A 57671-nucleotide genomic window follows, 5' to 3' on the forward strand; every position below is an offset into this window, starting at 1 on the left:
CGGTACGACAAGCGCGCCTACGTCTTCCACGGCACCGTCACCGTCGCATCAATCCGACTCTGGCTCCGACGATGATCCGCCGTACAGAACCTAGCGTACTCGCCGCCGCGGGGTCGGGAAGGGCTGACGTGGGGCCGGGAAGGGGCGACGTGGTGTCAGCGGTTCGGGCCGGACCCCGCCGCGGTGATCCGGTACATGACTGCGCCGTGAGCCGGCACCTCGGCGGCGATGGCGTCCGTGGTCTCGCCGGTGGTGTGTTCCCAGAGGTCGCGCAGGACGTAGTGGTCGGCGGCGGGCAGGCCGACGGCGTACGCGGTCGTGGAGATGACGGCGCGTTCGGCGTTCTCGTTGAAGAGCGTGACGGCCACGGAGCCGTCGGCGAGGGGTTTGGCCAGGACGTCGAGGCCGTTGGCCATGGTGACCGGCCGGCCCTGCTTGCCGAGCGGGTCCTGGTCCACGGCGATGACGTCGGTGTTGCCGAGGATCGCCATGGTCCGGGGGGTGGCCCTGGTCAGGTCGGTGCCGGCGAGCAGCGGGGCGGCCATGGCGGCCCAGAGCGAGAAGTGGGCGCGGTCCTCGTCGGCCGTCATGCCGTTGCCGACCTCCAGCGCGTCGGGGTCGTTCCACGCGCCCGGCCGGGCGCGGTCCGCGAGCTGGACGTTGACGTGGAAGATCTCCAGCATCCGGCTGTAGGTGGGTCTGATGTCGTCGGTGGTCCGCCACAGCTGCCCGATCTCGGCGCCCCAGTCGGCGACGTCCTGTTCGCCCCAGTTGCAGAGGCTGTAGACGATGGGACGGCCGGTGCGGGCCAGGGCGTCGCCCATCGTCCGGTAGCGCTCGCGGGCCGGGGTCGGCTGGTTGCCGGGGCAGCTGTCGTACTTCAGGTAGTCGACGCCCCAGGAGGCGAAGGAGTCCGCGTCCTGCTGCTCGTGGCCGAGGCTGCCGGGGTAGTGCGCGCAGGTCTCCACGCCGGCGCTCTCGTAGATGCCGAGTTTGAGGCCCCTGGCGTGGACGTAGTCGGCCACGCCCGCGATGCCGTGCGGGAACTTGACCGGGTCCGGCACGAGGTGCCCGTCGGGGCTGCGCTCGTGGGTCATCCAGCAGTCGTCGATGTTGACGTACTCGTAGCCGGCCGCCTTCAGGCCGGTGGCGACGATCGTGTCGACGGTCCGCTCGACGAGCTGCTCGCCGACCTCGCAGCGGAAGGCGTTCCAGTCGTTCCAGCCCATGGGCGGGGTGAGGGCCAGGGCGGCACCGGCCGGCGCCGCGGCCGGGGCCGGCGTCGGGACCGGCGCTGCGGCCGTCGGGGCGACGGCGAAGGGTGCCACGCTCAGCACGGCCGCGAGCGCCGTGGCCCAGAGTTTGCGCATCGTTCCTCCAGTGGGGCGGAGAGCAGCGAGGTGATTGCTGCGGAAGGGAACTGATGCTTCGAAATCTGCGGACGCCGGAGGGACGTCAACCGCGGATGCCCCCATGACCACTCGAACGTGTCGGCCGCAGGTCCGGGCGGGCCTGCGGCCGGCGCCCGGTGGTGGGGCGTCCCGGCTCCGGTGTGCGGCACTGGCATACCGGCCGCCGGGACACCGGCCGCAGGGTCGCTGGCCGCCGGGTCACCGGTCCCCGGGACACCGGCCGCAGGGTCGCCGCACTGTCAAGGGCACAACCGGAGCGGCGCGTTCGGCAGTAGCCTCTAACGGCTCGTCAACAATGGCCTTAGCAGCATGAATTGGAGATGACGGTGGCCGAAGGACTGCCCGCTGCGGGGGACGGTGGCGGGGACGGCGGGCCGGGGGCCCGGCTGCACGAGCGGGAGGCCGAGCTGCGGTCCGCCGGGCAGGCGATCGGGGCGCTCGCCCGGCCCGGGGACGGGAGCGGCAACTGCGGGCCCGGCGGGAGCGCTTCGGGGGAGGTGCTGCTGTACACCGGCGCGGCCGGCCTGGGCAAGACCGCGGTGCTGACCGAGGTCCGGCGCGAGGCGGCGGGCGCGGGCTGCACCGTGCTGTTCGCCCGGGGCGGGGAGCAGCGGCGCCACGAGCCGTTCCACGTGGTGCGCCAGCTGGTGCAGCCGGTGCTGGCGGGCCTGTCCGACGGGGAGCGGGCGCGGGTGCTGGGGCCGTGGGAGGACATCGTGGGCCCGGCGGTGGGGCTGTTGCGGCCCGGCGGGCAGCTCGACCCGCAGGGGGTGCGCGACGGGCTGGACTTCGTGCTCACCCGGCTCGTCCAGCTGCGCCCGCCGGTGGCGGTGATCGTCGACGACCTGCACTGGGCGGACCCGGAGTCGCTGGGCTGGCTGGCGGGTGTGGCGGTGCGCGCCCGTGAGCTGCCCGCCCTGCTGGTCCTGGCCTGCCGTGACGAGTTCCCCGACGGCGTCCTCGCCCTGGAGCGCACGTTGGCCGCCGCGGCCGACCGGTGCCACCGGCTGCGGCCGCTGCGGCCCGCCTCGGTCGCGCACCTGGTGCGCGAGGCCCTGGGCGACGGGGCGGAGGACGCCTTCTGCCGTGACGTCTGGTCGGTCACCGCCGGGAACCCGTACGAGACCACCGCCCTGCTGCGCGAGGTCCTCGACCAGCAGCTCGACCCGGTCGGCGAGAACAGCGCGCAGCTGCGCGAACTCGCCGCCAACGCGCGGGGGATGACCCTGCGGCACTGGCTGGACAAGCTCGGCCCCACCGCGCTGCGCTTCGCCTGGGCGGCGTCGATGCTCGGCACCGACATCCGCCCGGAGCTCGCCGCCGCGATCTGCGCCCAGAGCCCGGACACCGCCGCCGGATCGGTGCGGGAGCTGCGCCGGCACCGGGTGCTGACCGGCACGCCGGGCGGGCGGCTGGAGTTCGTCCACCCGCTGGTGGCGACCTCGCTCTACCAGTCCATGCCGCCGGCGACCCGCACCGGGATGCACGGAGTGGCCGCCGTCGAGGTGGAGAACGCGGGCCTCGGCCTGCTGGCGGCCTCCCGGCACCTGCTGGAGCTGCTGCCCGAGGGCGACGGCGCCATCGTGGCCAAGCTGCGCCGCGCGGCCCGCGAGCACCTGGCCATCGGCGCGCCGGAGGCCGCCCAGCGCTGTCTGCGCCGGGCCATCAGCGAGCCGCCCGCCGACGAGGACCGGGCCACGGTGCTCTACGAGCTCGGCTGCTCGGCCCTGCTCACCGATCCGGCGACCACCGTCAACCAGCTGCGCCTGGCGCTCGCCGAGCCGGACGGGCTGGACCCCGGGACGCGGGTGGACGCGACGTTCCGCCTCGCCCAGGCCCTGGCCCACAGCAACCGGCTCGACGAGGCCGCCGCGGTGTGCGCGGAGGAGGCCGCGCGGACCTCGCCGGGGCCGGGGCGGCTGCGCCTGGAGGTCGCGCACTTCATGTTCGCCGTGTTCCAGTCCGTGGACGAGGACGGGCCGGGGCGCTCCAAGCGGCTCGCGGAGTTCGCGCGGATGCTCGACACGGTCGGCCTGGCCTTCACCGACGCCGACGCCGACGTGGACGAGGACATGGACGAGCGGCCGCTGTTCGAACAGGACGGCCTGGCCCACGCGGTGGCCGTGCTGCGCTGCTGGGACCTGACGCTGCGCGGCGCCGACCGGGAGCGGGCGCTGGCCCTGGCCGAGTCCGCGCTGCCGCACGGCCGCCTGCCCTCCAGCCTGGGCTGGACCAACACCACCTGGGGCTTCGAACTGCCCGGCATCCTCGGCATCAGCTACCTGTACGCCGACCGCGTCGACCGGGCCGAGGAGCTGTTCACCGAGGCGGTGCGCGCCTACGAGGTCGCCGGGTGGAGCGGCGGTCACCTCGGCTTCGCCCACCTGCTGACCGGCATGCTCCGCTTCCGCTGCGGCGCCCTCGCCGAGGCGGAGGACCACCTGCGCCGGGCGCTGCGCATCGCCGGGCGGATCGGCCCGGGGATCCCGCTGCACTGGGACGCGGTCGGGGCGCTGGCCGAGACGCTGGCCGCGCGCGGGCGGCTGGCCGAGGCCCTGGAGCTCGCGCACGAGCACGGCTTCGGCCCGCCGTACCCGAGTGTGATGGTCCTGCCCGACGCGCCGACGCTGTACGGCCGGCTGCTGCTGGCGCGGGGCGACGCGCCGGGGGCGGCGCAGGCGCTGGCCGCCGCCGGCGCGGCCCTGGACGCGCGCGGGTGGCGCAACACGGTGTGGGCGCCGTGGCTCGCCCACCTGGCCCGCGCGGTGGCCGGCGACGAGCCGGAGCGGGCCCGCGCGCTGGCCGGGGAGGCGGTGCGCCGGGCCAGGAAGTCGGGCACGGACTCGGCGATCGGCAGCGCGCTGCGGCTCGGCGCCTCGGTGCACGAACGGGCGGACGCCGCCGAGCTGCTGGCGCAGGCCGTGCGGCACCTGGAGCGCTCCCCCGCCCGCTACGAGCACGCGGTGGCGCTGGTCGACCTGGGCGAGACGCTGGGCACCGGATCGGGCGCGCGCGACGCGCTCGCGCGCGGGCTGGAGCTGGCCACCCGGTGCGGCGCCGACGGCCTGGCCGACCGGGCGCGGGCGCTGCTGGGCTGATTCACAGGGGCAGTTCGACCGTCAGGGGCCGGTGGTCGGACACCGCGGTGTGCGGGGCGTGGCCGTACGGGGTGCCGGCCACGCCGCTGGTCAGGATGTGGTCGAACTGCACCAGCGGGCGGTGCGAGGGGTAGGTCCGCGCGCGGACGGCGTCGCGCCAGGCACCGTTCCGTCCAGCGGAGTCGCGCGGTGCGGCGAGCAGTTCGGCGGCGTTCAGGGCGGTGCGCGGGATGGCGCCGGTCAGGTTGAGGTCGCCGAGCAGGACGTGCGGGCGCGGCAGGCCGGCGATCCAGCGGCGTAGGAACAGCAGCTGGCGCACGTTCTGCCCGGGGACGGTCGACAGGTGCGCGGCCACCACCGTGAACGGCCCCCGCCGTCCCTCGACGACCGCCGCCAGCGCGGCGCGCGGCCGGTCGCGGGACCAGACGAGGCCCTGCTTGCCGGGTATGCGCAGCGGCACCGCGATCGGGGCCGGCGCGAGGCGGGCGGCCCGCCACGCGTGCACCGGCAGGCGTGACAGCAGTGCGACGCCGTGGGAGGGGCCGCGGTCGTCCGGGTCCGCGTCGTCGGGTCCGTACACGCGCAGGCCGGGGCGGGACGGGTCGAGGAGCCAGCCGCGCCCGAGGACGGCGTGGCCGTGGAGCGCGGAGGCGTAGCGCCAGTGGCCGGCCGCCACCGCGCGGGCGACCGCGCCGGCCTGGTCGACGCCGCCCGAGCGCTCCTGGAGCCGGTCGACCTCCTGCAGCGCCACGACGTCGACGTCCAGCGCGGCGACGGCCTCGCACAGCGGCCGCGCCGGCGCGGCCATGCCCTTCATGGACGCCGGGCGGCCGTCCGGCGCGACCGGTCTGCCGTGCAGCACGTTGAACGTCGCCAGGCGCACCCGCTGGGTCATCGTCATGCCCCGGACGCTACCCGGACGCCGCCTCAGCCCTGCGCCCACCCGGGGACGGTGACGGGCCCGACGCCGGCCATGACCCAGGACGGGAAGTGGGCGAGGGGGATCGCGGGCGAGGCGGGGGCGTCCGGGCGCACCGATCCGGCGGGGAAGAACGCCACCCAGCAGCGCCGGCACAGCCAGCCGGCCTGCCACACCCGCATGTGGCGCTGCCACAGCGCCTGCCGCTCCGGCAGGCCCTGTTCGGCGGCCCGGGTGCGCTTGTCGCGGCTCTTGGTGTGCACGACGAGGCCGATGGCCGCCAGGATCCCGGGCAGGAGGAACACGCCGACGCGGCGGCCCAGCTGGTAGGCGGTCGAGTACCCGTCCGTGTTCTCGGTGGAGTTCGCCAGGGAGACGAGGCCGAGCAGGCAGAGGGCCCCGGCGATGGAGAAGAGCACGATCGCGGCGGTGTGCATGCGGATGCGGACCGGCCCCGGCTCGGGCGGCGGGGCCAGCAGCGCCCGCACTCCCCCGTCGAGGCGGACGTCCGCCAGGGCTTGCGGCACGGGGACGCACTCGTCCGGTGCGGCACACTGGGGGCAGGCCACGGCCATGGGTCAAGTCCTCCTACGAGTCGATGAGTTGTGCGCATGCTTCGCCGACCGGATGCTCATGGTCCCCCCATGGAGCGCTTCGGGGCCGAACGGCCGCGCGCATGCGGACGCTATCAGCGCCCTTGCGCGCGCTCAACGTCGATTGACCAGGGGTGACGCGGCCGGGGGGCAGCGAGCGCGAGGATGGCCGAGAACCGGGCCCTGTCCGGCGGGTTGGTCCCGTAGCGTTTGCCCTCCGAAGTGTGGACTTGGGGAGGGTTTCGTGAAGTCTCGGGTGGCGAAGGTGCGTTGGGTGGGCGCTCTGGCCGCGGCGGGGGCGCTGGTGGTGGCCGGGGCCGGTAGCGCGGGGGCGGTCGGGACGGACGACGACTCCGGCGGGCCGGTGCGGGGTGTGCCGCGGACCGTCGAGCTGGGTACGTCGCCGGTCTCGGTGGCGGTCACTCCGGACGGGCGCAAGGCGTACGTCTCGGTCAAGGACGGCACGCACGGCGCCAGGCTGAAGGTGGTCGACACCCTGAGCGGGGCCGTCACCGCCACGGTGACGCTGACCACCGGGTTCGGGGCCGACGCCGGGCCGGTGACGCTCAGTCCGGACGGCTCGCGCGCCTACGTGCTGTTCGGGACGAGCCGCAAGGTGCCGCTGTCCGTGCTGGGCACCGTCGACACGGCCACCGACACCCTCGTCTCCAGCACGGACGCCCCCGACCAGCCGCGCCCCGACGGCACCAACCCCGGGGGCCTCGGCTCGCTGGCGGTGAGCCCGGACGGGTCGCGGGTCTACGTCACCCAGGACGGGCCCGCGGCCTTCCACCGTCCGCCCCAGGAGGGCGCCCGCGTCCTGGAGTTCTCGCCGCAGCAGCAGGCGTACACGGCCGCCGTGCCGGTGCCCGGCCACTACCTGGGGTCGGTCGTGGCACGGGCCTGCGGCGACGACGCGTACGTCGGCACCGACGAGGGCCTGGTCCACCTGGACACCGGCGCCGAGCCCCCGGCCGTGGCCGGGACCGTCGCCGCCACCGCCGGCACCGTCGTCGCGCTGGCCCTCTCCCCCGACGGCACCCGCCTGTACGGGGTGGGCGACACCGGCACGGGCTACACCGTCGACACCGCCACCGACACCGTCACCGCGGCCACGAACATCGCCCCCGGCCAGCGCCTGGAGAACCCGTCGGTGAGCGCGGACGGCACCCGGCTCTACGCCATCGCGCAGCAGTCGGCGGTCCTGTCCGTCGACACCGCCACCGGCGCCCCCGTCCCCGGCGAGGGCGTCGGCGGCCTCGCCTACGTGACGGGCCTGGCGGTCGGGCCCGACGCCCGCACCTTCTACGTCGCCGGCAACGGCAGCCTGCGGATCATCGGGTACTGACCCGCGCCGCGCCACCACGCCACGTCACCGGGCTGCGGCCGCCTGCGCGCGCAGGAGCTTCTTGTCGGGCTTGCCCGCGTCGGTGAGCGGCAGCTCGGTCAGGAAGGCGACGTGGGCCGGCTCGTGCAGCGGGCCGCGCCGGGTGCGCACCAGGGCGCGCAGCTCCTGCGGGTCGGGGCGGCTGCCGGGGACGGGGACGACGACGGCGTGGACACGTTCGATCCGGTTGGCGTCGGGGGCGCCGAAGACCGCGCTCTGGTGCACCCGGGGGTGGGAGTTGAGGATGTCCTCCACCTCGGAGGTGTAGACGTGGCCGGCGCCGGTGTTGATGAGGTCCTTCAGCCGGTCGACGATGTAGAGGTAGCCCTCGTCGTCCAGGTGGCCGACGTCGCCGCTGTGCAGCCAGCCGTCCCTGAGGGCGGCGGCGGTCAGGTCGGGCTGCTTCCAGTAGCCCCGCATCAGGCTGTCGGAGGCGATGCACACCTCGCCGTGCCGGCCGGCCGGCAGGTCGCGGCCCTGCTCGTCGCGGATCGCGACCCGGTAGCCGGGGGCGATCCGGCCCACCGAGTGCAGCAGGTGCGGGCGGGCCGGGTCGTGGTCGCCGGTGTCCAGGACGCTGACGATGCCCGCCTCGTGCTGCCCGTACAGCTGGACGAGGACCGGGCCGAAGCGGCGCAGCGCGTCGGTCAGGCGGGCCGGTGAGGCCTGGCAGCCGCCGTAGGTGAGGCGGCGCAGGCTGGTGGTGTCGGTGTGCGCGGAGTCCGGGTGGTCCAGCAGCTGGTAGAGCAGCGGGGGCATCAGGAAGACGTCGGTGATGCGCTCGTGCTCGATGGCGGCGAGGACGGCGGCCGGCTCGAAGCCGTCGAGGAGCACCGCGCTGCCGCCGGCCCGCAGCACCTTGTCGGTCAGCTGGCCGGCGGCGTGGGCGATGGTGGTGCACACCAGCAGGCGCGGCGGGCCGGCCGGGTCGTCGGCGGGCAGGTCGGGGCCGAAGCGGCGGACCTGTCCGTAGGTGACGCAGATGCCCTTGGAGTGGCCGGTGGTGCCGCCGGAGTGGCGGATGGTGCGCACGTCGTCGGGGCGGGCGCGGCTGGTGAACGGTTCGGCACTCTCGGCGGCGGCGAGGGCCAGCAGGTCGGTGCTCCCGGCCGCGCTTTCGGCCGCGCTTTCGCCGGGGCCTTCGCCGGAGTCTTCGCCGGGGCGCTCGCCGGAGCCTTCGCCGAGGCCTTCGCCGGGGCCTTCGCCCAGGACGAGGACGGCCTCGACGGGGGTCCGCGCGGTGATCGCGGCGGCGCGCTCGGCGTGTTCGGGGTCGACGATCAGCGTGTGGGTCTCGACGTCGCGGACCATGGCGGCCTGGGTGTCGGCCGGCAGCCGGGTGTAGAGCTGGTCGGTGCGGCAGCCGACCAGGTTGGCGGCGTAGCGCGCGGCGATCGCCTCGGGCCGGTTGCCGGTCAGCAGGGTGACGGTGTGGTGGCGGTCGACGCCGCGGGCGCGCAGGGCGCGGGCGAGCCGGTGGGTGAGGTCGCGCAGCTGCCCGGCGGTGGTGACGCGTCCGTGGTGGAGCAGGACCGGGCGGGCGGGGTCGGTGGCCAACTCGTCGAGGATGTCGACGACTTCGGTGCGGAAGGGCGGGGTGGTCGGCATGTGTTCTGCGCCTCGGGTCAGTGGTGGGCGAGGGGGCGCGCGTCGACGGTGTGGTGCTCGTCGGTGAGCAGGGAGTGGGCGAGCACGCTGTAGAGCGTGTCGTTGGGTCCGTCGGCGATGCGCAGCCCGCGGATGTCGCGCAGGCGCTTCTCCTGGGGGGTCTGCTTGGTGTAGCCCTCGCTGCCGTGCAGTTGGAGGGCGAGGTCGACGGCGCGGTAGGCGGTGTCGGTGGCCAGGGCCTTGGCGGCGGAGCAGGCGGCGACGTCGGTCTCGCCCTGGTCGATGCGCTCCAGCAGGGCGAAGCACCACGCGGTGGCGGCCTCGACCTGGGCGGCGGCGGTGCCCAGGCGGGCGGCGACGGAGGGGATCGCGGCGAGCGGCATCCGGGCGACGGTGCGGGCGCGGGTGCGGGCCGCGGACTCCTGGATCGCGGCGGCGGCCGCGCCCAGGCAGACCAGGGACATCATCAGGCGCCAGGCGGAGAAGTGCGCGTCGAAGATCCGGCGGCCGTCGCCGGGGGCGCCGAGCAGGCGGTCCTTGTCCAGGCGGACGTCGACGAAGTGCAGGTGGCCGAAGCTCCAGCCGCGCATGCCCATCGGGTCGGTGGTGTCGGTGAGCACCCCGGCGGCGTCCATCGGGACCCACACGGCGGACAGCGGCACGTCGCGCAGGTCGGTGCTCTCCAGGTCGGCGCGGTCGACGAGTTTGGCGAAGACGACGAAGCCGTACGCCTCCTCGACCCGGCTGATCAGGCCCTTGGAGCCGGAGAGCGTGTAGTGGTCGCCGTGGTCGACCAGGACGGTCCGGAAGCCCCGCAGGTCCGAGCCCGAGTGCGGCTCGCTGGAGGCGATGCCGGCCAGCTTGCCCGCGCCGACGACCTGTTCGCGGGTGTCGCGGACGAGCGCGGGCGAGCCGTGGCGCAGCGGCATCGCGGCGTGGCCGGTGCTGAAGATCTCGCGGGCGTCGCAGTCGCGCTGCCCGGCGAGGAACATGGCCATGCCCTGGGCGACGCGTCCGGTCGCGCCTGGTGCGTCCGGTCCGCCCGGTCCGCCCGGTCCGTCGGGGGCTTCGATGTCGATGCCGGTGAGTCCGGCGGCGGCGGCCTTGGCGCGCAGGGCGAGCCAGTCGGGGCGGGGGTCGCCCTCGCGGACGGGTGCGGGCAGGTGGGTGTCCAGGAAGGCGGTCAACCTGGCTTCGAGTTCGAGGAGTTCGGGGTGACGGAGCAGGAGCGGGCTGATGCCGGTGACGGGCATGGGTGGGCTTCGTCCTTGCGGAGTGGGTCGACTGGAGGTCTTCGGAGGCTGAGCGCGGCGGGCGGCCCGGGGGCAGTCAGAGGCTGAGCGCGGCGGGCGGCCCGGGGGCAGTCAGAGGCTGAGCGCGGCGGGCGGCCCGGGGGCAGTCAGAGGCTGAGCGCGGCGGGCGGCTGGGTGCGCACGGCGTCGTTGAGCTTGGCCTTGTCGTGGCGCTCGCCCTTCTTCAGGTGCTTGATCACCAGCAGGCAGGGCAGTCCGAAGGTGCCGCCGGCGAACTCGCGCGGGCGGCTGCCCGGGACGGCGACCGTCCACGGCGGCACCTCGCCGCGGCTCAGCTCCTCGCCGGTGGCGGCGTCGATGACGGGGATCGTGTCGGTCAGCAGGGCACCGGCGCCCAGCAGCGCGCCCTCGCCGACCCGGGCGCCGCTGTAGACCATCGAGCGGGCGCCGATGAAGGCGTCGTCCTCGATCACCACGGGCTTGGCCATCGGGGGCTCGATCATGCCGCCGAGTCCGACGCCCCCGGACAGGTGGACGTTGCGGCCGATCTGGGCGCAGGAGCCGATGCCGACCCAGGAGTCGACCAGGGTGCCCTCGCCGACGTAGGAGCCGATGCCGATGTGGCTGGGCATCACCACCACGCCGGGCTCCTGGAAGCTGCCGCGCCGGATCACCGCGCCCGGCGACACCTGGACCCCGTCGATCGTGCTCTTCAGCGGGATCTTGTCGGCGCAGTGGAACGGGCCGAACTGCGAGGGCTGCGGCGAGGCCTGCTTGTAGAGCAGCAGGATCGCGTTCTTCAGCCACTCGTGCACGACGAACTCGCCGCCCACCGGCTCGGCCACGCGCGCGCGGCCGGTGTCGAGCAGGCCGATCGCGGCGTCGACGGCCGCCACCGCCTCGGCGGACTGCAGCGACACCTCGTCGCGGCGCAGCCACAGCTCTTCGAGTTCGCTCTGCAGGCTCGTCACATCGATGCCGCGATTGCCCATTGCCATTCCCCGCTCAACAGATCGTCCAGGTTTTCCAGGTCGGGAGCCGGCCCGCACGAGATTCCCCCGGGTGCGGTCTCCGGCTGCGCCGCGCGGCGCCGGGTCACTCCCCCGGGGCGTCCGCGCGCGACAACGGCACGCCGAGTTACCTTCCGGTAACGGCGCGCCGAAGTCACCCTGACATACCTGCGATTCGTAGATCAAATCGTGCATGTAGGCATAGATGTTAAGGTTGAAAAGTAAATTTTTGCCCTGATCATAGGGCCGCTTGGGGGTGGGCGGACCGGGCTCAGACCGGGGGTCGCCGGCTCGGCAGGGCCCCCCGCCCCGGCAGGGCCGGGCGTCCCGTCAGGCGCAGGGTGTCGGCCTCCAGGTACCGGCGGGAGTTGCAGCCCCACTCCAGGTTGCCGCGCATCCACGCCTTCAGTCCGTCGGTGAACGTGCCGACGGCGGCCCGGTCGGCCTCCCCCAGCCCGTGCCAGCTGCCGCACAGCGCGGTGAGCGACTCCTCGGCGCGCAGGAAGACCGCGACGTCCCGGGCGACCTTGCGGTACACGTGGTCGATCGCGTCCTGCATCCCGCAGCCCAGCTCGCGGCCCACCGCCAGCACGCCGTTGGTGACCTCCCCGACGGCGAGCTCCTTGCGCAGCGACAGGACGTCGTTGACCCAGACGACCACGTCGGCCGCCTTGTTGACCATCGTGCGCAGCTGCTCGGACTCGTGGAGCAGCGCCGGGACCTCCTGGCCGGCCGCGTACTCCAGCAGGTCCAGGGAGGGGGTGATGCCGCCGGAGGCGCGGCGCAGCTGGGTGTAGCCGCTGAGGGCGGGGACGTGCCGGCGCTCGCGGTTGGCCGCCTCGTAGCGGAAGGCGTCGAGGAACTGGCCCATGTGGCCGATGAACCGCAGCTGCCACTGGAGGCTCTGGCGGCCGGCCAGGCCGCGCCACACCTCGGCGAGTTCGGCGGCGAGCGGGGGCATGCTGCGGGCGCGGGCGGTCCGCCGGTTTCCCCGCGCCGACGATCCGTCAGGGATCATCGGGAGGGCGGCGAGCATCCGCAGGGTGGTGCGGGTGTGGCCGGCGGCCCGTGCGGCCTTGGCGCACTCGCGGCCGTCGTAGAGGTCGTCGATGACGAAGGCCCAGGTGAACCAGCCGGCGAGGGGGGCGAGGCGCTCGGCGCGCAGGTGCGGGTAGCAGCGGGCGATGAGTTCGCCGAGGTGGGTGTCGGCGAGGCGCTGGCGGGCGCGCGGGCCGTCGACCAGGCCGTAGCGGTCGGCCCACGCCAGGATGAGGCGCTCCAGTTCCTGGCGGTGGGGGGACATGCGGGGCGGCAGGCGGTACAGGACGTGGCCGGGGTCGGGCAGGAGGCGCAGGTCGCGCGGGACGGGAAGGACGGGAGTCATGCCGTGTCGGTCTCCTTCGGACGGTCCGCTGCGGCCTGGTTCAGGAGTGTCTGGCGCTCAGGCGCAGGCGCAGCGGGGCCGGGTGGATCACGGTCCAGGGGCGGGGTTCGAGCAGGTGCGGCAGGACGGGCCCGGGCCTGGGCCGCAGGTGCCAGCGGGAGGCGATGACGGCGAGGGCCAGGGTGATCTCGGTGAGGGCGTAGACGTCGCCGATGCACTTGCGGGCGCCGTAGCCGAAGGGGACGTAGGCCTGGCGCGGGAGTTCGGCGCGGCGTTCGGGCGACCAGCGGCCGGGGTCGAAGCGTTCGGGGTCGGGGTAGAGGTCGGGGCGGTGGTGGAGGAGGTACGGGGAGAGCAGGACGGGGGTGCCGGGGGCGAGGTGCTCGCCGGCGAGTTCGACGGGTGCGGTGACGGTGCGGCTGTAGAACCAGGCGCTCGGGTAGAAGCGCAGCGTCTCGGCCACCACGCGGTGGGCGAGGTCGAGGCGGGCGACGTCGGCGGGGGTGAGCGCGCGGGTGTCGGCGCGCACGGGCAGGACGGCGCGGGCCTCGCGGGCGACGGCGTCGGCCAACTCCTCGTCCCGGGACAGGAAGTGCAGGGCCCAGCCGAGCGCGGAGGCGGAGGTGCCGATGCCGCCGGTGAGCATGGTGACGACCTGGTCGCGCATCTCGCGGTCGGTCAGCCCCTCGCCGATCATGAGGGCGAGGAGGTCGTCCTGCGTGCCGTCGCCGGCGCTCCGGCGGGCGGCGATCGCGCCGTCGACCTCCCGGCTCACCGTGCGGCAGGCGTGGCGGAAGCGGCGGTTGCCCGGTGTCGGCAGCCGGTCGAGCAGGGCGAACGGGTAGCGCATCTGCCGGCCGATGCCCGCGTGGAAGTCCGGGTAGACGGCGGCGATGCGGGCCACCGCGGCGGAGGAGCCGTCCGCGGAGAACATCGTGCGGGTGATGATCCGGGCGATCAGCGGGTAGGCGTGCCGCTCGACGTCGATCACGGCGCCGTCCGACCAGCCGCCCGCGGTGGCGAGGGCCTCCTCCAGCATCACCCCCAGGTACCGCCCGAAGGCCTCCGCCCGGAAGGCGGGCTGGAGTTGACGGCGCTGACGCCGGTGCACGTCGTGCGGCGTGGAGCCCAGCCCGTCCCCGAGGAAGGGCCGCAGCTTGTCGAAGAGCGGCCCGCCCTTGTCGAAGTGCCGGCTGTCGGTGAGGACGTGCTGGAACAGCTCCGGCGTGCACACCATCACCGCCCGCTGCGGCCCGAGCAGCAGCTCGACGAGGTCCCCGTGCGCGGGCAGCGAGCGCAGGAACGGCAGCGGATCACGGAACAGCGCCGGAACGTGCCCGAGCAACGGAACCGCCCCGGGAGCCCGCCCGGCACGGTGAACGGGCGCGGCGGTCACGGCAGGTGCAGTCATGTCTCCCCATTCGACGACGGACCAGGACCCCGGCCGGCCGGGACGAGACCCCCGGCCGCCGGAAGGCAGTCAATCTGGCACCGCCCAAGGGGAGTTGAGAAGCCCGGACCGCCCCCGAATATCTGTACTAGGACACTTTCCAGCCGGTGCGTCACACCCTGCCACCATTTGCCCGCTGCGGCGCCGTTCGGCTCGGCGGCCGGGTGAACCCCGTACTTCCTCGACCGGACCCGGCCCCACATCGACACCGAGCACCAGGGTGGGACTCCGCAGGCGGACCTTGCCCCTGAGTTGAACGGCCGCATACGCAAGACGCTCGGCCGGGGCAACCCGGCCGAGCGTCTTCGCGAACTCTTCGCGACCTGATCCTTGCGGCCTCGCGTTCAGGTCGCCTCGGCAGGGTTGCCGTCAACTCCCCAGTGGCAGGTCGGGCAGGGTCCGCAGAAGGGACCGCACCTCGTCCATGGATGCGCCCACGCGAGTCTCGAAGTCCCGCTCGTCACCGGTCTCAAGCGCTTCACTCATCAGTGAAACGACGAGGAAGAATTCATCCCGCGCCATCGTGACCACGATCTCCGCTCCACGATCTTCAATCTGCATGAAATATCCTCGTATTCGGACTCTACGTTATCGAGGAATGCAATCCTCAAGGCCCCTTGAGCGCCCCGGCCGCGCACTTGAGGCGCGGCCGGGGCGCTGGACACTCAGCCGAGCGGGGACTCAGCCCTTCAGCTTGGACCTGTAGGAATCCAGGATCTTCGGCCATGCGGGGCCGACTCGCAGATCGTCGTCCAGCATCAGCACCGTGGGCAGGCCCTGCGCCGCGACGCCGTAGAGCATCCGTGCGACGGAGCCCGTGAGCAGGTGGTCGTAGTGGAATGAGCCTTCGAATCCCAGCCAGGCAACCCGGGCCCCCCGCGCACAGACCTGCTCAAGGCATGCTTCGAGGTACGGCCCGAGCGGAGTGGGCAACGCACTGAAGGACAGGTCGTACTCGACCACCTGGAGGCCGGTCAGGACGTGCTCGTCGTCTTCGAGGTGGTACGTGGAGATTTGGTCCGGGGAACACCCGTCGACGTCAAAGGTGAGATCGAAGGGCTCAGCGGAGGGGGCTGCTGCAAACAGGCTGATGACAGCCTCGTCGTCATCCCACGACAGAGCCTTCAGGAGACGACTCATGAGAGCCCCCAATTGGCGATCTGACTGGGACTGGGGACCACGGCCGTAAGGACCTTGCCCGCGTACGGTCCCTCCTTCGCGACGAACAGGACGACATGCTTGCCATCGACCTTGCCGGCGAATGCCCGGGTCAACGTGTCGGACTTCGTGTCATCAAACGTCTTGGTGGGGTTCGTGAGGATGTGGCTGGTCTTCTCCTCGAACAGCTGGACGCGCTTCTGGAGACTGCCCCCGGGGGGAATCAATCCCTCCTTCTCGAGATGCCGAATGGCATGGCCTCCTCCCTTGTTCATGTTCTGGTAGGCAGTGGCCACCGCGTCCGGGGAAAACCCGCAGACTACGTCGTCGTCATTGTGCACCAAGACCGGCGTGCTGCCAGCGAGGACATAGTACGTGTGGACGGTGTTGACGGTGAGGTTGTAGGCGGGCTGGAGGGTCGTCCAGTGCCTGGTCGCGGTGATGGCCAGGGGCCGACCGGTGTCGGTGCGCAGGGTGTCGTCGGCGGTGAGGTCGGCGGCGTCGCGCCAGGCGTGTTGGTTCTCGGCCCAGAAGGGATGATGGCCGGTGGAGGTGACGGTGCCGGTTGCGTCGCTTTCGGAGACGACAGTGAGGTCGGTGAAGTCACGGTCGTCGGGCGTGTAGATGGTGGCGTCGACCCGGCGGGGGGTGGTTTCGCCGGTTTCGGGGTCGGTGGCACGTACCTGATCGCCGATGCGGATCTCTTCGATCGGGCGGGCGGATCCGTCAGCCATGAGAACCAGGGTGCCTGCGGGGAAACTGTGCTTCTTCGGGTTCTTCCGCGTGCACGCTTCGATCAAGTTCTCAAGGTTGCGGTAGCGCGATCCTTCGATGACGCCTTCGACGCCCTCCTCGACCTTCTTGAGGATCTTGAGCTTGCCGACGGGCAGGAGCGTCGCTCCGGCGGAGATGCACTTGCCGAGTGTGGGGCTGGTAATGCAGTCCTTGACGTCGTTGAGGCCGAGGACCTCCCAGACGGCGGCATTCAGCGTGGGGTCGATCTCCGGCGGCGCGATGTAGAAGTTGCCGCCCGAGGACAGGATGCACGGCATGAGACCGCGGATCTCGTGATTGATCGGGGGTGCGCAGCGCTTCTTCGACTGCTCCTGATCCGCCCTGCGCTGTTCCTCGGCCCTCCTGTCCTCCTCAGCCTTGCGCTCTTCCTCGGCCTTCTTGCGCGCCGTGGCTTCTTCGGACTGGCGCAGCTCCAAGGTGGCCTGCCAGGCCTGGGAAGCGAGGGTGTTGGCTTCCGTCGAGCTCTTGCCCGCGGCCACGGCTGAGGCCCGGGCATTGGCTGCGGAGTCGTTGGCCTGCTCGGCGGAGGAGCGGGCGTAGGCCGCGGAGAACTTCGCCTTGGCGGCCGATTCCTCGGCGGCGGCCGCGTCACGCCTGGCGGCAGCAGAGGCGTTGCGCGCAGTGACGGCCGACTTCGCCGCCTTCGACGCGGACGCCTCGGCGCTGGTGGCGGCGGCCCCCGCATCCTGTGCGTAGCCCCGGGCCTGCTGCGCGGACTTGCCCGCCTCGGCGGCGGCCGCCTGGGCCTGTGCCGAGGCGTTGTTGGCGGTTGCCGCGGCCTGGGCCGCGATCCAGCGGTTCTCCTGGGCCTTGGCCGCGGTCTGGGAGGCCTCGGCGATCAGCCGCTGCATCTGGTTGATGTGGTTGTCGGCGAGCTGGTCCTTGCGGTCGGCCATGTACTGGCCGACCCGGACGAAGTCGTGCAGTTCGTCCGCCGGACCGGCCAGGGCGATCTTTGCGGCGGCCTTGGTCTCGGACCCGCCGTCGTTGACGAGCTTGGAGGCGATCACCCGCTCGTCGTCGTTCTGCGCGGAGTACTGGCCGCCGGCGATGAAGGCCGCCCGTGCCTTGGGGTCCTTGGCGGCCAGTGCCTCCTTGGAGGCCTGCTTCACGCCGGGCCCGCCGGTGTTGTTGATCTGGGAGACGCGGACCTGGTACTCGGTGTCCGCGGCGGCGTACCGGCCGTTGGTGTAGAAGTCCGCGACCTCCTGGTCACTGCCCTTGAGGGCGTTCGCGGCCGCGGTGCGCACGTCCTCGTACTCGCTCTGGATGCTGAGCTGACGGACGTTCTCGCGCATCTCCCGCTGGGTGGCCTGCTTCCAGCCGGTGCGCAGGTATTCCAGCATCTCGTCGTCGCCCTCGGACAGGGCGCGGGCGGCCGCCTCCTGGCTCCACGGGCCACTGCTCTTCATGGCCTTCAGGGCGAGCACACGGCCCTTGGCCGCCACGGCCTTGACGTCGACGCCGGGCTTGGCGGCCTCAGCCGCGAGGTCCGTCGCCGTGGTGTCCAGTTCCCTGGTCTCGACCATGGCCGCGGCGGCCTCCGCCGTGAACCTGTCGGCCTGGTCCTTCTGGGACTTCGCGTCCTCGATGGCGGCAGCCGTACGGGTGGCGAGGTCCTGTGCCTCGGCTTCCCGGGCGACCGTGAACACCTTCTTGGCGGTCTCGACCGCCGCGCTGGCGGCTTCGGCCGCGTTCTTCGCGGCCTCGGCCTGCCGGTTCGACTCCGCGGCGTGATCGGCCGACTGGCCGGCCCGGGCGGCGGCCTGCTCGGCGGCGTTCGCGGCGTTGTTCGCGTGGGTGGCGGCCGAGTTCGCGGCGTCGCGCGCCTCGTAGGCCGCGGTGGCCGACTGGTTGGCGAGGGCCTGCGCGGCAGTGGCGGCGCGCTGGGCCTCCTTGGCGTGACGACGGGTCTCGGCGGCAGCCGAAGCGGCCTTGGCGGAGGTCACGCCGGCCGCCTTCGCGTGGGCGTTCGCGGCATCGGCGGCGTCGGAGGCGGCGAACGCGTTGGCGGTGGCGCTCAGGGACGCCCTGGCCGCCTCTCCGGCAGCCTTCGAAGCGTCACCGGCCGCACTGGCGGCCGCCGCGGACTTCGCCGCGAAGACTGCCGTCATGCGGGCGGCACCAGCGGCGTTCTTGGCGTCCTCCGCCTTGCCCGCGTCGCCGGCAGCGGCGATCGAGGCGTCGTACGCCCGGGAGGCGGCGTTCGCGGCAGCTGCCGCGGCGCTCGCCGTCTGTGCCGCGGCGAGCGCTGCGACACGGGCCGAGCGGTTCGCGGCGCTGGCCGCGCTGATGGCCTGCTGGGCTGCACCGGCCGCGGCCCGGGCGGCGTCGGCAGCCTGCTGGGCCTTGGCCGCGGCCCGCTGGGAATCGTTCTTGGCCGCCTCGGTTTCCTTGGCTGCGGCCTGGGCAGATTCCATGGCCAGGCCTGACGCCTGGACGGCCCGGGCCGAGGCCTCCTTGGCGGCTTCGGTGGAGGCCTGCGCCTGGACACCGGCCTGCTCGGCCTGGGCCGCAAGCTGCTCGATGGTGGCGTGTTCCTGGTCGCGGTTGCGGGCCACGAACTGCCCGACCTCCAGGAACTCCACGATGTCCTCGGGACTTCCCTTCAGAGCCACCTTGCCCGCAGCCTTCACCGCGGGACCGCCCGCGTTGACGATCTGCGAGACCGTGACCTGGTTGTCGGTCTCACGCTCGACGTACTGGCCGACCTTCAGGAAGTTCGCGACGTCCTCGGGAGTTCCCTTCATGGCCTCCTTGCCGGCTTCCCTGACCCCGTATCCACCGAAGTTGATGACCCGGGACGCCTCGACACGCTGGTCGTCCTGAAGCGACGTCCTCCACCCGCCCGCCAGGAACGAGCGGAGGTCCTCAGGGGTGCCCTTGAGCGCCTGCTTCGCGGCCTCACGCACACCAGGACCGCCCACGTTGAAGATCCGGCTGACCTCGACCCGGTCGTCGTCGTTCTGGATCTCCCGCGCGGCGGAGAGGAACCTCTTCACGTCCTCGTCGGAACCCACCAACGCGGCCTCGGCAGCAGATTTGACTCCGGATCCACCCCAGCGCCAGAGATCCACGGCCGAGGCACGGTCGGTCACTGCGTACGAATCGTCATCGCCGGCTTCGGCCGCCACGGCCGGCACGCTCCCGAGCAGCCCGGCCGCGAGCGTCACCGGCAGCAGAACAGCGCATGTGCCGCGTACGCCCGGTATCGACCTCCTACGACCGGCCCGATCCGTCCCGGCGTCGCCTGGCGCTCCCCACGAGCGCAGAGGCCATTTCACAAGAAATACCTTTCAATCATTCCGGGTGACCAGAATCACAAGAGACAATCCCCCCCCCCGCCGATCGGCGGGTATTCACCGAGGAATCTGACTCCCGCCCACCAGGCCCAGGCCCCCAGAGAGTCCAAACCCCCAGCCGACACACCATTCAGACGGGAACCCCGCGCCTGCGGCTTCGATCGGCGATCCATGGTCAGTCAACCATGGGGAAAATCTTACTGATACCTTACTCAAGCTTTGCCAAGGGGATTCACATCCCCCCTGCCTGATGCCCTGGAGGAAACATCATGTCGATACACGTGTCCCCGAAGCTCCTCGTCCCGGTTGCCGCGCTGGCCGCGGCCATCGGGCTCACCGCTCTGACGACTGCCCAGGCCGCACCCGGCACCCCGCAGACCACGGCGCCGGCCGCGGCGGCGGCGGCCAACGAGACGATGCCCGCCGCGGTCGAGGACTTCCTGCACCCCGGGGCCGCTCGGATCCTCCAGGAGCAGAAGATCACCCTGAAGCAGGGCGACGGCCACATCATGCTGACCGACTGCAAGTCCGCGCACGACATCATGGTCAAGTCCCGGACCGGACAGAAGGATTACTGCTTCTCGGTCAACGCCAAGCAGGGCTACCTCGCCATGGAGATTCCTGCCGCGTACGGCATCTGGACCGAGGACTACCCCGTCCAGGCCAAGATCACTTCCGGCGGCGTGGAAAGCGTTGTCAACGCCCCCAAGAACGACTACAAGCCCTTCGGCGAGGCGGGGGACGCCGGCCAGCGCTCGGTTCTCATCGAGCTGCGCGTCACCGGCTGACCCCCAAAAGACCCCCCGCTTTCCCAAGGACTGAGCTCTTGTCTGGCACCACCCCGCGCACCGCGCGGATGACAGCCCTCGCCGCCGCCGTCGCGGCCGGGGCGTTCGCCGTGATTCCTGCCGCACCGGCCGGCGCCGTGGTCGGCGGCGCCGCCGGCGACGGCGCGTACGGCTACACCGCCAAGCTGGCCATCGGTGACGGCCTGCGGGCCTGCACCGGCGCCCTCGTCGACCGCTACTGGGTCGTCACCGCCGCCTCGTGCTTCGCCGAGAACCCCGCGCAGCCTGCCGCACTGCAGGCCGGCGCGCCGACGTGGAAGACCACCGCCACCGTCAGCGGCAAGGCCGCGGACGTCGTCGAGCTGGCGCCGCGCACCGACCGCGACCTCGTCATGGCCCGTCTCTCCTCCCCCGTCGACGGCGTCACCCCGCTCGCCCTCGCCACCGCCGCGCCCGCCGCCGGGCAGACGCTGCGCGTTCCCGGTTTCGGGCGTACCAAGGACGAGTGGGTCCCGGGCACGATGCACACCGGTGTGTTCAGCCTGGACTCCGTGCAGGCTGCCGGTATCGCCGTCACCGGCCAGGGCGGCGCGGCGATCTGCAAGGGCGACACCGGCGCCCCCGCCATCCGCGAGACGAACGGCAAGGCCGAACTCGTCGCCGTCGCCTCCCGCTCGTGGCAGGGCGGCTGCCTCGGCGAGACCGAGACCCGCACCGGCGCCACCGCCGAGCGTGTCGACGACCTGGCCGGCTGGGTGAAGGACCTGCGCTACCGCACCGCGGACGTCAAGTCCGGTACCCACGTGCAGATCATCGGCGCCGACAACACGCTGTGGGACACCGTCGCCGACTACGAGGCCGGCAGCTGGCTGAAGAACTGGTCGCCGGTGGGCAGCCCCGCCGTCGTCTCCGCCGCGAGCGCCGTCACCGGCGACACCGTCCACGCCTACGCCATAGGCACCGACGGCAAGGTGTACAACCACGATGGCAAGGTCGGCGGCGCCTGGACCAAGTGGGGCGAGGTGCCCGGCTTCGCCGCCGGTGCCAAGGCCGTCACCGCCGTCGCGCGCGGCAACACCGTCGACGTGATGATCATCGGCTCGGACGACAAGCTGTACAGCACCACCGCCGACTACGCGGCCGGCCAGTGGTCCGGGCGCTGGAACCTCATCGACGGCCGGCGCCTCAAGGCCGTCACCAGCAGCGCCTCCAACAACGTCGTCCACGTCTTCGGCATCGGGGAGGACGGCAAGGTCCACACCATCGAGGCCGACTACAACGCCGGCCGGTGGACCACGTGGGGCGAGGTGCCCAACGGCGCCGCCGGTGCCAAGGCCATCACGGCCTCCGCGCGCGGCAACACCACCGACCTCATGATCATCGGTTCCGACGGCTCCCTCTACAGCACCACCGCCGACTACGCCGCCGGCAGCTGGGGCAACCGCTGGAACAAGATCTGGGACAACCGGCTCAAGGCCGTCACCAGCAGCGCCGAGGGCAACGTCGTCCACGTCTTCGCGATCAACGAGGACGACAAGGTCTACAACCTCGACGCCGACTACAACGCCGGCCAGTGGAGCAAGTGGGGCGAGGTCCCCGGCGGCGCCGCAGGCGCCAAGGCGATCACCGCCACCACCACCGGCTGACCCGGCCACACCTGCACCGCCGGGCCGGCAGTCTCACGGCTGCCGGCCCGGCGGGCCGTCACCTCACGAACCTCCCGGAGGAAACTCCCCATGTCCCACCCGATCCCGGCCCGCCTGCGGCGCGCCGCCGTGCTGGCCGCGGCCGTGGCCGCCGGCACGCTGACCACCCTCTCCCCCGCCGGCGCCGTCACCGGAGACACCGCCGCGGACGGCACGTACGCCTACACCGCCAAACTGACCATCGGCGACACCTTCCGCGCCTGCACCGGCGCCCTCGTCGACCAGTACTGGGTGCTCACCGCCGCCTCCTGCTTCGCCGACGACCCCGCGCAGCCGGCCGCCCTCGCGGCCGGGAAACCGAAGCCGAGGACCACCGCCGCTGTCGGCGGCAAGACCGTCGACGTCGTCGAACTGGCGCCGCGCCAGGACCGCGACCTCGTCATGGCCCGCCTGGGCGCGCCCGTGCAGAACGTGCAGCCGCTGGCGATCGCCACCGCCGCACCCGCCGCCGGGCAGACGCTGCGCGTGCCCGCCTTCGGGCGCACCAAGGACGAGTGGGTCCCGGGCAGGGCCCACACCGGTGCCTTCACGCTCGACAGCGTGAACCCGGCCGGGATCGGCATCACCGGCACCGGCGGCGCGGCGATCTGCAAGGGTGACACCGGCGCCCCCGCCGTCCGCGAGACGGGTGGCAAGGCCGAACTCGTCGCCGTCGCCTCCCGCTCCTGGCAGGGCGGCTGCCTCGGCGAGACCGAGACCCGCACCGGCGCCACCGGCACCCGCGTCGACGACATCGGGCAGTGGATCACCAAGACCAAGCACTCCACCCCGTCCGGGACGACGGTCAGCGCCTCGCCGTTCACCGCGGTCGACCCGGCCACCGGGCACCTGGTCACCTTCGTCCAGGACAGCAAGAACCACCTGTGGTCCGTCGACCCCAAGGGCGAGGGCTGGACGGACCTGGGGGCCAACGCCGCGGCCATGCCGACCACGATCGTCAACCCGGCCGACAACCACGTCATGGTGTACGTCAACGGCCAGAACAACTGGCTCTGGTCCTACGACCGCAACACCGGCAAGTGGACGCCGTTCGACCGCACCAGCGCCGGCACCGTGCTCGCCGCCGACGCCGTGCCCCGCACCGTCGTCGACCCCGCCAACGGGCACCTCGTCACCTTCGTCCGCGACACCGCCAACCACCTGTGGTCCGTCGACCCGCAGGGCGAGGGCTGGCGCGACTTCGGCGCCCTCGCCGCCGGCGACCCCGCCCCCATCGTCAACCCCAACGACGGCCACATCGCCGTCTACGTCAACGGCCCCGAGAACAAGCTCCACCGGGTCGACCGCAACAGCGGCAAGGCGGACCCCTTCGTCCCGACCACCTCCGGCACCGTCCTGGCCCGCAGCGCCGTCCCGGTCACCGTCGTCGACCCCGCCAACGGCCACTTCACGACCTTCGTCCGCGACACCGCCAACCACCTGTGGTCCGTCGACCCGCTCGGCGCGGGGTGGCGCGACTGGGGCGCCAACGCCGCCACCGACCCCGGCGCGGTCGTCAACCCCGACGACAACCACGTCATGGTGTACGTCAACGGGCCGAACAACCAGCTCCACTCGCTCGACTACAGCGCCGGCAAGTGGACGCCGTTCATCCCCACCCCCGCCGGCACCGTCCTCGCCACCGACACCAGCCCCCACACCGTCCCCGACCCCGCCAACGGACACCTGACCACCTTCGTCCGCGACACCAACAACACCCTGTGGTCCGTCGACCCCCGCGGCCCCGGCTGGACCCGCTTCCACGGCGGCCCCTCCGCTCCCTGACCGGCCTGCGCCCTGCGCCCTGGCGGACTCTTCGGTCCGTCAGGGCCTCCCGGGCGCATCCGCCTTGCCCGAACCGTCACCGTCCGAGACCTCTCGAGGAACCCCTCCATGCCCCACACCATCTCGTCCCGTCCGCGGCGGGCGGCCGTGCTCACGGCGGCCGTGGCCGCCGGCACGCTGGCCACCCTCTCCCCGGCCGGCGCCGTCGTCGGCGACCCCGCCGCGGACGGCGCCTACGCCTACACCGCCAAGCTCGCCATCGGCGACAACTTCCGTACCTGCACCGGCGCGCTGGTGGACCCGTACCTGGTCGTCACCGCCGCGAGCTGCTTCTCCGACGACCCCGCCCAGCCGCAGGCGCTGACGGCCGGCGCGCCGAAGTGGAAGACCACCGCCACCATCGCCGGCAAGGCCGTCGACGTCGCCTCGCTCACGCCGCGCGCCGACCGCGACCTCGTCGTGGCCCGCCTCGCCGCGCCCGTGCAGGGCGTCGCCCCGCTCGCCCTCGCGTCGGCCGCACCCACGTCCGGCGAGAAGCTGCGCGTTCCCGGCTACGGGCGCACCAAGGACGAGTGGGTCCCGGGCACGATGCACACCGGCGCCTTCACCCTCGACAGCGTGAACCCGGCCGGGATCGCCGTCACCGGCACCGGCGGCGCAGCGATCTGCAAGGGCGACACCGGCGCCCCCGCCATCCGCGAGACGAACGGCAAGGCCGAACTCGTCGCCGTCGCCTCCCGCTCCTGGCAGGGCGGCTGCCTCGGCGAGACCGAGACCCGCACCGGCGCCACCGGCACCCGCACCGACGACCTCTCCGGCTGGGTCCAGCAGGTGCGCTACGCCGCCGCGAACGCCGTCGCGCCGACCGCCAGTGCGGTGTACGACCCGGTCAAGCAGACGTCCACGGTGTTCACCGTCGACGCCGACGGCCGTGTCGTGGGCGCGTACAACATCAACGGTCAGGGCTGGAGTTCCTGGTCGCGGATCAGCGAACGGCCGGCCGGCGCCAAGCCGTTCGTGGGTTCGCCCACAGCCCTGTACAACCCCGCCACCGCCGCGATCGAGCTGTACGCCGTCGACAGCGACGGCCTCATGTGGCGCACCTACTACACGGCCGACGCCCAGGGCTGGCGCCCCTGGACCGGCACGGGCGCTACCAGGTTCACCGGCAGCGCCACCGCCGTCTACAACCCCGACACCAAGACCGCGGAGGTCTTCGCCACCACCGCCGACGGCCCCGTCGCCCACACCTACTACACCCCGGGCATGACCGGCTGGAGCGACTGGACCACCATCTACGACCGGAAGTTCAACGCCACCCCCGGCGCGATCTACAACCCGGCCACCGGCGCCATCGAGCTGTTCGCGGTCGGACGCGACAACAGCACGATGTACCACACCTACTGGTTCAACGACGGCAAGCCGTGGAGCGACTGGCTCCCCCTGGACGGGGCCGCCGTCACCGGCAGCCCGAGCCTGGTCTACAACCCCTCCACCAAGACCGCCGAGGTCTTCGCCACCACCGCCGACGGCCCCATCGCCCACCGCTACTACACCCCCGGCATGACCAACTGGAGCAACTGGGCCACCATCAACGGCGACTACCGCTTCGCCGGCGCCCCCAGCGCCGTCTACAACCCGGCCACCGACGCGATCGAGCTGTTCGCCACCGGCCGCGACACCTTCCTCTACCACGCCTACTGGTTCAACAACGGCAAGCCGTGGAGCGCCTGGGAGACCCTCGGGAACTGGAAGTTCTCCGGCCGGATCCCGACCACTGTCTTCAGCGCCTCCGCCAACACCATGGACCTCTTCGCCGCCGGCACCGACGGCGCCGTGAACCACACCGCCTACAAGCCCGGCATGCCCAAGTGGGCCCCCCTGGACACCCTGCCCGGCACCACCCTGCCCACCGGCTGACGACACGGACGAGCCCGTCCGGCGGTGGCGCGGTCGCCACCGCCGGACGGGCTCGTCCGTCAGGCCTCGTCCGACTGCGCCGAAATGAGGGACAAGGACACCTGTTCCCTGACCATGTCGACGTCGAGGACCTGCGCCGTGACCCTGCGGCCGACCGGGATGGCGGCGGCGGCCAGGGTGGCCGTGAAGCCGCCGATGTCGACGAGGACGGCGCCCGGGGCGGTGGTTCCGGTGACGGTGCCGGTCACGGGCCGGCCGGGGCTCAGGGTTTTGAGCAGGGCCCAGTCCCGGTCGCCGGGGGCCGGGTCGGTGCGCCAGCGGGCGCGCAGGACGCCGTCGGGGTCGGGGAGCACGGCGGTGAGCACGGGGGTGCGTTCGTCGACGCACATCGGCAGGACCGCGGCGGCGCGGGCTCCGGCGACGCGGACGGTCAGGGCGGCGAAGTCGTCCTCGTCGGCGATCGTGCTGGTGATCCGGCCCTCGGCGTCCTCCCAGACGAGCTCGATCAGGTCCTCCTCCGGGAGGCCGGCCAGGACGGCGGCGACGTCGGGGGAAAGAGCAGGCCACACGGCCAGTTGTGCACGCGGGGCGAGCCGCGCCCGCACCGCCTCGATCGCGTCGTCGTCGGCGAGCCGGTGCCAGTGGGAGAGGTTGCCGACGGGCTTCTCCTCCAGGAGCCCGGCCCGGCCCGTCGCCGCGCACCAGCGCACCCGGGCCCAGAAGACCTCGTCGGCCGGGCGCTGTCCGTCAAGACCGTCCGACTCGTGGTCGTACGGGGAAGCGTCTATCGGCTCCGGGAAGAGCCCCGTCGCCCGGATGCGGGCCACGGCCCGTTCGCAGAGCCCGGCCGTGCCCACGTACAGGTACTGGTCGTACCCGACGTGGACGGTGAAGCCGTCGTCGCTCTCCAGGCGGCACCAGGCGCCGTTGTCGCGCAGCATGGCCCGCACGAGTTCCAGGGCGACGGGCAGTGCCACCCGGGCGCCGTCGTGGTAGCCGGTCAGGTCGGGCGGGAACAGCCCGGCCAGGCCGTGGCCCTCGACCGCCGGTTCCAGGCCGAAATGCGTGAAGCCGGGCCCGAGTTGGGGCTCGCGGATGGTCAGGTGCCGCACGCCGTCCGCCTCGGCGAAGGCGGCGACCGCGGCCAGGTAGGCGGCCTCGACCGGCCCGTGGTCGCTGGCCGAGTCCAGCGTCCCGGTGTAGTGGCCCCACTCGTTGCGGTCGGCTGGGTCGTACTTGGTGATCCGGTGGACGTGCCGGCGGGGAGAGCTCACGGGGTCATCCTGCCGGAACGGGGCCGGCCGAGGAGGAGCAGGGGCGGCGGCTCAGCCGAAGTCGGGGATGGGGTGGCCCGGGGCGAGGGCGGCGGCGATGCGCTGGGCGATGGTGTGGGCGTTGTGGTCGGCCGGGGCGCTCGGGCCGTTGGTGGTCGAGACGGCGATGGCCAGGTGCTCGCAGGGGAGGTAGTCCTGGGAGGCGGAGTAGCCGAAGAACAGCGGGTGCTGGGAGATCCAGCCGCCGACGACGAGGACGCCCATGCCGTAGTGGGTGGCCTCGGTCTGCGGGATGCAGATCGTCGCCAGGCACGTGTCGGTCGGGTGGCCGAGTCCTACCGTCCCCGGGTTCAGCAGCTGCTGGTAGGAGGCCGGGGAGAGCAGTTCGCCGGCGCCGATGGCGACGGCCGATCGTTCCAGGTCGCAGATGTCGGTGGTCTCCACGGCGCCGGGGGCGGTGGTCCACGAGGGGTTCCAGAAGGTCGACTCCTCGTAGGTGCCGCGTTCGGAGGTGAAGGCGTGCAGGACGGGCGTCGGGATGTCGGGGGTGTAGCTGTTGCGGGTCTCGTGCAGGCCGAGCGGGCCCAGGACCTCGCGCTGGAGCAGGACGTCCAGACGGGTTCCGGTGATCTTCTCCAGGGCCTCGCCGAGGAGGACGAAGTTCGCGTGGGAGTAGCTCCAGTTGGTGCCCGGGGCGTACAGCCGGTCCTGGCGGGTGGAGATGGCGACCAGTTCGTCGGCCGTCCACTGGCGGAACGGGTTCGCGTAGACGGCCGGGCCGAAGGACGGGTCCTTGACGTAGTCGGCGAGGCCGGTGGTGGAGGCGCCGAGCATGCGCAGGGTGAACTCGCGGTCGCTGCCCCGAAGGTCGGGCAGCCAGCGCGAGACGGGGTCGTCGAGGCCGACGACGCCCTGGTCGACCAGCCGCAGGAGTGCGGTGCCCAGGTAGCTGATGGCGATGTTGCCGTTGCGGAAGTGCATCGCGGGCTCGGCCGGGACGCCGGTCATCGACTCGCCGAGCGCGCCGGTGACGAGCTCGCGGCCGTCGACGGTGACCCGCAGGATCACCGACTTCAGGTCCAGCTCGGCCTTGGCCTGCTCGGCGATCCGCAGGACGTCGGCGGCCGGGCCGCCGTCGGGCGGGGCGGAGGCGGCGCAGGGACGGTGGTGGTGACCCTCGGGCTCCGCGCCGGCGGGTGCGGCCGGGGCGGTGAGGGCGAGGAGCGCGGTGACGGCGGCGAGGCGCAGCAGGGCGTTCCGGGTGGTCCTGCGGGTGGGTGTCATGCGCGCAGTATCGGGTGGGGGCGGCCGGGCGCCGGGTGTGGTCGCGGGCGACCCGCGTGAACGTCACCCGTCGGGTCCGCAGGGCGGGGCGCGACCGGACGGCGGGCAGGGGGCTCGGCTGGGCGGGTCAAGGTGGTGGGCGGGCCGTTTCCCCGGGGCGTCGGCGGGTGACTCCTTGCCGCCGGGGCCGTTCCCGTCCCCTCGCCGAATCGTCGTCCGGAGGATCCGCCGTGCCGCTTCGCTCTCGTCGCCGCCCCGGGGGCGCGCTCGCCGTCCTGCTCGCCACCGCCTCGGTGGTGCTGGTGCCCGCCGCTCCCGCCTCGGCCGGGGGCGGTCACGGGGACGACGGCCGGGGGCTGCGGGCCCGGTTGCAGGAGCTGGTCGACCGTCCGGACGGGCCGCCCGGGGCGATCGCGGTGCTGCGCGACGGCGACCGCGTGCGGGTGGTGCGGGCCGGGGTGTCGAAGGTCGGCACCCGCCGCCCGCCGGAGCCCGCCGACCACATGCGGCTCGCCAGCGCCGCGAAGGCGTTCAGCGGCGCGGTCGCGCTGCGGCTCGTCGACTGCGGGCTGCTCGGCCTGGACGACACCGTCGCCGGGCGGCTGCCCGCGCTGCCCGCCGACTGGGGCGCGGTGACGCTGCGCCAGCTGCTCAACCACACCAGCGGGCTGCCGGACTACAGCTCGGCGCCGGACTTCGTCGACATCATCCTCGCCGAGCCGCACCACGTGTTCGACTCCCGGCACCTGCTGGACTTCGTCGCCGGTGACCCCCTGGAGTTCACCCCCGGCACGCGCTACCAGTACTCCAACTCCGACAACATCGCCGTCGCCCTGATGGCCGAGGCCGCGACCGGGCAGCGCTACGAGGACCTGCTCGCCTCCGAGGTCTACGCTCCGCTCGGGCTCGACGGGACGAGCCTGCCCTCCGGCTTCGAGCTGCCCAGGCCCTACCTGCACGGCTACGCCGTCGAGCCGCCCCACCCGGTGGAGGACGTCAGCACCCGGTTCGGCGCCTCGGGTGCCTGGGCCTCGGGCGGGCTGGTCTCCACCCCTCGGGACTTCAGCACCTTCGCGGCCGCCTACGCGGGCGGGCCGCTGATCGGCGACGCCACCCGCCTGGAGCAGCGGGCCTTCGTCGCCGGGGCCTCCGAGCCGGCCGGCCCGGGGGCCAACCGGGCCGGGCTGGGGATCTTCGAGTACACCACCCGGTGCGGCGTCGTGTACGGGCACACGGGCAACACCGCCGGCTACACCCAGTTCGGCGCGGGCACCCCGGACGGGCGGCGCAGCGTCACCGTGTCCGTCACCGAGCAGGTCAACCAGCGCAACAGCCCGGCGCTGCTGGAGCGACTGCGGGCCGTCGAGGAGGACTTCGTCTGCGCGCTGCTGGCGGGGTAACGACGATCGAAGCGGCCGGTCGCCGGCCCGCGCGCCGTGCGCGGGCCGGCGGGATCCCGTCAGATGCCGACGATCCGCAGGTCGCCGTCCGCGATGTAGAGGGTGTGGGCGTCGGGGCCCACCGCCAGGGCCGTCACCCAGTTGAGACCGGTGACCGCCTCGGCCGGGACGAGGGTGTTGGTCGAGGTGTCGAGGGAGAGGATCCGGGCCTTGCCGGTGGAGCTGGAGGAGTCCAGGCAGGCGATGTACAGCCGGGTGCCGTCCGGGCTGACCGACGGGTCGTGCAGCGTTTGTGCCGGGGTGATGCCCAGGTCCGTGGTCGCGGTGACGGTGTCGGCGGCGGGGTCGACCGTGTAGCCGGTGCCGGTGCTGCTCACGCCGTACACGCGGGTGCCGTCCGGGGCCAGTGCCAGAGCGGTCCTGGTGCCGGGGGCGGCGACGGTCCCGGCCACGGCCGGGGGCTCGGCGCTGGTGTCCAGGTGGTCCAGGCCCTCGTCGGTGCTGACGTAGGTGTCGGCGCCGTCCGGCCGGGTGACCACCGACCACAGGGAGCGGCCGGGTACCGTGACGGCGGCGGTGAACGCCTGCTGCTGCGGGGAGAACTCCAGGACCCGGGCGCCCGGTTGGACCGGCTGGTGCCAGGGCGAGGGTCCGTCCTGGGTGACGTAGACCCGTGAGCCGTCCGGGCTGACCGTCAGTGCGCTCAGGCCCCCGGGGCTGGTCCCGTCCGGGCGCGGCTGGTCCGGCGCGAGCGTGGTGGAGACCACCGTGCCGGTGGCCGTGTCGACGGCGCCCAGCGTGGACAGCGGCAGCAGGCTCATCGCGCCGAACAGCACGTAGACCCGCGAGCCGTCCGGGCTGACCGCCACCGGCCCGGCGTCGGCCCCGTACCCGGTGGTCAGCGTGACCGTGGCGGTGACCGCACCGCTCCGGGTGTCGACCGCCTTCAGCTTGACGCCGTTCATGCCGTCCTTGACCGAGACGTACGCCGTGCGCCCGTCCGGGCTGACCGCCACCGAGGCGGGCTCCGAGCCCAGGGCGACGGTCTGCGGGACACCCCGGACCGGTCCGTCGGGCGCGTCGTCCGCCCCCGCGGCGCCGGCCCCGGCGAGCAGCAGTGCTCCCGCCGTCACCAGAGCGCCTAACCAACGAGCCTTCGACACGAGCGAGTTCACGGTGCCCTCCCCTTGGCGTGCCGCGGGTCCCCGCGGCGGGAGGCAAACGCTACGGGACGGGCGGGGCGTCCGAGGCGGGTCCCAGGCTCGGGGGATCAGGAGCAGTGGTAGGGGAAGGTGGCGGTCGCGGTGCGGGCGCCGGGCGAGAGGATCTGCAGGGTGGCGGTGGCCTGGAGGGAGCCCTGGCCGTCGAAGGTCCAGCGCAGCACCAGGTCGGTGTGGCGGGTGCCGGAGCGGACGTCCTGCACGAGCTCGTCCGAGGTCGTGCCGTCGCTGCGCTGCCAGCGGTAACGGATGCTGCCGGCGCCGCCGTTGGTCTCCACCGAGGCCGTGACGACGGCGGTGCCGCCGCAGCCGGGGCCCGCCGGGTCGGTGGTCACGCCGACGGAGGTGACGGCCAGGGCGGTCGTGTGGAAGCGCCAGAACAGCAGCGCCAGGACGGCGAGGAGCACGGCCACCGGCACCAGCCACCTGCGCACGCGGCGGGGCCGCTTGGGCTGCCGGTCCGCGGGCGTCTCGCCGTGCCACGCGGCGGCGGCCTGCGGCGGGACGCCGGGGCCGAAGCGGCGCAACTCGCCGGGGGCGAGGGGGTGTTCGTCCGGTGCGGCGGCCGGGGTGGAGACGGAGGCCTCGGGCGCGGGCTCCTCGGGCGCGGCCTCCTCGGGCAGCGGGATCGGCTCGGGCAGCGTGGCGCTCTCCCCCGCCCCCGGCGCGCCGCCCCACACCCGCGGGTCGAGGAACGTCGCGCTCTCGGCCTCCGCCTCCGCCCCGGCCTCGGGCAGCGGGATCGGCTCGGGCAGCGTGGCGCTCTCCCCCGCCCCCGGCGCGCCGCCCCACACCCGCGGGTCGAGGAAGGTCGCACTCTCGGCCTCGGCGGAGTCGAGGCGCACGGTGGCCTCGGCGTCCGGTGTGGCGGCGGGCGCGGGCGCCGGGGAGAGCCGGACGGTGCGGTCCGTGCGCGGGTCGGGCGCGCCGAGCGGCGAGCGGGGCAGCGGGACCGTCCCGGACTCCCCCTTGTCCAGACGGACCGTCTCCACCGCGTCCGGCCCGCCCAGCGGCGGCCGGGGGAACGGGACGGTCTCACCCTCCCCCGTCAGGCGCAGGCGCTCCTCGTTGTCGAGGCGCACCGTCTCCACCACATCCGGCCCAGCCAGCGGCGGGCGCGGCAGCGGAACCGTCCCGGACTCCCCCGTCAGACGCAGGCGCTCCTCGTTGTCCAGACGGACCGTCTCCACCGCATCCGGCCCGCCCAGCGGCGAGCGCGGCAGCCGGACGGTCCGGTCCGCGCGCGGGTCGGAAACTCCGCCGAGGCGCGTCGTCGCCTCGGCGGCGTCCGTGCGGCTGGTCTCCTCCCCCTCGCCCGTACCCGGACCGAGCCGGACGGTCTGGTCGGCGCCCGGGGTGGGGGCGGCGTCGGGGTGGGGCGTGGACATGGCTTTCTCCAGGGCGAGGGGTGGGGCGGCTGTGACCGGGACCGACAGGGCGTCAGCGGGGCGGGTTGCAGGTGAAGGCGTACAGCTCGGCGGACGTCTTGCCCGGTGCGGTCGCGGCCGGGCTGGTGCCGACGCGGACGCCCCAGGTCGTGGAGTTGTCGGCGGAGCCGAAGTTGTGGACGCGGGTGATGGTGGCGCGGCCGTTCTGGACCGGCACGGTGTCGGTGGCGACGGTGGCGGCGCGTCCGCCCGAGCTGTGGTACCAGCTGAGGGTCAGGGTGCCGGTCGCGTTGCCCTGGGCGGCCACGGTGACGGTGGCGGTCAGGGCCCACTGGCCGCTGCAGGACAGCGAGTCCAGGTTCACCGAGCTGATGGTGAGGGTGGCGGGCGCGACGGTCTGGGTCGGCGAGGGCGAGGGCGCCGAGGAGGTCGGCCCGCCCTGCACGGGACCGGGCCCCGGGCCGGGGCCGGGGCCGGCGGGCGGGGCGGACGCCGGTGCGCCGGGGCCGGCCGGGGCCGGCTGCGGGCCGGTGGCGGGGGCCGCGGGCGTGCCCGGTGCGGCGGGTGTCTTGCCGCCCGGCGTGGCCGGGGCGGACGGGGTCGCGGTGGCGGTCGCGCTGGTGGACGCGGTGGCCGTCGGCGTCGCCGTGGCGGGCGGGGTCGCGGTGGCGCCGGTCGTGCTGGGCGGGGCGGACGGGCTGCCGGTCGGGTCGTGCGCGCCGAGGCTGGTGGTGGCCTCGGGCGAGGCGCCGCCGAGCACGGTGCGGGCGCCGCCGTCGGCGGCTCCCGCCATGGCGACGGTGGTGAGGGTGGCCAGGGCGATGACGCCGGCCGCGACGCCGGTGAGGACCTTGCCGCGGGTCCCGATACGGGCGGTCAGGGGCAGGCTGGCGGCGGCCGGTGCGGCGTCGGCGCCCACGTCCATGGCGGCGTCCGTGTAGGCGTCCGTCTCGGCCGGGCCGAGGAGGGTGTGGGCCAGCGAGGTGCCGCCGCCGGCCGCTCCGCCGGCGCCGGGCAGCAGCAGCGCGAGCAGGGCGACCAGCGCGGTCAGGTCGCGGCGGCCCTTCTCCTCCCAGTACGGCCCGTAGGCGGCGGCCGCGACGGCCTCCAGCTGTTCGACGAGCGCGGCCGCGCTGTCGGGCCGGGCCTCGGGTTCCTTGGCCAGGCCCGCCAGGATCAGCGGCCGGACGGGCTCCGGGGCCAGTTCGGCCGGGATCGGCGCCTCGCTGTGCTGGACGGCGAGTTCGACGATCGTGGCGCCCTCGTAGGGGCGGGCGCCGGTGAGGCACTCGAAGAAGGTGGCGGTCGCCGCGTAGACGTCGCCCGCCGGGGAGGCGGGCCGGCCCGCCCACTGCTCGGGCGGCATGTAGGCGGGGGTGCCGGAGACGTCGCGGTCGGCGCCGCTGGGCACGGCGATGCCGAAGTCGACGAGCTTGGACGTGCCGACGGTGTCGACCAGGACGTTGGCGGGCTTGTAGTCGCGGTGCACGACGCCGGCCCCGTGCGCGGCGGCCAGGCCCAGCAGCGAGCCCTTCAGGACCACCAGGGCGGCCTCCGGAGTGGTGGCGCCCTCCGCGCGCAGCAGGTCGCGCAGCGCGATGCCGTCGACCAGTTCCATCACGATGGCCGAGCCCTGCTCGCCCTCGACGTACTCGTAGAGCCGGGTGACGTACGGGGAGTCGATGCCGGCGAGGACCTCGGCCTCGGCGCGCAGCGCGGCGGAGGCGGCGGAGGCGTGGAGGTGCTTGATCGCCACCGGGGTGCCGGTGTCGCGGTGGCGGGCGAGCACGACCCGCCCGCTCGCCCCGGCGCCGAGCTCGCGCTCGTAGAGGTACTCCGGGAGCTCCCAGAGGTGTTCGGCGGGCGTGGTGTCGCCGCCGCCGGGTCTGTGGCCCTCGGCCTGTCTGTCGTCCATCGTCCTGCGCTCTTCCCGTTCCTGCTCGCTGCCTGCTCGGCTCCGCGGCGCCGCACCTTACGGCACGCCGACTACCGGCGGGGACGCGGGCCGTGAACTGCGGGTTCCGGCGGTCGCGGCCGGGAAGGTCACGATTCGGGTGCTTCGTACAGGGCCCCAATTTCGGTCGTACCGGCAGGATCTGGTCCCGGGTGTGGCAGGATGCGAGTCGATCATGGACTCCAGGGAGGGGACCCGGTGCGGTTGCGTGGCGTGGTGTCGGCTGCCGTCGTCGCGGCGGCGCTCGCCTTGTCCGGTTGTTCGCAGGAACCGCCCGTGCGGGCGGCGGACGGCGGCCCGTCCCCGGCGGGGGCTCCGGCGCAGGTCCGGCTGCGCGACGCACTCCTGACCGACCGTCAACTGCCGCCCGATTTCCGACTGTTGACTGCTTCGGCTACACCTGACCGGCACTTCTCGGACGTCCCGATCACGGCCATGCCGTGCGAGGAGCTCGTGGTGGAGGGCTTCACGGCGAGGCACGACCGCCCCGCGGAGGGCGTGTCGGTGGGGCTGGAGAAGCCGTCCGACGACTGGTTCGGCCGGGAGTCGCTCGACCGGTACCCGCCCGGGCGGGCCGCCGCCGTCATGGCGGCCGTCCACGGCGCCGCGCAGCGCTGCGCCTCGTACACCGCCACGCTTCCCGTCGACGGTTCCCCGACGAGGAACACGGTGTCCACGGCGGGAGTGGGCGGCGTGGCGGCCGACGACGGCCTGGTGCTGCGGATCTCCGCGCTCGGCCCCGGCGATGGCGAGCCGTACGTGACCGAGGTGGCACTGGTCCGCGAGGGCGACGTGATCCTCACCGTGCACAAGACCGTCGCGCAGCAGCCCCGGTCCAGCGTGGAGGCCGTCCTGCCGGCCGCGGTGGCGGCGTACCGGGCGGCGGCCGGTACGCCGTAGGCGCCGGGCAGCCTTCCGCTCCGCCCGGCGGGCGGCCTTTCGCCGTAGGCGCCGGGTAGCCTTCCGCTCCGCCCGGCGGGCGGCCTTTCGCCGTAGGTTGGCGGGATGACGGCCGAGTTCGAGACTTTCGCGCGTACCGCCACCGGTTTCACCCCCTACCCGTACCAGGTGGCGCTGGCCGCCGAGGGACTGCCCGCGCTGCTGGAGGCGCCCACCGGGGCGGGCAAGACCGTGGCCGCCGTGCTGCCGTGGCTGTACCGGCGGCTGGTCACGGCGCCCGGGGACACGCCGCGACGGCTGGTGCTGGTGCTGCCGCGGCACAGCCTCGCCGACCAGACCTTCGCCCGGATCGCGGGGTGGCTGGAACGCCTGGGGCTGACGGGCGAGGTGGGGCTGCACCTGCTCGCGGGCGCGGCGGCGCAGGAGGGCGGCTGGCGGCGCGCGCCCGAGCGCAGCGCGATCCTGGTCGGCGCGCACGACGTGCTGCTCAGCCGGGCGCTCATGCGCGGCTACGCGGACGCGCGGACGATGGCGCCGGTCTCGTACGCGCTGCTGCACACGGACGCGCAGTGGGTGTTCGACGAGGCGCACCTGCTCGGGCCCGGCCTGTCCACGGGTGTGCAACTCCAGCGGCTGCGCGATGAGCTGGGGACGGCGGCGGCGACCCGGACGATGTGGATGTCGTCGGTGCGCGGGCCTTTCGACCCCGGCGGCAGCGCGGTACGTGCGCCGGAGGCGGCCGGGACGCTGCGGCGGATCGCCCGGCTCGACGTCGGGCCCGGACGGTACGCCGCCGCGCTGGCGCGGGCCGTCGCCGGTGCGCACGTGCCCGGCACCCGGACCGTCGTGGTGCTCGACTCGCCGGAGCGGGCGCGGGCCGTGCACGCGGGCCTGGCCGAACTGGGGTGCGCGGCGCTCCTGCTGCACCCGCACTTCCGGGCCGCCGACCGCCGCCGCGTCCTGGCCGCCGCCGAGGCCGAAGGCGACCTCGTGCTCGTCACCACTCCCGCCGTGGAGGCCGGGCCGGACCTCTCCGGCCGCACCGTGGTCACCGAACTCGCGCCCTGGGCCTCGCTGGTGCAGCGCGCCGGGCGCTGCAACCGGCACGGCGAGCACCCGGATGGCGGCGACCTGCTGTGGTGCACGCCGCCCGAGGGCGGCGATGCGGCCGTCGCGCGCTGGCTGACCGCCCACGAGGGCCGGGCCGTCACCCCCGGCGACCTGCTGGCGGCCCGCGTCGGGACGCCGCCCGCGCCGCCGGGGCCCGGGCGCGAGGACGTCCTGGCCCTGTTCGACTCCCCCGCCGACGCCGCCGACCCCACCGACCCCACCGACCGGGCCGACCCCACCGACCGGGCCGACCAACGGGCCGACCGGGCCGACGCGGTGGACCGGTGGATCTGCGGGCCGTCCGAGGCGGACTCGCTCCCGGCGCTGGCCGCCTGGCGCGCGTGGGAGTCCGGCGCGCCCGGCGAGGAGGAGCCCGACCCGGCGAGCGCCGAACTCTGCCCGGTGCCGCTCGGCGAGCTGCGCCGGCTGCCCGCCGGCCGGGCCTGGCTGCGCGATGCCCTGGACGGCTGGTGGCGCCCCGCGCAGCCGGACGACCTGCGCCCCGGCGTCCGTGTGCTCCTGGACGCCCGTGCCGGCGGCTACCTGCCGGACCTCGGCTGGAGCCCGGCGAGCCCGGCCCCCGTCCCGTGCGAGGCGCCCGGCCCGAGGACGCCGCTCTACGCCTGCACTGCCTGGGTCGGTCTCGACCAGCACCTCCAGGAGACCGCCGAGGAGGCGCAGTCGCTGCTCGCCGCACTTCCTCGACTCCCCGCCGGGCTGGGCGAGGCCGTCGTCGAGGCGGCCCGCTACCACGACCTCGGCAAGTGCCACGACGCCTTCCAGGAGAAGCTGCGGGCCGGCCGCACCGACCCGCCCGCCGGCCTGCTGGCCAAGTCGAAGAACGGCGCCGACCCCCTGCCGCCCTACCGTCCGACCCGCCCCTACTTCCGGCACGAGCTCGTCAGCGCCCTCCTGCTGTGGCACGGCGGTCACGACCCCCTGGTGACCTACCTGGCCGCCGCCCACCACGGCCACGTCCGCGTCACCGTGCGCCCGCGCGGCGACGAGGCCCCGCTGCTGCTCGGCGTCGCCGACGGCGACCGCACCCCGCCCGTCGACCTGTCCACCGGCGAGCACTTCCCGGCCCTCACCCTGCACACCGCCGGCTTCCCGCAGGCCTGGACCGAACGCGCCCTCGCCCTGCGCGACACCCCAGGCCTCGGCCCGTTCCGCCTCGCCTTCCTCGAAACCCTCGTCCGCGTCGCCGACTGGCGCGCCAGCGCCCGCCACGACGGCCCCCTGCCGACACCAGCGGATCGTTGACGAACGACGTGTCAGCATGGACGGATGGATGTGATCTTCAGGGCTCGGAAGCGCGTGACGACGCCGGTTCTCGACATCGCGTACGAGCAGTTCGGGGAGTCCGGGGAGTCCGGGGAGTCCGGGGCGGGCGCGGGGGTGCCGGTGGTCCTGCTGCACGGATTCCCCTATGACGTGCGGGCGTTCGACGAGGTGGCGGCGCGGCTCGCCGCGCGCGGGCGGGTCGCGCTGGTGCCGTACCTGCGCGGGTGCGGGCCGACGGCGTTCCGGGACGAGGGGGCGATGCGCAGCGGGCAGCAGGCCGCGCTCGGGCAGGACCTGGCCGACTTCCTGGACGCGCTGGGGATCGGGCGGGCGGTGGTCGCCGGGTACGACTGGGGCGGGCGGGCGGCGTGCGTGGCGGCGGCGCTGTGGCCGGAACGCGTCGCGGGGCTGGTGACGGGCGGCGGCTATCTCGTCCAGGACATCGCGGGTTCGGTGGAGCCGGTTTCGCCGGAGGCGGAGCGCAATCTCTGGTACCAGCACTATTTCCACTCGGAGCGTGGGCGAAGGGGATTGGAGCGCAACCGCGAGGAGCTGTGCGCGTTGCTCTGGCGGCTGTGGTCGCCGACGTGGGCCGGGGCCGGCGAGGCATTCGGGGCGTCGGCGGCGAGCCTGCACAATCCGGACTTCGTCGACGTCGTGGTGCACTCCTACCGGCACCGGTTCGGGCTCGTGGCGGGGGATCCGCGCTACCAGGCGCTGGAGGACCGGCTCGCGGCCGGGCCGCCGATCACGGTGCCGACGGTCGTGCTGGTCGGCGGCGCGGACGGGGTGATCCCCGTCGACGTACAGGGCGATACCGGGCGCTTCCGCGGGCCGTGCGAGGTCACCGTCCTGCCGGGGATCGGGCACAACGTGCCGCAGGAGGCTCCCGGGGCGTTCGCGGACGCGGTGCTGGGACTGCCCGGCCCGCCCCACTGATGCGCATTACGCCTGGCCGCCCACCGGGGACGGGGACGGGCCGCCGCCGTGCCTGCCGACGTTCCTGGAGATGACCGGGGAGCACCACGAGCGCGTGCGCCGCGCCGTGCTGCCGCTGTTCGGGCGCGGGGGCTGGAGTTCATGCGGCCGGCGACCTGGTCCTGCTGTCCCTGGACGCCGCCAACCACGACCCCGCGGCGTTCACCGGCGCCGAGGACTTCGACCCCGCCCGCTCCCCCAACCCCCACCTGCGCTTCGGCTACGGCCGCCACCACTGCCCCGGCGCCCACCTGGTGCGCCGGCACTCCGACACCGCCTTCCGCACCCTGCTCACCCACCTCCCCGCCACCCTGCGCCTCGCCGCCCCGCCCGCCGACATCCCCTGGCACCCCAACCGCATGGCCATCACCCCGGCCGCCGTCCCGGTCACCTGGTGAACCGATGAATTGGTGACCCGGTGAACCGGTGTGGGGCGCCCGGGACCGTCCTGGCGCCCCACACCGTGCTTTCGCGCCCGGCCGGGCGAAAACCCGTGGCCGGACGGGCGGGTGGGGCGGTTGACTGGGGCGGACACGGCATCGGGCGGCGAGGAGGAATCCGTGGAGGCCCCGGCTTTCGAGGTCCGGCTGACCGGCACCCCGGCCCGCGACGCGACCGCCCTGCGGGCGGTGCGGGCGGTCACCGGCCTGAGCCTGTGGCGCAGCCGGCAGGTGCTGGACGGCCCGCCCGCCGTCGTCCAGGCGGGTGCCCCGTTCGACATCGCCGTCCGGCTGGCCCGGCAGCTGCGCGAGGCCGGTGTGCCGGCCGACGTCCGGTGCGACTGGTGCCGGCGCACGCTGCCGGGCGACGGCACCGCGGTCGATCCCGGGCCGTGCGCGTCGCAGTACTGGCCCGTCGCGCACTGCGGGGCCAACTCCGTGACGGACTGCGACTGCTGGGTCTGCGCGCTGCGCGGCCAGGGCTGATCCCGGGCCGTCGCGGTCGACGGCCCGGGCCGCGGTCAGGGCGTGATGACGAACGAGCGGATGGTGTCGAAGTCGACGAATATCCGGCCCGGCCCGAGCAGCGGCTCGCAGTCGACTCCCCCGGGGCCTCGGCACAGCGACACCCGGCCGCCGGTCAGGTTGTTATCCAGCCATCCCATGCCGTGCACGTTGGACGGGGTGTGCACCCCGTAGCCGTAGAAGACCATGATCGGCTGGTCCGGGACGAGGATGCACACGGCTTCCCGCGGGCATTGCTCGACCGTGTCGGCCCGGGCCGTGCCCGTGCCGACGAGGGTGGTGGCGGCGAGGGCGGCCGCGGCGGCGCCCGTTGCGAGGACGGCCTTCAGGCTCTTCATCGGCTCTTCCTTCCGTTTCGTGACCGATCGTCAGGAACCCCACCCATGGAACGTCGTGGGTGGGGTGCCGGTCGAATGGTTCGAAGGAATTCGAAGACGATCACCTGGGAATGCCCGGGCCGCCGGGCGGAGGCCGGCGGCCCGGGGCGGGCCCGGTTCTACCTGTAGCGGTAGCGGATGCGGCCGCGGGAGAGGTCGTAGGGGCTGAGCTCCACGAGGACGCGGTCCTCGGGGAGGATCTTGATGTAGTTCTTGCGGATCTTCCCGCTGATGTGGGCGAGCACGACGTGCCCGTTCTGGAGCTGCACCTTGAAGGTCGCGTTGCGCAGGCACTCGGTGACGGTGCCCTCGACTTCGATGGCTCCTGTTGATTTGGTCATGGTTTCCCGTTTCCGGTCGGTGGGGCGGTGGATCGCTTGTGTGGTGTGGCGGGGCGTCAGCGGCGGACGAGTTCCAGGATGCTGCCCACATGCTCGGCGCCCACGCCTTCGAGGAGGGCGATGGCGGCCGTGTTGGTCTCGTCGGCCTCGGCCCAGGCCGAGGCCGTCCCGGCGTGGTGCAGCGAGCCCAGTGTGTGGGCCAGCAGCGCCCGGGCGATGCCCCTGCGCTGCGCCTCGGCGCGGACGGCGATGAGGCCGATCCGCGGCCGGCGGGTGACCGGGGCGAGGCGGAGCAGGCCGAGGTAGCGGCCGTCCTGCTGCGCGACGACGTACTTCGACGGGTCGACGACGGTGGTGCCCGCCGGGCGGGGCAGTACCTCGGCCGGCATCGTCCGCCAGCCGGGGCCGGCCCCGACCTCGTCGCGCACGGCGCGGTCCAGGTCGTGCAGTGGGCCTTCCTGCGCCTGGCCGGCGGGCACGATCGTCACGCCCGCCGGGGGCCGTGCCGGGGCGAGCCCGGTGGTGTGCGGGTCGGTGGGCACGACGTAGGTCCGCTCGCGGCGGGCGGTGGTGAAGCCGAGCCGCTGCCAGGCGGCCACCGCGTCGTGGTCGGCTTCGTCGGCGACGGTGTGCAGCGGCGCCGGCAGGTCGGCGAGCATCGTGGCGGCGAGGCGGTCGCGGGCCGCGTCGTGCCAGGCGTCGATGCTGACGAAGAGCCGCCCGTCGGGCCTGTTCGAGGCGTCGGCACGGCCGACGACCAGGTCGCCGTCGAGGGCCTGCCACTGCGTGTCGGCGGTACGGGTGACGGTGAGCGCGTGCTCGCGCGGGCCCGGGACGGGGTGCGGGGAAGAGGATGCGTTCATGGTGTTGCCTTTCGGGAGTGCCTTGTCGCAGGGGCTCCCGGGCGACACCAAACGTCAATCGCCCACCGTGACGACGAGGGGGAGCACCCACACGGATACAGCCTTCATGGGTCTCACACCTCCTCACGTTCTTTCACGGCTGCACAGACAGTAACAGCAAGGAGCGGACCGGCCCAACCGATTTACCGCGGGCGACTGCTCGTCTACTGATCGTCGACGGTCCGTTGACGCGCGCCGCATAGCTTCCTGAGCCTGCGACCCGCCCGGACCGCGGGCCGGTGCCGGAGGGAGGGGCTCTACCTCGGCCGGGCCCGCGACGCGGTCCACCGCGTGTGGTGGCGCCCCACCGGGCGCGCCGCCCCCAAGCTCCCGGGTCCGGACGGCCGTCTCCCCCTCGGCCGCCCGGACCCGGGCCTTTTCGCGCGCTGGCGCCGGGCGGTGTCCGTGCCGTGTGGGAGGCTGCCGCGACGGCGGTGGGCGGCGGGACGGAGGGCCGGCGGGATGGGTTTCGGGGACGGGGTCTGGCGGCTGGTGCGGCAGGAGGAACTGCTCGGCGAGATCCTGGTCGACGGGTCCGACTTCCCGTGGCTGGAGGGGCGCTTCGTCCCCACGCCGGCGTTCGCCGCGGTGAAGCCGTGGTTCGACGAGTCGCTGGCCCTCCTTGAGGCGGACGGGATCGAGCGCTTCGACGACGTCTACGACCGCATCGCGCGGGCCCTGTCGCTCGTGGCCCCGTCGGGTCCGGTCGCCGAGTTCCTGTTGCACATCGAGGACGGCCGCGCCTGGTTCCGGTGGAGCGACGAACCGTTCGACGAGGACTGAGCCCGCGGATGTGATGACACATCAGGAAGGGCTTCCGGCGAATGAGTTGGGCGGGGCGGGGTCGGCGGCGGCGGGGTGCCCGGTGTGGCCGTCGCCCTCGATGTCGACGTGCGGCAGCAGGCGGTCGAGCCAGCGGGGCAGCCACCAGTTGCCGTCGCCGAGCAGGACCATGGTGGCGGGCACGAGCAGGCCGCGGACGACGGTCGCGTCCAGGGCGACGGCGCTCGCCAGGCCGACGCCGAACATCTTGACGACGGGGTCGTCGGACAGCAGGTAGCTCAGGAAGACCGCGACCATGATGAGGGCGGCGGAGCTGATGATCCGCCCGGTCGCGGCGAGGCCGGCCACCACGGCGCGGCGGTTGTCCCGCTCCCGCAGGTAGCCCTCGCGCACGGCGCTGAGCAGGAAGACCTCGTAGTCCATCGACAGGCCGAAGAGCACGGCGAACATCAGCAGGGGCACGTAGCCGGGGATCGGGACGGCGCCCTCCAGGCCGATCAGCCGGGCGCCCGAGCCGTGCTGGAAGACCGCGGTGAGCACGCCGTAGGCGGCGGCGACCGACACCAGGTTCATGACGGCGGCCTTGACGGCGACGACGGGCGAGCGGAAGGCGAGGAGCAGGAGGAGGCCGGCGACGGTCAGGACGAAGCCGACGACGAGCGGCATCCGCTGCGCGATGCGCGCGTTGAGGTCGGCCTGGGCCGCCGGGGCGCCGCCGACGTGCGGCACCTGGCCGCTGCCGGCGGTGGCGGCGGGCAGGACGTCCGAGCGCAGGCGGCGGACGAGTGCGGTGGTGGCCGGGTCGGAGGGGGCGGTGGCCGGGGTGACCTGCCAGCGGGCGGTGCGGCCGTCGGCGGCGAGGGCGGGCGGGCCGACGGCGGCGACGCCCTCGGCGGCGCGCAGGGCGGTGGTGACGGCCGTCAGGCGCGGGTCGGTGCTCCCCGCGCCCGCCTGCACCGGCGCGGGCAGGACGTCGACGACCTGGAGCACGCCGTTGGCGCCCGGGCCGAAGGCCTGGGCCATGCGGTCGTAGGCGGTGCGGCTCATGGTGCCCCGGGCCTTGGCGCCGGCGTCCAGCTGGCCGAGGTGCAGGTGCGCCGCCGGGGCGGCGAGGGCGCCGAGCAGGGCGAGGCCGGCCAGCAGCAGGGGCCACGGCCTGGCCGCGACCAGGGCGGCGATCCGGCCCCAGCCGCGCGGGCGCCCGTCCGGGGCGGGGGCGGCCGGGCGGGGTGTCAGGCGCGTGCCGAGCAGGACGAGGACCGCGGGCAGGAGGGTGAGGTTGACGCCCAGCGCCACCACCACGGCGATCGCGGGCGCGAGGGCCAGGGCGTACAGCAGCGGCAGTCCGCCCAGGGCCAGGCCGGCCAGTGCCGCGACGACGGCGCTGCCGGCGAAGGCGACGGACTTGCCGGAACCGGCGGTGGTGCGCACGGCCGCGTCCTCGACGCCCGCCCTGGCGGCGCGCAGCTCCCGGAAGCGGGTGAGCCCGAAGAGGGTGTAGTCGATGCCGACGCCCAGGCCGATCATCGCGGCGATGGTCTCGCCGGCCTGGGGGACGTCCATCAGGTGGCCGACCAGGCCGAGGACGGGCAGCGCGATGCCGAGACCGACCACCCCGGCGAGCAGCGGCAGGCCGGCGGCGAGGAGGCTGCCGAGGGTGAGGGCGAGGATCACCAGGGCGGTGCCGAGGCCGATGGCCTCGCTGCGCCCGGTGCTCCCCCGGTCGACCGCCGCGGCGAGCTGGCCGCCGGGGGTCACCTCGATGCCGGCGGCGGTGGCCGGTGCGGCCGCGGCGAGCACGGCGTCGGTCGTCTCGGGCGTCACCTCCCGTCCGGAGACGTCGAGTTCGACGGAGAGGTAGGCGGTGTGGCCGTCGGCGCTCGTCGCCGCGGCGCCGGCCGGGTCGTAGGGGGTGGTGACGGCGACGACGTGCGGCACCGCGGCGATGGCGGTGGCGGCGCTGCGGACGGCGGCGGCGGCGCCGGGGGCGGTGAGCGGGGCGGCGCCGGCGGGGGTGTGCAACAGGACCGGCTGCTTGCCGGAAGGCGGGGCGGGGAACGCGCGGGTGGCCGTGTCGAGCGCGGCCTGGCTGTCGCTGCCGGGGATGGAGACGTCCTCGCTGGTGACCCGCCCGAGCAGCCCGACGGCGGTGAGCGCGGCGGCCAGGAGCAGGAGCCAGGCCGCGACGACGCGCTTGGGTCTGCGGGCGCACCAGCGCCCCACCGTGGTGAACATCTGCGGCGAACGGCCTTTCGTACGCGGCGGAAGGGCGCGCCGCCCCCACCGGAAACTTATTGCACTCCCCGTGCAACGCGTAGACTTGCACTCACGGTGCAAGAATGTCAACGAGAGTGCGGAGGAGCCCCACGTGAAACGGTCCGAGGCCGCCGCGCCCGCCGCCGACGGGCGCACGGAACGCGGGCGGCAGACCCGCGAGAAGATCGCCGACGCGGTGCTGTCGCTGCTCGATGAGAACCAGTCGCACTTCCCGGCCGACAAGGTGGCCGCACGGGCGGGCGTCTCCCGCCGACTGGTGTTCCACCACTTCGCCGACATGGCCGAGCTCGCCGAGGTGGCCGTCAACCGGCGCCTGGAGCAGCTCGCGGCCCGGATCGGGCCGCTTCCCACCGAGGGGCCGCGGGAGCTGCGGGTCACGGCCCTCACCGAGCAGCGCGCCCGCATCCTGGAGGGCGTCACCCCGACCAGACTCGCCGTCATGCGGCTGGAGAACCCGTCCCCGCGGATCCAGGAGGCGGTGCGGCAGATGATGGACTTCGCCCGCCTGCGGCTCGCCCAGGTCTTCGCCGCGGAACTCGACCCGCTCCCCGAACCCGCCCGGAGCGAGCTGCTCGACGGCCTGGACGCGGTGACCACGTGGAGCGCCTGGCACCACTGGCGCAGCTGCGGCCAGAGCCCGGAGGAGGCGCGGCACACCATGGCCGCCACCGTCCGCACGCTCCTCGCCGGCGCCGGACGGACGCCGAAGGGCTGACGGCGGCGGACCGCGGGCCGGCGGCACGGCCGGGAGGCGCACGGATCGTTCACAGGTCGGCGGCGGGGTGGGCCGATCGACGTGCCGTAGGTTTGATTTCCTCCCCGCGCTAAAGCACGGGGATTCCAGCACCGCGGGCCGCGCGGGGGCTTCGCCCCGTGCGTGTGCGCGTGGCCGGTGGTTGGCGCTTCACAGACCGGCCAGTGCCGAGGTCTCCACGCCCTGACACCGCATGCCCTGCGGCGTTGAGGATGTTCTTCGCGGCGTTCACGTCGGCGTGGTCCCGGTGCCCGCAGGCGGTGCACTCGAAGACCGCTTGGCTCTCGCGGCTCTTCGGGTCCACGTGCCTGCAGGCATGGCAGGTCTGCGACGTGTACGCGGGGTTCACCAGAACGATGTCCGTGCCGGTGGTGCGCGCCGCGTTGCGCAGCGCAAGTTCGAGCATGTACCAGCCCTTGTCCAGGATGGCCCGGTTCAGTCCTGCTTTCTGCCGGACGTTACGGCCCGGCTCCTCGACCGTGCCGGCTGCCGAGGCCGTCATGCTCCTGATTCTGAGGTCTTCCAGCACCACCAGCGCGTTGTCGGTGGCCAGGCTGGAGGCGGTCTGCGCACAGAAGTCCGCACGCCGGTCGCGGACACGTCCGGTGATCGCATTGATCTTCGCCACCACCACCCGGCGCCGGTTGCTGCCACGCTCGCACCGGGAGAGCTGCTGCTGCAACCGCCGCAGCCGCTTCGCCTCACCCGGCGTGGTGTACGGGCGGTCGTGGAAAACACCCGTGCTGGTCGTCGCGGCGACCTTCACTCCTCGGTCCACCCCGACGGCCGTGTCCGACATCGCGTGCCGCTCCGGCGTGGACCTGCCGTCCTCCACCAGGAAGGAGACGAACCAGTGCCGTCCCTGCCGGCTGACCGTCGCCGAGCGCACATCGCCGCCAAGCGGCCGGGACCAGCGAAACCGCACCCATCCGAGCTTCGGCAGCTTCGCCCGCCCCCATTTCCGCCCGATCCGCTCAACCCTGATCAGGTTTCCGGCCGGGAACCGGAACGACGGCGACCAGCGCACCTTCGACCGCCACCGGACCCTGAGCGTGCCGTGCTCACGGCACGCCCGGTCCAGATCCCGAAGAGTCTGCTGCAACACCTGCGACGGTGCCTCCGCCAGCCACGGGAACTCCCGTTTGGCGTCGGCCAGCTCGGCGGCCTGCGGCACGTAGTTCATCCACGCCCCGCGCCGCCTGTACTCCCGGCGCTGCTCAAGGGCAGTGTTCCACACCGACCGACACAGGTCGCCGAACATATCGCACAACTCGGCCTGTGCCGCGTCGAGTTCGAGCCGATACCTACGGCCGGACAACATAATGGAACACCCCCACTCGATTTGCCGTGATGAACGTAGCGCACGCCACTGACACGGGGGTGATCGCGGCCCCGCTGGCGGCGCTGTGCGGTGCGGGGACCGTGCTGCTGTGGCAGGGCTTCCACCGCGGCGGCGCGCGGGCATGGGCGTTTCCGGCCGCGGTCGCCGGGACCGCCCTCTGGTCGGTCTTCCTGGCCCGGGAGTTCCCGTCGTTCCTGCCGTGGCTGGCGCCGGTCGTGGTGGTCCTGAGGGTGGCGGCGCTGGCGCTGCTCGCGGCGGTCAGGTTCAGCCGTTTCACCGGGCGGCGGATCGCGCTGGCGGGCGGCGGGCGACGACTCCGGCGGCCGGCAGCTCTACCTCTGCACGCGCGCGGGCTGAGAACGCCTCCGGGAACAGACCGGGCGGGTGCCGGCGGCCGGCGCCCGCCCGGTTCACTTCCCGGGGCTGCCCACCGACAGCTTCTCCCCGTCCACCAGCAGGCCGAAGAACGCCGCCGCGAAGATCGACAGCGCCGGGGCGGCCGCGGACCGGTCCGTGAGCCCGGTCATCAGCGCGCCGGTGACGGCGCCGAGGAAGGTGCAGCCCAGCAGCGCCCACCAGCAGAACCGCTGCCCCTTGCCCTGCGGGTTCGCCAGGGTGCCGATGATGAGGCTCACGATCCCCGACAGTCCGAGCTGGCCCAGGTTGGGCGTGGTGTCCTGGGAGAGTTCGTAGCTCAGGAACCCGATGATCAGCGCGAGCGCCGCCATGGCGAATCCCGAGACCCAGCCCTCCGGGAGGTCCAGTTCCTTCGCGGCCTTGGTGCGGGTGGGGTCGTCGCTCACGCAAGGACTGTAGGCGCCTCCTGCGGCCGGTGCCGGTCGCGGGCGCGCCGTGTTGGCGCCTGCCGCCCGGGCGGAGCAACCGGGCGCCGGCCCGGTCAGCCGTGGGTCGCTCGGCGGTTGGTCGGCGAGCACCGGTCAGGCGTGGACGGCGGCCCGGACCCGGTCCAGGTCCGCGAGCAGGGTGTCCAGCTGCGAGGGGTCGTTGGCGTAGGCGAGCACGGCCCGGTAGAACGCGCTCTGCATCGCGTCCGGCATCAGGTCGGAGGCGTCGAACCGTACCGCCCGGGCGTCGACCAGCAGTTGGCCCAGGCGGCGGGACAGGGCGTCCGGGTAGACGGTGGCGGGCACCTGGCGGTTGGGGCTCAGCGCGCCGCCGCGGGCCACCCAGATCCGCTGCGCCTCGGGTGTCGTGAGGTAGGCGGCGAGCTGCTGGGCGGCCGGGGTGGCGTGGAACATGCCGAGCAGGTCGCCCGCCACCTCCTCGGTGCCCTTGAACCCCTCGTCGATGGCCGGGAACCGGGCGAAGTCGTAGTCCTCGCCGGCCTTGAGCCGCGGGTCGCCCTGCCGGTAGTAGTCCGTGATGAAGGACGCCGCGTGCTCGAAGTAGCAGCCCGGCTGCGGGCCGAACAGCGAGCCGCCCGAGCCGGCGAAGCCGGTGAGCAGCATGCCGCGGGCGTCACCGCGGACCATGCCCTTGGCGGCGACCACGTCTCCCCAGGTCTGCCAGGCCCGTTTGATCGCCGGGGAGTTCCAGGCGAGCGCGCCGCTCGCCCACTGGTCGTAGACGTCCGGTCCGGACTGGGCGAGGACGATGTCCTCCAGCCAGTCGGTGCCCGGCCAGCCGGAGGCGGAGCTCGACTCCAGGCCGACGCACCACGGGGGGACGCCCGACCCGGCGATCTGCCGGTCCAGGGTGTTCAGCTGGTCCCAGCTGCCGGGTGGTGTCCAGCCGTGTGCGGCAAGGGCCTTGGGCGAGTACCAGATGAGGCTCTTCACCGTGGCCTTGACGAACACGGCGTACTGTTTGCCGTCAACGGCGCCCAGCCGCACCCAGCTCTCTCCGTACTGCGCGGCCATGCCCGGCAGGTCGAGCGCGCCGTCGAGCGGGGCCAGGCGGCCGGCCCGGGCGTACTGCACCAGTTTTCCGGGGCTGGAGAGGACGGCGAGGTCGGGCGGTGTCCCGTTGCCGACCCGGTCGGCCAGGACGGTGTCGGAGTCCCGGGAGCCCTGGTAGTCCACCTTGATCCCGGTCCGCTGCTCGAACGGCGCGACCATGGCCAGGAACGAGTCCCGCTCGCTGCCGGTCCAGGTGCCGAGCACGTGGACCACCGGTCCCGACCGGCCGCCGCTGCAGGCGGTGGGGCCGGCGAGGGCGACCAGCAGCAGGGCGAGGGCGGCCCGGGCCCAGCGGCCCGCCGTGCTCATCGCGCGGCCCGGTACTCGTCGATCCGTGGCCAGAGGCCGCCCAGGCAGAGCAGCGCGATGGCGGCGCACAGCACCGGGAGCGCGCGGCCCAGGCCCAGGTCGGAGCGGGCCGCCGACTCGGCGTCGGCCAGCCGTTGCCGGTCCGGCTCCGCGAGCCGGGCCAGGTCGGCGTCGAACGCCGTGCCGGCGCCGCCCAGTTGGGCGGGGCCGGGGCCGACGGCGGTGGCCGTCACGGCGGGGTCGGCGGCGGCCGCTGCGGCGGGGCCGCGGGTGGCGGCCTGCCGGCGCAGCTCGGCGTCGGCCGCGGTGAACTGCCGGAAGTCCTGGAGGGTGTGCACGGCGGCGTCCCGTTTCGCTGGGGAGGAGTCGGGGCGGAGGTCGGCGTCGATCAGGTCGGCGAGGATGCCGTGGAACGCGGGCGGCTCGCTCTCGGCCGCCGCGACCTCTCCCGGCGTGACCGGACGGTCCGCCAACTGGCCGGTGTAGGTGGCGAAGTCGTCGGAGAGGTCCTGTCCGGGGACGGCCTGGACCACCGCCAGCGCGTCGCCGCCCGCCGCGTCGGCGGCGAGTGCGCGGGCCTGCCAGGCGGCGGTCAGCCGGGGCAGCGCCTCGTCGGCGGCGGTGGCGAAGGCCCGGTCGGTGTGCAGGGTCGCCGCCGCCGTCCAGCCGGCCAGCGCGAGCAGCAGGACGGACGCGGTGAGCAGGCACGGGTTGAGCCGCCGGTTGAAGTGGCGGCTCAGGAAGCGCTGGGTGGCGACCAGCAGGACCAGGGCGAGCAGCGCGGGGGCGAGGTCGCCGAGCAGCACGGCCGGGGCGAGCCATCCGCTCTGCCGTTGCCGGTCCAGTTCCTGCTGCTCGGCGGCCCGCAGTTGCCGGACCTGGGCGAGGACTCCGTCGCCGGGTTTGTGCATCAGGTTCGTGGCGTAGCTCAAGTAGGCGGTGCCGAGGGCGCCTTGGCTCTCGGTGGCGTGCGCCTGCTCGATCAGGCCGGTGTACTCGACGAGCAGTCCCTCGACGGCCTGCAGGCGCCCGCTGCCGGCCGGGCCGGTCGCGTCGTGCTCGGCGGCCCGGGCGAGCGCCTGGTGGGCGGACTTCAGGTCGTCCTGGTAGCGCTGCCCCGGTCCGCTCAGGCGCACCGTCCCCGAGGCGAAGCTCCCGGCCGCGACCCGGTCCGCGTCGGCGAGCAGGTACGACAGCTGCGCGGTGTCGACGAGGGCCGGATCGGCGTGGGCCTCGGCGGCGGACACCGTCGTGTGCGCGCCGGAGAGCGCCGTCTGCAGCGTCCCCCACAGCGCCGCCGTGCACAGGACCAGCGCGACCACGGTCCGGCGCAGCCGGCCCGGGGTGGTGGGCGGCGCGGCGGGCCTGCCGCCGAAGCGGTGCGCCCGTGACCTCATGCCGGCAGTGGCCGCCATCCGCATCCCGCCCCCTGCTCGGCCCGTCAGGAGCCCGACGGATCGTCGCCCACCCTAGCCGCGCGACTACGGGGTGGCCACCGGAAAACGGGATATGACGGATCGTCAGCCCGGGACCTCGCTGCTCAGGGAAAGCCCGCCCTTGCAATGGCAAGCGTCCGCAATTATTGTTGCAGCAGATAGTGCACCTGCAATCAATGCCGCCGGGGAGCCTCCATGAGCACGACCCTCTTCACCCCCTACACGCTGCGGGAACTGACCGTCCCCAACCGCGTCTGGATGCCGCCGATGTGCCAGTACAGCGCCGCGCCCGACGGCGGGGCGGCCGGGGTGGCGACGGACTGGCACTTCACCCACCTCGCGGCGCGGGCGGCCGGCGGCACCGGCCTGATCATCGTGGAGGCCACCGCCGTCTCCCCCGAGGGCCGCATCAGCCCCTACGACCTCGGGCTGTGGAACGACACCCAGACCGAGGCACTGCGGCGGATCACCGCCTTCCTGAAGGACCAGGGCAGCGTCGCCGCCATCCAGCTCGGCCACGCCGGGCGCAAGGCCTCCACCGAGCGCCCCTGGGTCGAGCGCGGGCGCGCGCTCGCCCCGCACGAGCCGCACGGCTGGACCCCGGTGGGCCCCAGCGCCGTCGCCTTCTCCCCCGACCACACCACGCCGGACGAGCTGACGCGCGAGCAGATCCGCGAGATCGTCGGGCAGTTCGCGGACGCCGCCCGGCGCGCCCTGGAGGCCGGCTTCCAGGCCGTCGAACTCCACGGCGCCCACGGCTACCTGATCCACCAGTTCCTCTCCCCCGCCAGCAACCGCCGCACCGACGAGTACGGCGGCTCCTTCGAGGGCCGCACCCGCTTCGCCCTGGAGGTCGTCGACGCCGTGCGCGCCGTGTGGCCCGGGGAACTGCCGCTGCTGTTCCGCGTCTCGGCCACCGACTGGATCGCCGAGAACCCCGAGGACGGGCGCGAGGGCTGGACGCTGGAGGAGACCGTGCGCCTGGCCAAGGAGCTCCAGGCCCGCGGCGTGGACCTGATGGACGTCTCCACCGGCGGCCTCGTCCCCGACGCGAAGATCGACGCCGCCCCCGGCTTCCAGGTGCCCTTCGCCGAGGCGGTCCGCAGCGGGGCCGGCATGCCGGTGGCGGCCGTCGGCCTGATCACCGAGCCCGCCCAGGCCCGGGACATCCTCGCCGCAGGCCGGGCCGACGCCGTCCTGATCGGCCGCGAGCTGCTGCGCAACCCCTCCTGGGCGCGCCACGCCGCCGCCGCGCTCGGCGGGCAGGTCCACTCGCCGGTGCAGTACCACCGCGCCTGACGGGCCCGGCCGCCCGTTCACGGAAGAACGGGCGGCCGGCGCACTGCGCGGAAACGGGCAGAAGTGATGTGACCTTCGGTCCGGTCCTGACGCAGACTGGGCACTGATCACTCGACCGACCGAGGACGGACCCATGGCTGACCGGCCGCTGACCCTGATGGCAGTGCACGCCCACCCGGACGACGAGGCGACCGGAACGGGCGGCGTCCTCGCCCGCTACGCCGCCGAGGGCATCCGCACCGTGCTCGTCACCTGCACCGACGGCGGCTGCGGCGACGGCCCCGGCGGCGTCAAGCCGGGCGAGCCCGGACACGACCCCGCCGCCGTCGCCGCGCTGCGCCGCAAGGAGCTGGAGGCCAGCTGTCAGGTCCTCGGGGTGGGCCACCTGGAGACGCTCGACTACGGCGACTCCGGGATGATGGGCTGGGCGGCCAACGACGCCCCCGGCTCGTTCTGGGGCACCCCCGTCGCCGAAGGCGCCGCCCGCCTGGCCGACCTGATGCTGCACTACCGGCCCGACGTCGTCGTCACCTACGACGAGAACGGCTTCTACGGCCACCCCGACCACATCCAGGCCCACCGCATCACCATGGCCGCGCTGGAGCGCAGCGGGCTGACGCCCAAGGTGTACTGGACCACCGTGCCGCACTCGACGATGCGGCGCTTCGGCGAGGCCATGCGGGAGTTCGCCGAGGACGAGCCGCAGCCGGAGCGGTCCGGGGAGGGGAGCGAGGCCGAGCAGATGCCGGAGATCGGCCTGCCCGACGAGGCCGTCACCACCTGGGTGGACACCACCGAGTTCGGCGGGCGGAAGTTCGACGCGCTGCGGGCGCACGCGAGCCAGGGCGAGAACATCTTCTTCCTGCGCATGGGCCAGGAGCGCTTCACGGACCTGATGGGCCTGGAGACCTTCGTGCGCGTGCGGGACACCACGAACGCGCCGCTGCCCGAGGACGACCTGTTCGCCGGCCTGCGCTGACGCCGGGTCACGCCCGCGCCGGCGGCGTCCTCCCGCGAGAGGACGCCGTCGGCGTTCGTCGTCAGCGGCCGGTGGTGGCGACCGGGTCGGGGGCGGACCCGTGGGCGGGGGCGGGGATCACGGCCTTGCGGGCGTGCAGGACGGTGGCGCCCAGCGGGAGGGGGCTCTGGCCGACGAGGTGGAGGCCGGCGTCGGCCAGGAGGTGGGCGTAGTGGTCGGCGCGGCGTTCGCGGCCGCCGACGTTGCACATCATGTGGAGGTCCCAGGCGGTCGCCAGCGAGGGCGAGCCGTCGGCGGGCAGGACGCGTTCGATGATGAGCAGGTCGGCGTGGGCGGGCATCGCGCGGGCGCAGTGGCGCAGGATCTCGCGGCAGCGCTCGTCGTCCCAGTCGTGCAGCACGCGGGACAGGACGTAGACGTCCCCGCCGGCCGGGACGTCGGCGAAGTCGCCCGCCCGGTAGTCGACGCGCCCGCCGGTGCCGGCCGCGTCGAGCAGGCCGCGGGCGGCCTCGACGGCGTGCGGGCGTTCCAGCAGGACGCCGTGCAGGCGGGGGTGGGCGGCCAGGATGCGGCCGAGGAGTTCGCCGTTGCCGCCGGCGACGTCGACGACGGTCGCGGGGGCGGGCGCCTGGGCGGCGGCCGCGAGGGCGGGGTGGGCCGGGACCGGCTCGAACATGCGCGAACTGGCCGCCATGGAGCGGTCGAAGAGCTCGGCGAGTTCGGGGTCGCGGGCGAAGTGGTCGAAGTGGTTCTCGCCGAAGAGGTGGTCGAAGGCGGTCTGCCCGGTGCGCACTGTGTGGGCGAGGCGGCCGAAGGACTCGTAGAACGGCCCGCCGTACATCAGGGCCAGCGGGCGCATCGAGCCCGGGGTGTCGGTGCGCAGCAGGGCGCCGAGTTCGGTGAGGCGGAAGCCGTCGGGGGCCTCGGTGACGGCGCCGAGCATGGCGAGGTAGCGCAGGAGGGTGGTGAGGCTCTGCGGGTGGGCGCCGATCCGGCGGGCGAGGGTGTCGGTGGCGGTGGCGGCGGTGGTGTCGAGGGCGTCGGGGAGTTTCAGTTCGGCGCTGACGGCGAGGGCCTGGGTCGTCCACGCGCCGGTCATCAGGCGCAGGAGCGTTTCGGCGGGCTGGTGGGCGCGGGAGTCGTGGAGGTGGGCGGCGAGAGCGGGGCGGTGGTCGCCGGGGACGTAGAGCTCGATGCGCCGGTAGCCGGTCTTGGCGTCGGCGGGGGCGGTGAAGTAGAGGACGGTGCCGTCCTCGTGGGGGTTGTAGCCGCCGCCGTCGGGGGCCGCGCCGTGGCGGGCGAGGAGGTCGCACAGGCCGCGCAGGACGAGCGGGTCGGGGCGGGTGACCTCGAAGGCGAGGTGGGTCTCGTGCTCGTGGGCGCGTTCGTGGGCGGCGAGTTCGGCGAGGGCGGAGCCGGGCGGCACGGTGAGGGCGAAGACCTCGACGAGGCGGGGCTCCTCGCCGGGGCCGGTGACGGGCGGGCGCAGGATGCGCACGTCGAGGGCGGCGGGGTCGAGGCCGTGGCGGTGGGCGAGGCGGTCGCGGACGACGACGCTGGGGTGCTGCGGGGTGTCGGGGTCCAGGGCGCAGGCGGCGAGCTGGGCGCGCAGCGTGGCCTCGTCGGGCGGCAGGAGGAGCAGGGCGGCGTGGGCGAAGTGGCAGTGGTCGGCCAGTGCGCGCAGTTCCGGGCCGTCGAGGCCGGGCAGCAGGAGCGGGAGGAGGTCGGCGGTGTCCTGCTGGCGGACGAAGTCGGCGGTCGCGTGCAGGCGGGTCGCATCGTCCGGGGGCGTCGTCGTCATCGAGTGGGCGTCCTTGGTTCGGTGCTCGTGAGGGTGTGGTCGTGCGGATGCGGTCGTGCGGGTGGTGCGGCTGTGGTGCGGCCGTGGTGGGCTCAGATGCCGACGTAGCTCTCGGCGAACCAGTCCTGGAAGGCGCGGGAGGTGCGCAGCGAGTCGAGGCGTGAGCGCCGCATGGATTCGTGGAAGAACGATTCGCCGTCCGGTCCGGGCGGGGCGTGCAGGAGCTGGATCATCCAGTGCGAGAACTCCTGGGCGCGCCATATGTGGGTCAGGCTGGTCCTCGAGTAGCGGTCGAGGGCGCCGGTGTCGCCGTGGGCGAGGGTGTCGGTGAGGGCGTCGGCGAGGAGTTCGGCTTCCAGGACGGCGAGGTTGGCGCCCTTGGCGGCGGCGGGGGCGGGCAGGCTGGCGGCGTCGCCGGCCAGGAGGAGCGAGCCGTGGCGCAGCGGTTGGATGACGTCGGATTCGAGGTCGATGACGGTGCGCTGGATGATCGGGCCGCGGTGCAGGGGGTGGTGGTCGGCGCTGCGCATGCGGGTGTCGAGTTCGTCCCAGACGCGTTCGTCGGACCAGGCGTGGGGGTCGGTGCCGCGTTCGCACTGGAGGTAGTAGCGGGTGACGTCGGGGGTGCGGGCCATGTGGCCGGCGAAGCCGCGGCGGTGGACGGCGTAGCCGACGGCGTCGAGGCTGGGCGGGGCCTGGGCGAGCAGGCCGAGCCAGGAGATGCCGTGGTCGCGGTGATGGCGGGGGGTGCCGGGGGGCAGTGAGCGGCGGGCGGCGCCGTGGCGGCCGTCGCAGCCGGCGACGTAGCGGGCCTGCCAGTGGACGGTCTCACCGTCGGTGCCGGCGCCGGTGTCGCGGGCGGCGACGGTGGGGCGGGGGCCGTGGGCGTCGTGGACGGTGAGGGCCTCGGTGGTGAAGCGGATGCGTCCGCCGGCGGCCAGGTAGTGCGCGAGCAGGTCGGTGACCAGGTCCTGCTGGGGGTAGACGGTGTGGGCCTCGCGGCGGCCGAGGCCGGCGTAGTCGAGGCGGAAGCTGCCGCCGTCGGTGCGGAACTCGCAGGTGCCGTGGGGCTGTCCGCGCCGGTGCAGGCCGTCGGCGAGGCCGTGGCGGTCGAGGGTGCGCACGGTGTTGGCGGCGAGGAAGCCGGCGCGGGCGCGGGTCTCGACGTGGGCGCGGTCGGCGCGTTCCAGGACGACGCAGTCGATGCCGCGGGCGTGGAGGAGGTTGGCGAGGGTGAGCCCGGCGGGTCCGGCGCCGAGGACGACGACGTCGGCCTTCTCCCGGGCCGTGCGGGTGTTCTGACTTTCGGTCACGGAAAGTGGATCTTAATCACCCGTGGATACAGCGCAGGCCCGGAATCACTCGAAACGGTGAGGGGAATGACGGTCCGTGGTCGCGGTGGCGACGGTCGCCCCAGGAGGGGGCTTCCGTCGCCACCGAGCGTGACGAAGTGGGGCGGGCCGGCACGGGATGCCCGGGCCGACCCGCCGGGCGTGTCAGGGGGCCGGGCGGGTGGCGGCGGTGAGGATGATCTCCCGGACGCGGTCGAGGTACTTCGGCACGCCCTGGACGGCCTGCGGGGTGTCCGGCACGGTGACCACGAGGTCGGCCCGGTCGCGGAACCAGTTGAACCACATCGAGACGCCCGCCGCGCCGTCCGGGCCGGTCAGCAGTGTGGCGTCGGTGCGCAGGAAGTCGCGGGAGCCGGGCGCGGCGCGGCCGTCCAGGTAGGAGACCATCGGCGGGATGACGGGCGGCGCCGTGCCGGGGAGCAGGTCCAGCGCCCGGTGCAGCGGCACGTCGCCGGCGGCGCGGGCGCGCTGGAAGCCCTGCTGGGCGGCGGGGATCGCCGCGTCGAGGTCCGGTGCGGCGGGCAGCCGGAAGAGCAGCGGGCCGAAGTTCACCAGCCAGCCGTGCACGGGCAGCAGCCGCGGGTAGGCCCTGGTCGACACGGCCGTCAGCACGCGGTAGACGTCGTTGCCGGTGAACTCCCGCTGCGCGAGCGCGAGCGCGGCGAAGGTGCCGGCGGCGAACCCGCCGCCGTGGCGGGCGCAGAAGGCCCGGAACGCCTCGGCCTGGGCGCCGGTGAGCACCGGGTAGTGCAGGCGGACGCCGGGCACGAGCGCGTGGCCGTCGGTACCCAGGTCGACGGGGAAGCCGGACAGGGCCCGGAAGCCGCCGGAGGTGGTGGCGGATCCGTCGTCGCCGACGGCCAGGAAGGCGGACCAGAGGGCGAGTTCGGGGGCGTCGGGGGTCAGGGCGAGGGAGCGTTCGTGCTCGCGGCGGTTGTACTCCAGGTAGCCGACGGCCTCGTCCGGGCCGGCCGGCGTGGTGGCCACGGCCGCCGGGGTGGGTCCGGTGGTGGCCGCGGTGGCGCGGGCGGCGTAGTGGGTGCGCAGCTCGTCGAAGAGCAGGGCCATGGAGTGGCCGTCGGTGTAGGCGTGGTCGATCGCGGCGTAGACGGTGGACGTGGTCCCCCGCAGGACGACGCCGGCGAGCAGGCCCGGGCCGGGGCGGCCGGGCGCGGTGTGCTCGTCGATCCGGCGGTGCAGGTGGTCGCGCAGGTCCGCGGCGGTGGCGAAGGCGCCGACGCGCACCGGGCGCACGGTGAGGGCCTGCGGCGGCAGGCGGAAGCCCGCCAGGCCGTCGCCGCGCGGCTCGTACCAGGCGCGGTAGGCCTCGTGCCGGCGCACCAACTCCTGCCAGGCGCCGGCGAGCGCCTCGGGGTCGGCCCGGCCGGGCAGGTCGAAGGCCAGGGCCACCCAGGGCGACTGCCGCTGCCCGGTGGCGCGGCGGGCGGCGGCCATCCCGAGGTGGGCGCGCTGGAAGCCGGAGGGCGGTACGTCGTGCGGCTCGGGGGCGCGGTCGGCGACCGGGAGGAACTCGACCACCTCCCCGGGCGCGGGCCGCCAGTCGAGGATCTGGGTCATCCGCACGGCAGCATCTCCTCCGGGCAGTGGGCGGGAGCGGGGACGAGGACGGGGACGGGGACGGCGGCGGGGGCGGTCGCGGTCGCGGTCCGGGAGGCGAGGGCCGTCCGGGCGGCGATCCGTGCGACGGCCCGCTCGAAGCGGGCGACGTTCGTGCGCGCCACGGCCGTGTCGGGAAAGCGCGTCGTCAGGTGCACGCCCCGCTCGCTCCTGGTCAGCCATACGTGCACCTCTCCGGGGCTGTGGACGCGGCTGCGCAGCATCCGGTCCTCCTGTTCGGGCGGGGTGCCGTCGACCCGGCGCACGTCGAGGTACGAGACGACGAACCGGAGGCGGACCTCCCGGCCCAGCATCCGGCGCACGTGCGCGAGCGAGCTGCCCGGGCCCGGGCGGTGGCGGCGCAGTTCGGCGGCGGCGTGCCCGAGCGTGTCCGCGAAGGTCGCCCCCGGAGCGGTGGGGATGCGGACCGGCTGCAGGCCCACGAACCAGCCCGGCGCCGCCCGCCACGGGTCGGGGCGGGTGTTGGCGAGCGCCACCGCGGACAGCTGCCGGGTGCCCGCGACCCTCGCCGCGGCGAGGGCGAGGCAGGACAGCAGCCCCGCGGACGTGGTGCCGCCGCCCGCGCGGCAGGCGGCGGCGAAGCGGGCGGCCGTCGGCGCGTCGAGCAGCCAGCGCCCGGTGCTGCGCTGCGCGTGCGGGGCGTCGCCGGCGCCCAGCGGCAGCGGGAAGGCGGGGGCCGCTCCGGCGTCGCCGCGCAGCAACGCCCGCCAGCGGTCGACGTGTTCGGGACGCATGGGCAGCCGCTCGGCCAGGGCCGGCTCCGCGGCGCCGAAGTCGAGGAAGGTCGGGCCCGCCGGGTGCCCGGCGCCGCCGGCCAGCAGGTCGCGGATCTGACCGGGGACCATGGCGAGCGTCAAG

General features: G+C 74.2%; 44 protein-coding genes (1 of these 44 running past the window's edge). 16 read left to right on the forward strand and 28 right to left on the reverse strand.

All coding sequences use genetic code 11. The features are described from left to right. Positions 1-155 precede the first annotated feature (155 nt). On the reverse strand, positions 156-1370 hold the full coding sequence (locus ACFVSN_RS41845; RefSeq protein WP_387595248.1) for a glycoside hydrolase family 27 protein: 1215 nt from the start codon (positions 1368-1370) through the stop codon (positions 156-158). A gap of 362 nt (positions 1371-1732) precedes the next feature. On the opposite strand from ACFVSN_RS41845, the gene ACFVSN_RS41850 reads away from it, so the two are divergent. Next, on the forward strand, positions 1733-4510 hold the full coding sequence (locus ACFVSN_RS41850; RefSeq protein WP_387595245.1) for an ATP-binding protein: 2778 nt from the start codon (positions 1733-1735) through the stop codon (positions 4508-4510). 1 nt (position 4511) lies between these two features. Here ACFVSN_RS41850 and ACFVSN_RS41855 read toward each other — a convergent pair whose 3' ends face one another. Both ACFVSN_RS41855 and ACFVSN_RS41860 read right to left on the reverse strand, forming a co-directional pair. Continuing rightward, positions 4512-5411: an endonuclease/exonuclease/phosphatase family protein gene (locus tag ACFVSN_RS41855; RefSeq protein WP_387958746.1), complete on the reverse strand. Its 900-nt coding sequence runs from the start codon at positions 5409-5411 to the stop codon at positions 4512-4514. A 26-nt stretch (positions 5412-5437) separates the two neighbouring features. Beyond that, positions 5438-6004, reverse strand: coding sequence for a hypothetical protein (locus ACFVSN_RS41860; RefSeq protein ID WP_387958748.1), 567 nt, complete (start codon positions 6002-6004; stop codon positions 5438-5440). Between the two features lie 292 nt (positions 6005-6296). On the opposite strand from ACFVSN_RS41860, the gene ACFVSN_RS41865 reads away from it, so the two are divergent. Then, on the forward strand, positions 6297-7370 hold the full coding sequence (locus ACFVSN_RS41865; RefSeq protein WP_387958750.1) for a hypothetical protein: 1074 nt from the start codon (positions 6297-6299) through the stop codon (positions 7368-7370). A 24-nt stretch (positions 7371-7394) separates the two neighbouring features. Here ACFVSN_RS41865 and ACFVSN_RS41870 read toward each other — a convergent pair whose 3' ends face one another. The 8 genes from ACFVSN_RS41870 to ACFVSN_RS41905 all read right to left on the reverse strand — a co-directional run bounded on the left by ACFVSN_RS41870 (position 7395) and on the right by ACFVSN_RS41905 (position 19240). Continuing rightward, positions 7395-9017, reverse strand: coding sequence for an AMP-binding protein (locus ACFVSN_RS41870; protein ID WP_387958752.1), 1623 nt, complete (start codon positions 9015-9017; stop codon positions 7395-7397). 17 nt (positions 9018-9034) lie between these two features. Continuing rightward, the gene (locus ACFVSN_RS41875) at positions 9035-10270 is read right to left on the reverse strand and encodes an acyl-CoA dehydrogenase family protein (RefSeq protein WP_387958754.1); all 1236 of its coding nucleotides are present in this window, start codon (positions 10268-10270) and stop codon (positions 9035-9037) included. Positions 10271-10416: 146 nt separating this feature from the next. Next, on the reverse strand, positions 10417-11262 hold the full coding sequence (locus ACFVSN_RS41880; protein WP_380440356.1) for a 2,3,4,5-tetrahydropyridine-2,6-dicarboxylate N-succinyltransferase: 846 nt from the start codon (positions 11260-11262) through the stop codon (positions 10417-10419). A gap of 289 nt (positions 11263-11551) precedes the next feature. Further along, positions 11552-12664 (reverse strand): hypothetical protein, encoded by a 1113-nt coding sequence (locus ACFVSN_RS41885; protein ID WP_387958755.1) that lies wholly within the window; start codon positions 12662-12664, stop codon positions 11552-11554. 40 nt (positions 12665-12704) lie between these two features. Then, positions 12705-14075: a cytochrome P450 gene (locus ACFVSN_RS41890; RefSeq protein WP_387958756.1), complete on the reverse strand. Its 1371-nt coding sequence runs from the start codon at positions 14073-14075 to the stop codon at positions 12705-12707. Between the two features lie 408 nt (positions 14076-14483). Continuing rightward, positions 14484-14675 (reverse strand): hypothetical protein, encoded by a 192-nt coding sequence (locus ACFVSN_RS41895; RefSeq protein ID WP_387595221.1) that lies wholly within the window; start codon positions 14673-14675, stop codon positions 14484-14486. 120 nt (positions 14676-14795) lie between these two features. Then, positions 14796-15254, reverse strand: coding sequence for a hypothetical protein (locus tag ACFVSN_RS41900; RefSeq protein ID WP_387595218.1), 459 nt, complete (start codon positions 15252-15254; stop codon positions 14796-14798). Further along, the gene (locus ACFVSN_RS41905) at positions 15251-19240 is read right to left on the reverse strand and encodes a polymorphic toxin-type HINT domain-containing protein (RefSeq protein WP_387595215.1); all 3990 of its coding nucleotides are present in this window, start codon (positions 19238-19240) and stop codon (positions 15251-15253) included. Before ACFVSN_RS41905 ends, ACFVSN_RS41900 begins: the two co-directional genes overlap by 4 nt. 398 nt (positions 19241-19638) lie before the next feature. On the opposite strand from ACFVSN_RS41905, the gene ACFVSN_RS41910 reads away from it, so the two are divergent. The 4 genes from ACFVSN_RS41910 to ACFVSN_RS41925 all read left to right on the forward strand — a co-directional run bounded on the left by ACFVSN_RS41910 (position 19639) and on the right by ACFVSN_RS41925 (position 25547). Continuing rightward, positions 19639-20157 (forward strand): hypothetical protein, encoded by a 519-nt coding sequence (locus ACFVSN_RS41910; protein WP_387595212.1) that lies wholly within the window; start codon positions 19639-19641, stop codon positions 20155-20157. 38 nt (positions 20158-20195) lie between these two features. Further along, positions 20196-21803: a trypsin-like serine protease gene (locus tag ACFVSN_RS41915; RefSeq protein ID WP_387595209.1), complete on the forward strand. Its 1608-nt coding sequence runs from the start codon at positions 20196-20198 to the stop codon at positions 21801-21803. Between the two features lie 90 nt (positions 21804-21893). Continuing rightward, positions 21894-23627, forward strand: a complete 1734-nt coding sequence (locus ACFVSN_RS41920; RefSeq protein ID WP_387958758.1) for a trypsin-like serine protease — start codon at positions 21894-21896, stop codon at positions 23625-23627. Positions 23628-23735: 108 nt separating this feature from the next. Next, a complete protein-coding gene (locus ACFVSN_RS41925; RefSeq protein WP_387958760.1) occupies positions 23736-25547 on the forward strand; it encodes a trypsin-like serine protease in 1812 nt (603 codons plus the stop codon). 59 nt (positions 25548-25606) lie between these two features. Here ACFVSN_RS41925 and ACFVSN_RS41930 read toward each other — a convergent pair whose 3' ends face one another. Together ACFVSN_RS41930 and ACFVSN_RS41935 are read right to left on the reverse strand one after the other, a co-directional pair. Then, positions 25607-26821 (reverse strand): RNA-binding protein, encoded by a 1215-nt coding sequence (locus ACFVSN_RS41930; RefSeq protein ID WP_387595200.1) that lies wholly within the window; start codon positions 26819-26821, stop codon positions 25607-25609. Positions 26822-26872: 51 nt separating this feature from the next. After that, positions 26873-28105: a serine hydrolase domain-containing protein gene (locus ACFVSN_RS41935; RefSeq protein WP_387595197.1), complete on the reverse strand. Its 1233-nt coding sequence runs from the start codon at positions 28103-28105 to the stop codon at positions 26873-26875. Positions 28106-28335: 230 nt separating this feature from the next. Between ACFVSN_RS41935 and ACFVSN_RS41940 the strand changes: the two genes are divergently transcribed. Then, positions 28336-29505: a serine hydrolase domain-containing protein gene (locus ACFVSN_RS41940; protein ID WP_387595194.1), complete on the forward strand. Its 1170-nt coding sequence runs from the start codon at positions 28336-28338 to the stop codon at positions 29503-29505. 59 nt (positions 29506-29564) lie between these two features. On the opposite strand, the gene ACFVSN_RS41945 is transcribed toward ACFVSN_RS41940, so the two are convergent. The 3 genes from ACFVSN_RS41945 to ACFVSN_RS41955 all read right to left on the reverse strand — a co-directional run bounded on the left by ACFVSN_RS41945 (position 29565) and on the right by ACFVSN_RS41955 (position 34028). Next, positions 29565-30638, reverse strand: coding sequence for a hypothetical protein (locus tag ACFVSN_RS41945; protein WP_387595191.1), 1074 nt, complete (start codon positions 30636-30638; stop codon positions 29565-29567). A gap of 137 nt (positions 30639-30775) precedes the next feature. Continuing rightward, positions 30776-32113, reverse strand: coding sequence for a hypothetical protein (locus ACFVSN_RS41950; RefSeq protein ID WP_387595188.1), 1338 nt, complete (start codon positions 32111-32113; stop codon positions 30776-30778). Positions 32114-32165: 52 nt separating this feature from the next. Then, on the reverse strand, positions 32166-34028 hold the full coding sequence (locus ACFVSN_RS41955; protein WP_387595185.1) for a serine/threonine-protein kinase: 1863 nt from the start codon (positions 34026-34028) through the stop codon (positions 32166-32168). A 237-nt stretch (positions 34029-34265) separates the two neighbouring features. Between ACFVSN_RS41955 and ACFVSN_RS41960 the strand changes: the two genes are divergently transcribed. The 5 genes from ACFVSN_RS41960 to ACFVSN_RS41980 all read left to right on the forward strand — a co-directional run bounded on the left by ACFVSN_RS41960 (position 34266) and on the right by ACFVSN_RS41980 (position 39265). Next, on the forward strand, positions 34266-34967 hold the full coding sequence (locus tag ACFVSN_RS41960) for a hypothetical protein (protein ID WP_387595182.1): 702 nt from the start codon (positions 34266-34268) through the stop codon (positions 34965-34967). Positions 34968-35072: 105 nt separating this feature from the next. Continuing rightward, positions 35073-37340, forward strand: a complete 2268-nt coding sequence (locus ACFVSN_RS41965) for a CRISPR-associated endonuclease Cas3'' (protein WP_387595179.1) — start codon at positions 35073-35075, stop codon at positions 37338-37340. Positions 37341-37394: 54 nt separating this feature from the next. After that, positions 37395-38300, forward strand: a complete 906-nt coding sequence (locus ACFVSN_RS41970) for an alpha/beta fold hydrolase (RefSeq protein ID WP_387595176.1) — start codon at positions 37395-37397, stop codon at positions 38298-38300. A 155-nt stretch (positions 38301-38455) separates the two neighbouring features. Then, positions 38456-38737, forward strand: coding sequence for a cytochrome P450 (locus tag ACFVSN_RS41975; protein WP_387595251.1), 282 nt, complete (start codon positions 38456-38458; stop codon positions 38735-38737). Between the two features lie 162 nt (positions 38738-38899). Continuing rightward, positions 38900-39265 carry a ribosomal protein L7/L12 gene (locus tag ACFVSN_RS41980; protein WP_380498067.1) on the forward strand — a complete coding sequence of 122 codons (366 nt, stop codon included), beginning with the start codon at positions 38900-38902 and terminating at the stop codon, positions 39263-39265. Positions 39266-39300: 35 nt separating this feature from the next. On the opposite strand, the gene ACFVSN_RS41985 is transcribed toward ACFVSN_RS41980, so the two are convergent. The 3 genes from ACFVSN_RS41985 to ACFVSN_RS41995 form a co-directional block, all read right to left on the reverse strand. Continuing rightward, entirely contained in the window at positions 39301-39642 is a 342-nt protein-coding gene (locus ACFVSN_RS41985; RefSeq protein ID WP_387595173.1) for a hypothetical protein, read from the reverse strand. Positions 39643-39800: 158 nt separating this feature from the next. Next, positions 39801-40022 (reverse strand): translation initiation factor IF-1, encoded by a 222-nt coding sequence (gene infA / locus ACFVSN_RS41990; protein WP_387595170.1) that lies wholly within the window; start codon positions 40020-40022, stop codon positions 39801-39803. Between the two features lie 56 nt (positions 40023-40078). Then, a complete protein-coding gene (locus ACFVSN_RS41995; protein WP_387595167.1) occupies positions 40079-40885 on the reverse strand; it encodes a GNAT family N-acetyltransferase in 807 nt (268 codons plus the stop codon). Positions 40886-41386: 501 nt separating this feature from the next. Between ACFVSN_RS41995 and ACFVSN_RS42000 the strand changes: the two genes are divergently transcribed. Further along, entirely contained in the window at positions 41387-41707 is a 321-nt protein-coding gene (locus ACFVSN_RS42000; protein ID WP_380498070.1) for a hypothetical protein, read from the forward strand. Between the two features lie 21 nt (positions 41708-41728). On the opposite strand, the gene ACFVSN_RS42005 is transcribed toward ACFVSN_RS42000, so the two are convergent. Then, positions 41729-43942 (reverse strand): MMPL family transporter, encoded by a 2214-nt coding sequence (locus tag ACFVSN_RS42005; RefSeq protein WP_387958762.1) that lies wholly within the window; start codon positions 43940-43942, stop codon positions 41729-41731. Between the two features lie 133 nt (positions 43943-44075). Between ACFVSN_RS42005 and ACFVSN_RS42010 the strand changes: the two genes are divergently transcribed. Further along, positions 44076-44699 (forward strand): TetR/AcrR family transcriptional regulator, encoded by a 624-nt coding sequence (locus ACFVSN_RS42010; protein WP_387595164.1) that lies wholly within the window; start codon positions 44076-44078, stop codon positions 44697-44699. 109 nt (positions 44700-44808) lie between these two features. On the opposite strand, the gene ACFVSN_RS42015 is transcribed toward ACFVSN_RS42010, so the two are convergent. From ACFVSN_RS42015 to ACFVSN_RS42030, 4 genes are all read right to left on the reverse strand, one after another. Beyond that, positions 44809-46059, reverse strand: coding sequence for an RNA-guided endonuclease InsQ/TnpB family protein (locus ACFVSN_RS42015; RefSeq protein ID WP_387595161.1), 1251 nt, complete (start codon positions 46057-46059; stop codon positions 44809-44811). A 431-nt stretch (positions 46060-46490) separates the two neighbouring features. Further along, positions 46491-46883 carry a hypothetical protein gene (locus ACFVSN_RS42020; RefSeq protein WP_380446382.1) on the reverse strand — a complete coding sequence of 131 codons (393 nt, stop codon included), beginning with the start codon at positions 46881-46883 and terminating at the stop codon, positions 46491-46493. 135 nt (positions 46884-47018) lie between these two features. Further along, positions 47019-48308: an ABC transporter substrate-binding protein gene (locus ACFVSN_RS42025; RefSeq protein ID WP_387595158.1), complete on the reverse strand. Its 1290-nt coding sequence runs from the start codon at positions 48306-48308 to the stop codon at positions 47019-47021. Further along, positions 48305-49705 carry a hypothetical protein gene (locus tag ACFVSN_RS42030; RefSeq protein ID WP_387595155.1) on the reverse strand — a complete coding sequence of 467 codons (1401 nt, stop codon included), beginning with the start codon at positions 49703-49705 and terminating at the stop codon, positions 48305-48307. Before ACFVSN_RS42030 ends, ACFVSN_RS42025 begins: the two co-directional genes overlap by 4 nt. A 234-nt stretch (positions 49706-49939) precedes the next feature. On the opposite strand from ACFVSN_RS42030, the gene ACFVSN_RS42035 reads away from it, so the two are divergent. After that, the gene (locus ACFVSN_RS42035) at positions 49940-51043 is read left to right on the forward strand and encodes an NADH:flavin oxidoreductase/NADH oxidase (RefSeq protein WP_387595152.1); all 1104 of its coding nucleotides are present in this window, start codon (positions 49940-49942) and stop codon (positions 51041-51043) included. Positions 51044-51176: 133 nt separating this feature from the next. After that, entirely contained in the window at positions 51177-52022 is an 846-nt protein-coding gene (locus ACFVSN_RS42040; protein ID WP_387595149.1) for a PIG-L family deacetylase, read from the forward strand. A gap of 61 nt (positions 52023-52083) precedes the next feature. Here the strand turns inward: ACFVSN_RS42040 and ACFVSN_RS42045 are convergent, their stop codons facing one another. The 4 genes from ACFVSN_RS42045 to ACFVSN_RS42060 form a co-directional block, all read right to left on the reverse strand. Continuing rightward, on the reverse strand, positions 52084-53823 hold the full coding sequence (locus ACFVSN_RS42045) for a methyltransferase (RefSeq protein WP_387595146.1): 1740 nt from the start codon (positions 53821-53823) through the stop codon (positions 52084-52086). Between the two features lie 92 nt (positions 53824-53915). Next, positions 53916-55136, reverse strand: coding sequence for a 4-hydroxybenzoate 3-monooxygenase (locus ACFVSN_RS42050; RefSeq protein ID WP_380498079.1), 1221 nt, complete (start codon positions 55134-55136; stop codon positions 53916-53918). Positions 55137-55319: 183 nt separating this feature from the next. Next, on the reverse strand, positions 55320-56759 hold the full coding sequence (locus ACFVSN_RS42055; protein ID WP_387958764.1) for a hypothetical protein: 1440 nt from the start codon (positions 56757-56759) through the stop codon (positions 55320-55322). Further along, positions 56750-57671, reverse strand: the 3' portion of a protein-coding gene (locus ACFVSN_RS42060) for a hypothetical protein (RefSeq protein WP_387958766.1). Its footprint extends 554 nt past the window's final position; only the last 922 of its 1476 coding nucleotides appear in the window; the start codon falls outside the window, past its right edge; the stop codon is at positions 56750-56752. The genes ACFVSN_RS42055 and ACFVSN_RS42060 overlap by 10 nt, the downstream gene beginning before the upstream one ends.

Source organism: Kitasatospora sp. NPDC057904, assembly GCF_042887925.1.
In the GTDB taxonomy this organism is placed as follows: Bacteria; Actinomycetota; Actinomycetes; order Streptomycetales; family Streptomycetaceae; genus Kitasatospora.

Coding starts and splice junctions, on each gene's coding strand:
- ACFVSN_RS41845 (WP_387595248.1), bottom strand. CDS start 1,370: ATGCGCAAACTCTGGGCCACGGCGCTCGCGGCCGTGCTGAGCGTGGCA.
- ACFVSN_RS41850 (WP_387595245.1), top strand. CDS start 1,733: ATGACGGTGGCCGAAGGACTGCCCGCTGCGGGGGACGGTGGCGGGGAC.
- ACFVSN_RS41855 (WP_387958746.1), bottom strand. CDS start 5,411: ATGACGATGACCCAGCGGGTGCGCCTGGCGACGTTCAACGTGCTGCAC.
- ACFVSN_RS41860 (WP_387958748.1), bottom strand. CDS start 6,004: ATGGCCGTGGCCTGCCCCCAGTGTGCCGCACCGGACGAGTGCGTCCCC.
- ACFVSN_RS41870 (WP_387958752.1), bottom strand. CDS start 9,017: ATGCCGACCACCCCGCCCTTCCGCACCGAAGTCGTCGACATCCTCGAC.
- ACFVSN_RS41875 (WP_387958754.1), bottom strand. CDS start 10,270: ATGCCCGTCACCGGCATCAGCCCGCTCCTGCTCCGTCACCCCGAACTC.
- ACFVSN_RS41880 (WP_380440356.1), bottom strand. CDS start 11,262: ATGGGCAATCGCGGCATCGATGTGACGAGCCTGCAGAGCGAACTCGAA.
- ACFVSN_RS41885 (WP_387958755.1), bottom strand. CDS start 12,664: ATGACTCCCGTCCTTCCCGTCCCGCGCGACCTGCGCCTCCTGCCCGAC.
- ACFVSN_RS41890 (WP_387958756.1), bottom strand. CDS start 14,075: ATGACTGCACCTGCCGTGACCGCCGCGCCCGTTCACCGTGCCGGGCGG.
- ACFVSN_RS41895 (WP_387595221.1), bottom strand. CDS start 14,675: ATGCAGATTGAAGATCGTGGAGCGGAGATCGTGGTCACGATGGCGCGG.
- ACFVSN_RS41900 (WP_387595218.1), bottom strand. CDS start 15,254: ATGAGTCGTCTCCTGAAGGCTCTGTCGTGGGATGACGACGAGGCTGTC.
- ACFVSN_RS41910 (WP_387595212.1), top strand. CDS start 19,639: ATGTCGATACACGTGTCCCCGAAGCTCCTCGTCCCGGTTGCCGCGCTG.
- ACFVSN_RS41920 (WP_387958758.1), top strand. CDS start 21,894: ATGTCCCACCCGATCCCGGCCCGCCTGCGGCGCGCCGCCGTGCTGGCC.
- ACFVSN_RS41925 (WP_387958760.1), top strand. CDS start 23,736: ATGCCCCACACCATCTCGTCCCGTCCGCGGCGGGCGGCCGTGCTCACG.
- ACFVSN_RS41935 (WP_387595197.1), bottom strand. CDS start 28,105: ATGACACCCACCCGCAGGACCACCCGGAACGCCCTGCTGCGCCTCGCC.
- ACFVSN_RS41950 (WP_387595188.1), bottom strand. CDS start 32,113: ATGTCCACGCCCCACCCCGACGCCGCCCCCACCCCGGGCGCCGACCAG.
- ACFVSN_RS41955 (WP_387595185.1), bottom strand. CDS start 34,028: ATGGACGACAGACAGGCCGAGGGCCACAGACCCGGCGGCGGCGACACC.
- ACFVSN_RS41965 (WP_387595179.1), top strand. CDS start 35,073: ATGACGGCCGAGTTCGAGACTTTCGCGCGTACCGCCACCGGTTTCACC.
- ACFVSN_RS41985 (WP_387595173.1), bottom strand. CDS start 39,642: ATGAAGAGCCTGAAGGCCGTCCTCGCAACGGGCGCCGCCGCGGCCGCC.
- infA (WP_387595170.1), bottom strand. CDS start 40,022: ATGACCAAATCAACAGGAGCCATCGAAGTCGAGGGCACCGTCACCGAG.
- ACFVSN_RS41995 (WP_387595167.1), bottom strand. CDS start 40,885: ATGAACGCATCCTCTTCCCCGCACCCCGTCCCGGGCCCGCGCGAGCAC.
- ACFVSN_RS42000 (WP_380498070.1), top strand. CDS start 41,387: ATGGGTTTCGGGGACGGGGTCTGGCGGCTGGTGCGGCAGGAGGAACTG.
- ACFVSN_RS42005 (WP_387958762.1), bottom strand. CDS start 43,942: ATGTTCACCACGGTGGGGCGCTGGTGCGCCCGCAGACCCAAGCGCGTC.
- ACFVSN_RS42015 (WP_387595161.1), bottom strand. CDS start 46,059: ATGTTGTCCGGCCGTAGGTATCGGCTCGAACTCGACGCGGCACAGGCC.
- ACFVSN_RS42025 (WP_387595158.1), bottom strand. CDS start 48,308: ATGAGCACGGCGGGCCGCTGGGCCCGGGCCGCCCTCGCCCTGCTGCTG.
- ACFVSN_RS42030 (WP_387595155.1), bottom strand. CDS start 49,705: ATGAGGTCACGGGCGCACCGCTTCGGCGGCAGGCCCGCCGCGCCGCCC.
- ACFVSN_RS42035 (WP_387595152.1), top strand. CDS start 49,940: ATGAGCACGACCCTCTTCACCCCCTACACGCTGCGGGAACTGACCGTC.
- ACFVSN_RS42040 (WP_387595149.1), top strand. CDS start 51,177: ATGGCTGACCGGCCGCTGACCCTGATGGCAGTGCACGCCCACCCGGAC.
- ACFVSN_RS42045 (WP_387595146.1), bottom strand. CDS start 53,823: ATGACGACGACGCCCCCGGACGATGCGACCCGCCTGCACGCGACCGCC.